The following is a 57,671-nucleotide window of genomic DNA, read 5'->3' as shown; positions in this document are numbered from 1 at the left end:
ATGAGTAACTCTCAAGTACAGCCAGAGACTCTGTCCGAGTATCTGGCGCATCTGCCGATGACCGACGAGCAGCGCGCGGAACTCGCGGGTTGCCAGTCGTTCAGCGAGTTGCATGAACGCCTGTCATCCTCGACGTTCGACGCGCCGACCGAAGCCGCCCAGGCTTCGGTGGGCAAGCGCCTGACCTTGAGCACGGCCGAAGCGCTGGAAGATGCGCAAATGCTGGTGCTCGACGCCAGCGGCCGGATCAGCCTCAAGGCCACGCCGCCGATTCGTCGCACCAAAGTCGTGCCGGAGCCTTGGCGTACCAATGTTCTGGTGCGTGGCTGGCGCCGCCTGACCGGCCGCACCAACCCGCCGCAACCGCCCAAAGACGAAAACGTACTGCCGGCCGCGCGCTGGCGTACCGTCGGTTCGATCCGCCGCTACATTCTGTTGCTGCTGATGCTCGGCCAGACCATCGTTGCCGGTTGGTACATGAAAGGCATCATGCCGTACCAGGGCTGGTCGTTCGTCGACCTCGACGAAGTCCTGCACCAGCCGCTGCTGCAAACGGCCACGCAAGTGCTGCCGTATGCGCTGCAAACCAGCATCCTGATTCTGTTCGGGATTCTGTTCTGCTGGGTGTCTGCCGGTTTCTGGACCGCACTGATGGGCTTTCTCGAATTGCTCACCGGTCACGATAAATACCGCATCTCCGGCAAAAGCGCCGGCAACGAGGCGATTCCAAAAGATGCGCGCACCGCACTGGTGATGCCGATCTGCAACGAAGACGTGCCTCGGGTGTTTGCCGGTCTGCGTGCGACGTTCGAATCGGTGGCCGCTACCGGTGACCTGGATCGTTTCGACTTCTTCGTGCTCAGCGACAGTAACGACACCGACATCTGCGTGGCCGAGCAACAAGCCTGGCTGGACGTCTGCCGCGAAGCCAAAGGCTTCGGCAAGATTTTCTATCGCCGCCGACGCCGCCGTGTGAAACGCAAGAGCGGCAACCTCGACGACTTCTGCCGTCGCTGGGGCGGTGACTACAAGTACATGGTCGTGCTCGACGCCGACTCGGTCATGAGCGGCGAGTGCCTGACCAGTCTGGTGCGCTTGATGGAAGCCACGCCGGACGCCGGGATTATCCAGACCGCGCCGCGTGCGTCGGGCATGGACACCCTGTATGCGCGCATGCAGCAGTTCGCGACCCGCGTGTATGGCCCGTTGTTCACTGCCGGTCTGCACTTCTGGCAGTTGGGTGAATCCCATTACTGGGGTCACAACGCGATCATCCGCATGAAGCCGTTCATCGACCACTGCGCCCTGGCGCCGTTGCCGGGCAAAGGCGCGTTTTCCGGGGCGATCCTGTCTCACGACTTCGTGGAAGCGGCGCTGATGCGGCGTGCCGGCTGGGGCGTGTGGATTGCCTACGACCTGCCGGGCAGCTACGAAGAGTTGCCGCCCAACCTGCTCGACGAACTCAAGCGTGACCGTCGCTGGTGCCACGGCAACCTGATGAACTTCCGACTGTTCCTGGTCAAAGGCATGCACCCGGTGCACCGTGCGGTGTTCCTGACGGGCGTGATGTCGTACCTGTCGGCGCCGTTGTGGTTCTTCTTCCTGGTGCTGTCCACCGCGCTGCTGGCGGTGAACACGCTGATGGAGCCGCAATACTTCCTCGAACCGCGCCAGCTCTATCCGCTGTGGCCACAATGGCACCCGGAAAAGGCAATCGCGCTGTTCTCGACCACGATCGTGCTGCTGTTCCTGCCGAAGTTGTTGAGCATCATCCTGATCTGGGCCAAGGGCGCGAAAGAGTTCGGCGGCAAGTTCAAAGTGACGCTGTCGATGCTGCTGGAGATGCTGTTCTCCATGCTGCTGGCGCCGGTGCGGATGATTTTCCACACCCGTTTCGTACTGGCTGCGTTCCTGGGGTGGGCCGCCACCTGGAACTCGCCGCAGCGTGACGACGACTCCACGCCATGGAGCGAGGCGGTCAAGCGCCACGGTCCGCAAACGCTGCTGGGCTTCTGCTGGGCGCTGTTGGTGATCTGGCTGAACCCAAGCTTCCTGTGGTGGCTGGTGCCTATCGTCGGTTCGCTGATGCTGTCGATCCCGGTGTCGGTGATTTCCAGCCGTGTGGGTCTGGGCTTGAAGTCCCGTGACGAGAGCCTGTTCCTCATCCCTGAGGAATACAATCCGCCACAGGCGCTGTTGGCCACCGATCAGTACACCCACGAAAATCGCTGGCACGCACTGAACGACGGCTTTGTCCGCGCCGTGGTCGACCCGCAGCAGAACGCTTTGGCGTGCTCGCTGGCGACGGCCCGTCACGGCCAGGCGGAGCCGATCGAGTGGCTGCGTCAGGAGCGTGTGCGTCACGCACTGAAGGTTGGCCCGGCAGCGCTGAGCAACCATGATCGCCTGCAACTGTTGAGCGATCCGGTCGCTTTGGCGCGGCTGCACGAGCAGGTCTGGGCCGAAGGTCACGCCGAGTGGCTCAACGCCTGGCGCGCATCGGTGAAAGCCGACCCACACGCGCCGCTGCTACCGCTGCGACCGGTCAGCCCGCAGGCTCAACCGGCCTGATGAAAAAAACCCGCGAAAGCGGGTTTTATGGCGCTGAGAAGTCCCGCGCCTTGGGATGAAGCTGGCTGCCAGCGATAACATCACCTCGGGCCAGAGCGAACCGAGGCAGATCCGTTAGCTCAAACCTTGAATCGACCCACCAGCATTTGCAAATGCGTCCCCAGTCGCGCCAGTTCAACGCTGGACGCTGCTGTCTCTTCACTCGCCGCCGAGGTCTGATCCGACACATCGCGCACGTTCAGCACGCTACGGTTGATCTCTTCGGCCACGGCGCTCTGCTGCTCGGCTGCTGCCGCGATCTGCTGGTTCATCGCCTGAATCGCCGAGACGGTGCGGGTGATGCTTTCCAGCGAACCGCCAGCACGACGAGTCAACTCAACGCTGCTGTCAGTCAGGCTGCGGCTGTTGTCCATGATCGTCGCCACTTGCTGGGTGCCGTTTTGCAGGCCGACGATCAGTTCTTCGATCTCTTCGGTGGACTTCTGCGTGCGCTGGGCAAGGCTGCGCACTTCGTCAGCAACCACCGCGAAGCCACGGCCGGCCTCGCCCGCACGCGCCGCTTCAATTGCCGCGTTGAGCGCCAGCAGGTTGGTTTGCTGGGCCACGGACTTGATCACGTCGAGCACGCTGCCAATCTTGTCGCTTTCGCGTTTGAGGTCGCCCATGGCTTCGGTGGAGTGGCCCACCTCAACGGCCAGACGCTCGATCTGGGTGATCGCCTCACCCACCACTTTGTCGCCTTCGCGGGCCTGCTGGTCGGCGGCAACGGCGGCTTCGGAAGCCTCTTCGGCGTTGCGCGCGACTTCCTGCACGGTGGCGGCCATTTCGTTCATGGCGGTGGCGACCTGGTCGGTCTCGATCTTCTGATTGTTGACCCCGGCGCTGGTCTGCTCGGTCACGGCCGACAGTTCTTCGGCAGCGCTGGCGATCTGGGTGACGCCTTCGCTGATGCCACCGATCAACTCGCGCAGGCCTTGGGTCATGCTCTGCATCGAGCGTTGCAATTGGCCCAGTTCATCGCGCCGCAGCGAGACCAGGTTGTGGGTCAGATCGCCGGCCGCCACGCGTTCGGCAACCTGCAGGGTCTGGTTCAACGGAATGATGATCTGCCGGGTGATCGCCCAGGCCGCCAGCAGGCCGAAAGCTACCGCCAGCAGGGTGGCGATGATCAGCATGTTCTTGGCGTGTGCGGCATCGGTGTCGCGCACGATGGTCTGGGATTCGGTGAGTTTTTTGCTCACATCGAGGAGGATGTCGCCCTGAGCCGACATGATTGCCTTGGCCTTGGCGGTGTTGATCTGGGAGTCGCGGAACTGGGCGACCGCTGCGCGATAGGCCTTGATTGAGTCAGTGGCCTGCTGCAGGTTGGCGATGTGCTGTTCCGGCAGCTTCGATGGCAGGCTCTCGAGATTCTTCAGCGCATTGTCGATGGCGTCCAGCGCCGGCTGCTCAGCATCGGCCTTGCCGCTGTAGGTGTAGCCGCGCACCTGATAGCGCGCCTGCTGCAGCAGTTTGCTCAGTTCGATCACGCTGTTGAATTGGGCGACGCTGTCGCCCTGCAGCATGGATTTTTCAACTTCCGAAATCTTCGCCACGGCGTTGTCGGCATTGGCGCCAAGCTTGCTGCGGGCGTCTTCGCGCTGAACGGTGGCCTGGGTCATGTCGGCAAAGGCGCGTTTGTATTCGGCGACGGCGGCCAGTTGCTGATCGACCATTGCCGCATCGGAGGGTTGCTCGATCAGGGTGTGAGCGGTTTGCAGGCCGCTGTCGAGTTTGCCAAGCAGTTCGTTGACGGTGCCGGGACCTTGTTCGCCACGACGGGCTTCATAGTCCAGGCGCGCCAGGCGCAGATCCTTGGTCAGCTCGTTCAGGCCGGAGATGAAACCAAGCTTGTCGCCACGGCTGATGATGCCGCTCATGCCGGTCCAGCCGGTGAAGGTGATCAACAGCGTCAGCACCAGCACCAGGCCGAAACCGATTCCCAGCTTGCGTTTGACGCTGACGTTTCCAAGACTCTCGGCTAACCAACGGTACATGCGACGACTCCCTCAGACCACTCATTGGACTTATGGGAACTGTATCGGCTGGGTGATGGCAATCTGTAACGCCATTTGTCCGCCACAGGGGATGTGGCGAATTTAGAACAGGCGGGCGAGCAGGGCGGTCACGGCGGTTTCAACCCGCAAAATGCGCTCACCCAGTTGCACCGGTTGCAATCCGGATTTGGCCAGCAGATCGATTTCGTAGGGGATCCAGCCACCTTCGGGGCCGATCGCCAGGGTCACCGGTTCGTTGAGCGCGCGTGGGCACGGCGGGTAGTTGCCGGGATGGCCGACCAGGCCGAGAGTGCCGTCGGTGATGGCTGGCAGACGGTCTTCGACAAATGGTTTGAAGCGTTTCTCGATGATGATGTGCGGCAGGACGGTATCCCGGGCCTGTTCGAGGCCGAGGATCAATTGTTCGCGGATCGCTTGCGGTTCAAGAAACGGCGTCTGCCAGAAGCTCTTTTCGACGCGGTAGCTGTTGACCAGAATCACCTTCGACACGCCCATGGTCGCCACGGTCTGGAACACCCGACGGAGCATCTTCGGGCGGGGCAGGGCCAGCACCAATGTCAGTGGCAGCTTGGCCGGTGGCGGTTGGTCGAGGGTGACGCGCAGTTCAGCTTCACCCGCTTCCAGGCGCAGCAACTCGGCCGAACCCATCAACCCGTCTACACGCCCGACTCGCAGGCTGTCACCGACTTCCGAGCGGTGAACGTCCTGCATATGGGTCAGGCGACGATCACGCAGCACCACACGGTCGGGCGCAATGAAATCGGCCTCTTCGAGCAGCAGCAGGTTCATGCCTGGGTCGCTGGCGGCGGGTCGTTGTGATCGTCGGCTGCTTCTTCCGGGCGTTCGCGCTTGCTGACCAGGCTGCCGAACAGAATGCCGATTTCAAACAGCATCCACATCGGCACGGCCAGCAGGGTCTGGGAGAAAATGTCCGGCGGGGTGAGGATCATGCCGACCACGAAGCAGCCGATGATCACGTACGGGCGGATCTTCTTCAGGTATTTGACGTCGACCACGCCGATCCACACCAGCAGCACCACGGCCACCGGGATTTCGAATGCCACGCCGAAGGCGAAGAACAGCGTCATGACGAAATCGAGATAGCTGGCGATGTCGGTCATCATTTCCACGCCGGCCGGGGTGGCGGCGGCGAAGAATTTGAAAATCAGCGGGAACACGAAGTAATAGGCGAAGGCCATGCCGGTGTAGAACAGCAGGATGCTGGAAACCAGCAGCGGCACGGCAATGCGCTTCTCATGCTTGTACAGGCCCGGCGCGATGAAGCCCCAGATCTGATGCAGAATCACCGGAATCGCGAGGAACAGCGAAACCATCATCGTCAGCTTCAGCGGCGTCAGGAACGGCGACGACACGTCGGTGGCGATCATCGTCGCGCCCACCGGCAGGTACTGGCGCAGCGGCGTCGAGACGAAGGTGTAGATCTGCTGGGTGAACGCGAACAACCCGGCGAAGATGATGAAAATCGCCGCCACGCAACGCAGCAGACGGGTGCGCAACTCGGTGAGGTGCGAAACCAGCGGCATGTGCTGGTCGTTTTCGGGGAGATCGCTCATGGGGCTCGCGGCGGCAGTGTAGGGTCGTGAGGCGCTGGTGTGGTCGGCGCGGCGGTTGGGGCTACGTGTTCAACCGAAGTATTTGCAGCAGCGGGCACTGGTTCTGTCGGCGCTGCAACAGGTGCAGGTGCAGGTGCAGGTGCAGCGGGCGCGGCTGGCGCATGAATCGTCTGCTCGCCGACATGCTCAACCGGGGTCGGCTCCTGCTGAACCGGATTGAAAATCTTCCGCGCCTCCTGCTCCAGCGACAGAATGTGCTCGTTGTGCAGTTGCCGACGAATCTCGTCGGCACCGATTTCACGTTCAACTTCCTGTTTGATCGCGTTGAAGCTGCGCTTCAGTCGCCCGACCCACAGGCCGGCGGTGCGTGCAGCGCCCGGCAGTCGCTCGGGGCCCAGCACCAGCAGGGCGACGAGGCCGACGAGCAGCAGTTCAGTGAAGCTGATACCAAACATTAGTCAGTGCTCACACGTCTTTGCGGATCGGCTCTTCAACTTTCTGCGCCTGCACATCGATGGTGTGCGGCGGATTGGCCTGAGCGGTGGCTTGCGGCTGCACCGGTGGCACCGGCTGCGCAGGCGTCACGGTTGGATCGGCGGCTGGCTTCTCGTCGTCGTTCATGGCTTTGCGAAAGCCCTTGATCGACTCACCCACGTCGGTGCCCAGGTTTTTCAGTTTCTTGGTGCCGAACACCAGCACCACGACTACCAGAATGACGATCCAGTGTTTCCAGTCAAAAATGCCCATGTTGCAGTTCCTCTCTCAAAGTTGTTCAGGCGGACGGACGCGAGGCTTTCTCGACGTGTCCGGACAGACCGAAGCGACGATCCAGTTCATCGAGCACAGCCTGCGGATGCTGCCCCAGTTGGGCGAGCATGACCATGCTGTGGAACCACAGGTCGGCGGTCTCGTAAATCACGTCGCTGCAATCACCGCTGATGGCGGCGTCCTTGGCGGCAATAATGGTTTCGACCGACTCTTCGCCGACTTTCTCCAGAATCTTGTTCAGACCCTTGTGATACAGACTAGCCACATACGAGCTGTCGGCAGCGGCGCCTTTGCGCTCTTCGAGCACTTCGGCCAGACGGGTCAGGGTGTCACTCATGTTTGTGTCCTGCGCAATAGATGGCGTGCGGGTCTTTGAGTACCGGGTCGACTGTTTTCCAGTCGCCGTTTTCGAAGACACGGTAAAAGCAGCTTTGACGGCCGGTATGGCAAGCGATGTCGCCGATCTGTTCAACCATCAGGATGATCACGTCGGCGTCACAGTCCAGACGCATTTCATGCAGGGTCTGTACGTGGCCGGACTCTTCGCCCTTGCGCCACAGCTTGCCACGGGAACGTGACCAGTAGATGGCACGGTTTTCCGCCGCTGTCAGTTCCAGCGCTTCGCGGTTCATCCAGGCCATCATCAGCACGCGTCCGGTCTTGTGATCCTGGGCAATCGCCGGCACCAGGCCATCAGCGTCCCACTTGATCTCGTCCAGCCAGTTTTTCATCTTCGACTCCGACAGCGAACCCGCACTTCTAATAGTCGGGTTCAGGCGTTGAAACAGTGTGCCAGCCGATCATGGAACTGGCTATCGGCGAACGACCAGATACAAGCCGACAGCCACCATGATCCCCGCAGGCCAATGCCCCAGTTCGTTCAGCGGGCCACCGGCGGCGAGGACCGTACCGCCCGCCAGATGGGCACTGCCAAGCAGGCGCAGGAACCAGTCGTCCTTGCGTTTGTGCCACGGTGGCGGTGGGTCGTTGGCATGGGGCTGGGACATGCGCTCGAGCAGGTCGCGGGCCATATTGGCCAGGTGCGGCAACTGTTCGAACTGGCTCTGCACGTTGCCGATCAAGGTTTTCGGGCTGACGCGCTCGCGCATCCAGCGTTCTAGGAACGGCTGCGCGGTGTTCCACAGATCCAGATCCGGGTACAGCTGACGGCCGAGGCCTTCGATGTTCAATAACGTCTTTTGCAGCAGCACCAACTGCGGCTGCACTTCCATGTTGAAGCGCCGCGCGGTCTGGAACAGGCGCATCAGCACCTGACCAAATGAAATATCTTTTAATGGTTTTTCGAAGATCGGTTCGCACACGGTACGGATCGCCGCTTCGAATTCGTTGAGCTTGGTTTCTGCCGGCACCCAACCCGAATCAATGTGCAGTTGCGCCACGCGGCGGTAGTCACGCTTGAAGAAGGCGAACAGGTTGCGCGCCAGGTAATCCTGATCCTCGGGGGTCAGGCTGCCGACGATGCCGCAGTCGATAGCAATGTACTGCGGACTCCACGGGTTGACCGTGCTGACGAAGATGTTGCCCGGGTGCATGTCGGCGTGGAAGAAACTGTCGCGGAATACCTGGGTGAAGAAAATCTCCACGCCGCGTTCGGCGAGCATTTTCATGTCGGTGCGCTGGTCGGCGAGGGTCGCCAGATCCGTCACCTGAATCCCGTAGATACGCTCCATCACCAGCACTTTCGGGCGGCACCAGTCCCAATGGACTTGCGGCACGTAGAGCAGCGGCGAGCCTTCGAAGTTGCGCTTCAACTGGCTGGCGTTGGCTGCCTCGCGCAGCAGATCGAGTTCGTCGTAGATGGTTTTTTCGTAATCCTGAACCACGTCAACCGGGTGCAGCAGACGGGCATCCGCCGATACTTTTTCGGCGGCGCGGGCGAGGATGAACAGCCATGCCAGATCTTGCGCGATCACCCGTTTCAGGCCTGGGCGGATGACTTTGACCACCACTTCTTCGCCGGTTTTCAGTTGCGCGGCATGCACCTGTGCAACCGAGGCCGAGGCCAGTGGTTTGACGTCGAAACGGCTGAAGACTTCGTCGATCTTTCTGCCCAGTTGCTCTTCGATCAGCTTGATTGAAACCTGCGAATCGAACGGCGGCACGCGATCCTGCAGCAGCATCAGTTCATCGGCGATGTCTTCCGGCAGCAGGTCGCGACGGGTCGAGAGAATCTGCCCGAACTTGATGAAAATCGGCCCCAAATCCTGCAATGCCAGGCGTAAACGCGCACCCCGGCTCAGATCCAGCGGCTTGCGCGCAAACCAGCGCCACGGCAGCACAAAGCGCAGCGCCAGGAGGAACCAGGGCAGCGGCAGATCGAACAGCAGGTCATCGAGGCGGTAGCGGATCACGACGCGCTGGATGCGCAACAGACGGCGGACGGCAAGCAGCTTCATGCGTTATCGCTTGGGTCGAGGGATCGGGAAAGGCGCTCGAAACGCGCCTCGAGACGTTCCAGATCAAGTTTGATCCGGTCCAGTTCGCTGAACCGCGCTTCGGCTTCGCGCTGCCCGACGAGGGTGCGTGATTCTTCGGCGAGGTATTCGGCGAGGTTCTGGTTGAGACTGGCAAATCCTTGTTGATACCAGCGTGCGCGGTTGCGCAGATGGCCACCGACCAGATGTGTGGCGACAGGGCCGAGCCAGCGCGAGAGTTCGTACTCCCAGTCCAGCTCGAGGTCCTGCAACACGCCGGCCAGTTCCAGCAGCACGCCGCTGTCGCCATCGAGCTCGACTTGCGGGGCATGCAGCACTGCGGTCTTGTCTTTGCTCAGGGCCAGTTTCACCAGGCTTGAAGCCGGAGCGCGCAGGGTGCAATCGACGCCGGTTTCCCAGTGGGAGGCCAGCATCAGCCCTTCATCACTCGGCAGGATGAACAGTTGCAACGCCGGGCTGCGGCAATCGACGGCAATCACTTTGCCAGTCAAATGCGCCAGCCGCGCCAGCGCCGTGCTGTCGAGACGCAGCACCCGGTTCAGGCCGAGTTCGACGCTGGCCAGCAGCCCGGTGAGCAACATCAGGGCTTGATGCCGCGGTGCAGGGCAACGATGCCCGAGGTCATGTTGTGATAGGTCACGCGGTCGAAACCGGCATCGACCATCATCGACTTCAGGGTTTCCTGATTCGGGTGCATGCGGATCGACTCGGCCAGGTAGCGATAGCTCTCCGAATCGTTGGTGATCAGCTTGCCCATCAGTGGCATGAAAGCGAACGAGTAGGCGTCGTAGGCTTTGGACATCAGCGCGTTGGTCGGCTTGGAGAATTCCAGCACCAGCAGACGGCCGCCGGGCTTGAGTACGCGCAGCATCGAGCGCAGGGCGTCTTCTTTATGCGTCACGTTGCGCAGGCCGAAGGCGATGGTCACGCAGTCGAAATGGTTGTCCGGGAACGGCAATTTTTCAGCGTCCGCCTGAACGAATTCGACGTTGCCGGCCACACCCAGATCCAGCAGACGGTCACGGCCGACCTTGAGCATCGATTCGTTGATGTCGGCCAGTACGACCTGACCGGTCGGGCCGACCAGGTGGGAGAACTTCTTGGTCAGGTCACCGGTGCCGCCGGCGATGTCGAGCACGCGATTACCGCTGCGCACGCCCGACAATTCGATCGCGAAACGCTTCCACAGGCGGTGCATGCCGCCCGACAGAAGGTCGTTCATCAGGTCGTACTTGGCGGCTACGGAGTGGAACACCTCAGCGACTTTTTCCGCTTTCTGGCTTTCCGGAACGTTTTTGAAGCCGAAGTGAGTGGTGGGTTCGGCATCGCTGCCTTTGCGCTGATCAGTCATATCGCTGTCACCAAAAGAGAATGCGCGACATTCTAATCCCCAAGCCATGCTTTGTCTTGGAGTGGCTAAAGGTAAGATGGGCAACCTTCGGGACGATTTGCCGCAGATGCGGTCAAGATTTACCGACAAGCATTCATAAAGCAGGAGTCATTCAATGGCCCGTATTAGTGTTGAGCGTGCCCACAACCTGGGCAAGGAAGCGGCCCGCGAGAAGGCCGACAAGCTGGCGCAGAAACTGTCCGATCAATATGGCCTGGAGCCGCAATGGTCGGGCGACACCTTGAACCTCAAGCGTTCGGGCGTTAAAGGTGCGGTGCATGTCGCCGACGATTCGATCAGGGTCGACGTGGAGCTGGGCCTGATGATGTCGGCCATGAGCGGCATGATCAAAACCGAGATCGAGAAGGCGCTGGATAAAGCGCTGGTCTGATTTACGCCTGCAATCCAATCCCCTGTGGGAGCGGGCTTGCTCGCGACAGCGGTCTGTCAGTCAATGCATAAGGTGACTGACACGACGCCTTCGCGAGCAAGCCCGCTCCCACATTTGTTTCGTGGTGCTCCTGCTGTTTATGTCGGTTGTTAGGGTGCCGTTTCTAATTTTTCTGCCTACTTTGTGCCTGAGCCCGACACTTTCGCGGGCAGTTCCTCAAACCTTCTGCGCGTGAGGTGCACCATGGCCAAAGTAATTTTGAAGAAAAAAATCGACGCTTCGACTTCAGCCCTGAGCGACGTGAAATCCTATGCCCGCAAGATCTGGCTGGCAGGCCTGGGTGCCTACGCCAAGGTCGGCCAAGAGGGCAGCGACTACTTTCAAGAGCTGATCAAGGCCGGTCAAACGGTTGAAAAGAAAGGCAAAAAAGCCGTCACCGAAAAACTCGATGCGGCCAACACCGAGATCGATGAAGTCAAGGGTGAGGTCAGCTCTTTCAAAGGTCGCGTCGAAGTTCAACTCGACAAGGTCGAGAAGGCCTTCGACTCCCGTGTTGCAAGCGCCTTGAATCGTATCGGCATTCCGTCTAAACATGACGTTGAGACACTCTCTGCTAAGCTCGATGAGCTGACGGCATTGCTCGAACGCGTCGCGCGTAAATCTTAAGGAGAACGGGATGGCTGGTAAAAAGAACACCGATAAAGAAGGCAGCTCGTGGATCGGGAAAGTCGAAGACTACTCCCGCAAAATCTGGCTGGCTGGTTTAGGCGTGTACTCGAAGATCGACACTGACGGCAGCAAACTCTTCGATACATTGGTCAAAGACGGTGAGAAAGCCGAGAAGCTCACCAAATCGGCCGTCGGCAAAAAAGTCGATGCCGCCAAGGACTCTGCTTCTTCGGCCAAGTCGCGCATCAGCGGCGTAAAAGATCGCGCACTGGGCAAGTGGGACGAGCTGGAAGGGGCGTTCGACAAGCGCCTGAACAGCGCGATTTCGCGCCTGGGCGTTCCGAGCCGCAATGAAGTGAAAGCGCTGCACAGCAAGGTGGAAACCTTGACCAAGCAGATCGAAAAACTTACCGGGGAGAAAGCTCGCCCGGTAGCGGCGAAAACCGCTGCAGCCAAGCCAGCAGCCAAAACGGCGGCCAAGCCACTGGCTAAAGCGGCTGCAAAACCTGCGACCAAACCGGTTGCTGCCAAAGCCGCTGCCAAGCCTGCTGCAAAAACTGCCGCAAAACCAGCAGCTAAACCTGCCGCCAAGCCAGCAGCGAAAACCGCAGCCGCCAAACCTGCTGCCAAGCCAGCGGCCAAACCGGCTGCGGCGAAGAAACCGGCAGTGAAAAAACCGGCCGCACCGAAAGCCGCTGCGCCGAAACCGGCCGCTCCAGCGGCCAAGCCTGCCACTTCGGCAACCCCGGTGAGCACGTCGAACTCCGCCGCTGCACCGACTCCGGCGGCCACCCCGACTGTTGCATCGACCCCGTCGACGCCAACCAGTCAGTCCTGATTTTTCAGGAAGCAAGAAAACGCCCGGCCTTTGAAGGTCGGGCGTTTTTGTTTGTGTAGATAATCTCAAGCCCACTGCGAACCCCTGTGGGAGCGGGCTTGCTCGCGAAGGCGGCATTCCTGTCACACAAGATGTCGCGGATGTACTGGCCTCTTCGCGAGCAAGCCCACTCCCGCAGGGTTCCTGGTATTTTCGATTAGTCGTGGTCTTCCAGGTATTGCAGCGCCATCCGCTCCGTCGCCACCTTCACCGGCGGCAGCAAGTGCGGCGCCACCAGCATCATGATCTGGTAAACCACCAATCTGACTTCCCCCTCCCGATCAAGAATCCGCTGATAGTCCAGTGAAAACAGCAGCGTCAGGGTGATCTGCTCCACCAATTGCCCCAGCGCCTGCGTATCGCTGACCAACTGTCCTGCCGCCTTCAACCGCGCCAGCAACGATGCCAGTGTGCGTTTCAAGGCATTGAGCAAATGACGAATCCCCTTCGCCAGTTTCGGCAGGCGTCCGGCCAGGTTCGACAGGTCCTGAAACAGGAACCGATACTGCGCCAGTCGCTCGACGATCAGATGCAAGAACAGCCAGTAATCTTCCGGCGCCAACTCCACCTCCGGCGGCGGATCCAGCAGCGGCGCCAACTCATTCTGGAAACGTTCGAACAGTCCGAGTATCAGTGGCTCCTTGCCGTGGAAGTGGTAATAGAGGTTGCCGGGGCTGATCCCCATTTCATTGGCAACTTCCATGGTGGAAACGTTCGGCTCGCCCTTTTCGTTGAACAGTTGCAGAGCACATTCGAGAATCCGGTCGCGGGTTTTCATCCAGTCTTCTTAGAAAAATTCGGTTAAGCGTCAGCGCACATGCACGTAAGTGCCGGGTGCTGCCTCCATCGGTGGATAGTTCGGGTTGCCGAGGGTCATCTGGGTTTCGTGCTGGGCGCCGGAGCGTTGCTGAATCCATTCCAGCCACTGCGGCCACCAACTGCCGTCGACGTGTTTGCCGTCGTAGTACCAGGCGCGCGGATCGCTGCTCATCTTGCCGTTATCGATGTAGGCGGCTTTCGGGTTGGTCGGTGGGTTGAGAATGCTCTGTACATGGCCACTGTTGGACAGCACAAAACGTCGATCACCCCCCAACAGCAAGGTTGAGCGATACACCGCATCCCATGGAGTGATGTGGTCGTTCATGCCGGCGACGCTGAAACTGTCGACAGTGACTTTCTGCAGATCGATCGGCGTACCGCAGACCTCAAGACCACCGGGGTGGGTCAGCGGGTTGTGCTTGAAGAAGTCCAGCAGGTCGCCGTGAAACGCGGCGGGCAGCCGTGTGTTGTCGTTGTTCCAGTAAAGAATGTCGAAGGCTGGCGGCTCTTTGCCCAACAGGTAGTTGTTGACGAAGTAGCTCCAGATCAAATCGTTGGGGCGCATCCAGGCGAAAACCTTGGACATGTCGCGACCGTCCAGCACGCCCTTCTGATAGGAACGGCGTTTGGCGGCTTCAAGGGTTTGCTCGTCGGCAAATAGCGTGGCCGGGGTTTCGATCTGGCTGTCGAGCAGGCTGACCAGATAGGTCGCGCTGGAGACCCGCCGCAGTTGCCGTTTGGCCTGCAAATGCCCTTGCAGAGCGGCGATGGTCAGCCCGCCGGCGCAGGCGCCCATCAGGTTGACCTCGCGGGCGCCGGTGATCGTCCGGCACACGTTCATCGCTTCTTCCACCGCTTCAACGTAAGTCGAAAGGCCCCATTCGCGGTGGCGCACATCGGGGTTGCGCCAACTGATCATGAAGGTCTGCAAGCCGTTTTTCAGGGCGTATTGGACGAAGCTGTTTTGCGGACTGAGGTCAAAAATGTAGTACTTGTTGATTTGCGGCGGTACTACCAGCAGTGGCTTGGCGTACTGTTTTTCGCTCATCGGTCGATACTGGATCAGCTCCAGCATCTCGTTGCGAAACACCACTGAACCGGTAGTGGTAGCGACGCTTTTGCCGACTTCGAATGCTTGCTTGGTGACCTGTCGAGGCAGGCCGTCGTTGTGCAGCAAATCATCAAACAGATGACTGAGGCCGCGCACCAGACTGTGGCCGCCGGAGTTGAACAACTCCTTGATCGCCAGCGGGTTGAGCAACGTATTGGACGGCGCTACGGCGTCGTTGAGCAGGGTGAAGGCAAACTGCGCGCGCGCGCGATCGTCCGGGCTCATGTTGCTCTCGTCGATCCAGCTTTTGACCTGTTTCTGCCAGGCCAGATACGCCTGCAGACTGCGCCGGTAAAACGGATTCAGGCTCCATGCCGGGTCGGCGAAGCGGCTGTCCTGTGGATTGGTCGGGTGCAGGGTTTCGCCCAGCAGCACGCGGCCCAATTGGCCGCCGAGTTTCAACGCGTGCTTCGCGCTGTGGATCGGGTTGCGCAAGCCATGGACGGCCACGCTGCGCAGGGTCGAGATCAGGTCTCGGCCACGCAGCCCGGCGATCGCACTTTGTGCATTGATGAACACGGCGGAGCTGGGTACAACGCCCTTTGCTGGTTTTTCGCGCATGTATCAACACTCCTTCGTCTTCAGGCCAAAAACAAACTCACCGAACCAGAACACCATAGTCGCTGTTGCGGGTTGTTGCCTGCGGGGCGTCCTGCCACGCATTCTGAAAAGGCACTGCATAAAACCTGCCGTAGCGGTTAGCCGCCCAGCGGTGTCGGGTGCGGGTGCATCACCGCGCGCTGACGTTCCTCCTCGAGGAATTTCATGATGATCGGCGCCACGGCTTCGGCGCGGGTAATCAGGAACAGGTGACCATCATCGATGATGTGCAACTGCGCGTTGGGAATGCGCCAGGCGAGCATGCGCATGTTGACCAACGGGATCAGTGGATCGTCATCGCCGGCCAGCACCAGCGTCGGCTGGTGGATCTTGTGCAGCCAGTGAATGCTGGTCCAGCCCAGACCGGCGAACAGTTGCCAGTAGTAACCGAGCTTGCCCGCCGAACGCACTTTTGCTGCGTGGCTGGCGGCCAGGGTCGGGTCACGGCGGAACGAGCCGCCGTAGATCAACGGTGCGATACGGATGACATGGGACGGCTGAATGTAGCGCCGGGGGCTGGCCATCATCCACAGCACTTTCGGTTTGCCCGGCACCATCACCGCACCGGCAGCGGTCGCCGCCAGCACCAGTTTCTTGCAGCGCTCGGGGTAGTCGTAGGCGAACTGCTGCGCGAGCGCGCCGCCCCACGACACACCGATCACGTTGACCTGACCATAGTCGAGGTAATCGAGCATCCGTGACGTCAGCTTGGCCAGGCCGGGAAAGCGATACGGTCGGTTCGGCGTCGAGGAACCACCGACACCGGGCACGTCGAAGGCGATCACTTCCAGATCCGGGTCCAGCGCCGCGACAAACGGAAACACCAGCTCCAGGTTGGCGCCGATGCCGTTGAAAATCAGCAAGGGCGTCAAGTGAGGCTTGCCGGGGCGTACCGCCGTGCGAATGGTCTGGCCATCCAGATCGACGGTACGGAATATGAACGGTTGCGGCATGCTTCAGGCCCTGTGGGTCGATCTCAATATCACCCTTAACCCTTGTGGGAGCGGGCTTGCCTGCGAAGGCGTCATGTCAGTCAATATCGATACTGGCTGAACGATCGCTTTCGCGAGCAGGCTCGCCCCCACATTGGGGATGAGGTGTGTCAATTACCGCTCATGTACATAAGTGCCCGGCGATGCTTCGCCTGCCGGATGCGCCTTGTTGCCCAGTTTCATTGGAGCCTTTTTCAGATTGCCCGAGCGCTCGGCCTGCCACGCCTGCCAGTACAGCCACCAGGAATCCGTGTGCTTGGTCGAGTTCTCTTGCCAGTCATCGGCGTTGGCGGCCATCCCTTCGCTGGTCATGTAGCGCGATTTCGGATTACCCGGCGGGTTCAGAATGCTCTGGATGTGGCCGCTGCTCGACAATACGAATTCAACCTTGCCACCAAACAACTGCGCCGACTTGTAGCAGGACTTCCACGGGGTAATGTGGTCGTTGGTGCCGGCCAGCGAAAAGATATCGGCGGTGACTTGCTTGAGGTCGATCGGCGTGCCGCACACTTCCAGTGCATTGGGGCGGATCAGTGGATTGTTTTTGAACATCTCGATCAGGTCGCCGTGGAACGCGGCCGGCAACCTTGTGGTGTCGTTGTTCCAGAACAGAATGTCGAACACCGGCGGCTCATTGCCAAGCAGGTAGTTGTTGACCCAGTAGTTCCAGATCAGGTCGTTGGGGCGCATCCACGCGAAAACCTTGGCCATGTCTTTGCCTTCGAGCACGCCGGCCTGATACGAGTGGCGCTTGGCGGTCTCCAGGGTCTGCTCGTCGACGAACAGGGCAACGTCGCTGTCCAGGGTGGTATCGAGCACGCTGACCAGCAGGGTCAGGGCGTTGACCTTATTCTGGCCAAGGGCTGCGTAGTGGCCGAGCAGGGCGGTGCAGGTGATGCCACCGGAACAGGCGCCGAGCATGTTGATGTCTTTGCTGCCGGTGATCGCGGTCACCACATCGACCGCTTCTTTCAGCGCATCGATGTAGGTCGACAGGCCCCACTCACGCTGGGCCTTGGTCGGGTTGCGCCAGCTGACGATGAACGTCTGCACGTTATTGCGCAGGCAGAAACGCGCCAGGCTCTTGTCCGGGCTCAGGTCGAATACGTAGAACTTGTTGATTTGCGGCGGCACGACGAGCAACGGACGCTCGTGGACTTGCTCGGTGATCGGCTTGTACTGGATCAGCTCCAGCACGTCGTTGCGAAACACCACCGCGCCTTCGGTCACGCCCAGGCTCTTGCCGACCTCGAATGCGCCCATGTTGACCTGGCTCGGCATGCCGCCGTTGTGCACCAGATCCTTGGCCAGATGCGAGAGGCCGTCGAGCAGGCTTTTGCCGCCGGTCTCGAAGAAGCGTTTGACCGCCGCCGGGTTGGCTGCCGTGTTGGTCGGCGCCATCGCTTCGGTCATCAGATTGATCACGAAATGGCCGCGAGCGACGTCTTTGGGTGACAGGCTGCTGTCGTCGATCCAGGCGTGGAGTTCCTTGCGCCAAGCCAGGTAGGTTTGCAGGTAGCGTTTGTAGAGCGGGTTCTGGCTCCACGCAGGATCGGCGAAACGACGGTCATCGCCTGCCGGTTGCAGTTCGGATTTGCCGAACAACACGTTCTTCAGTTCGAGACCGAAATGGGTGACGTGCTTGACGCTATGGATCGGTTGTCTGATGGCCTGTTTCAGCACCATACGAGCAGAGGCCAGCAGATCCTTTCCGCGCAGCCCAACGACGGGATTAAGCCCCAGAGTGTTTTCCGAGGCTTGATACTTCAGGTCATCGTTATTCTTGTTACTCATCTACGACGCTCCATTGTCCTGAGACGAATACCCGGTTTTCTGCTGTGCAGTTCCACAGCCAATGCCAGATACTACTGCTCGGGTGACCGTTAATTCTGCATAGCTGCTTTACAGTCGTAGAGCACTGCAGGGAACTTGCCAGCTCCATTGGTTACCCGAGTTTAATTTTTTTCGCAAGCGGGCCGATCCTCGACGCCGCAGCAGAGCATTCAAACAGATGAATTTAGAAAATGCCCTCTAAAGAGCAAGACGCTGGGACTAGAGCATCAGCTTGACGATCGACTGATCCGGATCGCGGGTTTTTCCGGCCGCTTTGAGCTCAGCCAGATAATCGGCCCAGAGTGCGTCATGACGTCGCCCCAGCTCATAGAGATATTCCCAAGTGAACAGGCCGCTGTCGTGCCCGTCGTCGAAGGTCAGTTTCAGTGCGTAGTGACCGGCCGGTTCCAGCTTGCTCAAGCCAACGTTGAGCTTGCCGAATTGCAGGATGGGTTTGCCGTGGCCCTGGACCTCGGCGGAGGGGGAATGCACACGCAGGAATTCGGCGGGCAGGGTGAACTCCTCGCCGGACGCGTAGGTGAGCGTCAGGGTTTTCGAGGCTTTGTGCAGTTTGATGTCGGTGGGAATTGAGGTCATGGTCTGGCGTCCGTTGTGTGGGCGACCCTGATTCAAATGTGGGAGCGGGCTTGCTCGCGAAAGCGGTGCGTCAGCCAACATGGATGTCGACTGGCACGGCCTCTTCGCGAGCAAGCCCGCTCCCACAGGGTCCGCTACCGCTGTAAGTATGGCTTACAGGATATAACGGGACAGGTCTTCGTTCTGCGCCAATTCGCCGAGGTGGCTGTTGACGTACGCCGCGTCGATCAGGATCGGCTTTTCATCATGGGTGCTGGCCATATCGCCGGCACTGAACGACACCTCTTCGAGCAGACGCTCAAGCAGCGTGTGCAGGCGACGGGCACCGATGTTTTCGGTTTTCTCGTTGACCTGCCAGGCGATCTCGGCGATGCGCTTGATGCCTTCGGGCTGAAACTCGATGTTCAGGCCTTCGGTTTTCAGCAGCGCGCAGTATTGCTCGGTGAGCGAGGCATGCGGTTCGCTGAGGATGCGCTCGAAATCTTCCGGGCTCAGGGCCTTGAGTTCGACGCGGATCGGCAGACGACCTTGCAGCTCGGGCACCAGATCGCTCGGTTTGCTCAGGTGGAATGCACCGGAGGCGATGAACAGGATGTGATCGGTCTTGACCATGCCCAGCTTGGTGTTGACGGTGCAGCCTTCGATCAGCGGCAGCAGGTCGCGCTGCACACCTTCACGGGAGACATCGGCGCCGCCGACATTGCCGCGCTTGGCCACCTTATCGATCTCGTCGATGAACACGATGCCGTGCTGCTCAACGGCTTCCAGGGCCTTGGCCTTCAACTCTTCTTCGTTGACCAGGCGCCCGGCTTCTTCGTCGCGCACCAGTTTCAGCGCTTCTTTGACCTTGAGCTTGCGGGACTTCTTCTTGCCCTTGCCCATGTTGGCGAACAGGGACTGCAACTGGTTGGTCATTTCTTCCATGCCTGGCGGCGTGGCGATCTCGATGCCGGCCACTTCGGCGACTTCGATTTCGATTTCCTTGTCATCCAGTTGGCCTTCGCGCAGACGCTTGCGGAACAGCTGACGGGTGTTGGAATCGGAGCTTGGCGCTTCTTCGTTGCTGAGGCCCATGCGGGCCGGTGGCAACAACGCATCGAGGATGCGGTCCTCGGCAGCGTCTTCAGCGCGGTGGCGCACGCGGGTCATTTCCTGCTCGCGCAGCATCTTGATCGCCGCGTCGGCCAGATCACGGATGATCGATTCGACGTCACGGCCGACATAGCCAACTTCGGTGAATTTGGTCGCTTCGACCTTGATGAACGGCGCGTTGGCCAGTTTCGCCAGGCGACGGGCGATCTCGGTTTTACCGACGCCGGTCGGGCCGATCATCAGGATGTTCTTCGGGGTCACTTCAACACGCAGCTCTTCAGGCAACTGCATCCGGCGCCAGCGGTTGCGCAGGGCAATCGCGACGGCGCGCTTGGCATCGTCCTGGCCGATGATGTGGCGGTTGAGTTCGTGGACGATTTCGCGGGGAGTCATGGACATAATAATTGGCGGTCCTCAAGCAAAAAAAGCCGTGGCACAGGGGCCGTATCAGGCTTCTTCAGCGAGATCCTGCTCCTCAATGGTCTGAGTGTGGTTGGTGAATACACAGATGTCGGCGGCGATACCCAAAGCGGTTTCGACGATTTCACGGGCCGACAGGTCGGTCTTTTTCAGCAGCGCGCTGGCCGCAGCCTGGGCGTAACCGCCACCGGAACCCATGGCGATGAGACCATTCTCAGGTTCGACCACGTCACCGTTGCCGGTGATGATCAACGAGGCATCTTTGTTGGCGACCGCGAGCATGGCTTCGAGGCGGCTGAGGGAGCGGTCGGTGCGCCATTCTTTGGCGAGTTCGACGGCGGCGCGGATCAGGTGGCCCTGATGTTTCTCAAGCTGGCCTTCGAAGCGTTCGAAGAGGGTAAAGGCGTCAGCGGTGGCACCGGCAAAACCGGCGATGACCTGGCCGTGGTAAAGGCGACGGACTTTCTTCGCGTTGCCTTTCATCACGGTGTTGCCGAGAGAAACCTGGCCGTCGCCGCCCATGACGACTTTGCCGTGGCGGCGGACTGAAACGATGGTGGTCAAGGGAAGAGTCTCCACACTGCGGGGCGAAAATGCCTTATGCCCATTCATATGGGGGTGGTGAAGCGGATTTCAACCGGGGAGGGCGCAGGGGGACGAACGGCGAGGGTGTGTCAGGATGACGGGGTGTCAGCCATGACGCCTTCGCGAGCAAGCCCGCTCCCACAGGGTTAGCGCAGATCCTGTGGAAGCGGGCTTGCTCGCGAAGAGTGATGACGCGGGACCGCTGATGGGATCAGCGATTCTGGCGTTGTTGTAACAACAGGTTGCTAAAACCAGCGCCAGCCAGTTGCTTCTGGGCCGTGGTCAGTTGTTCGCGGTTGCTGAACGGACCGACCAATACGCGGTACCAGGTTTCATCCTTCACCGTGCCGGACTCAACGGCCACCGACTGACCCAGCAGAATGATCTGCGCGCGCACCTTGTCCGCATCGGTCTCTTTACGGAACGAACCGGCCTGCAGGAAGAACTTGGTCACCGGCGCCGCTTTCGCCACCGGTGGCGCGGGCGGCGGGGTAATGCCCGACAGCGCAGCTTGAGCCCGTGCCGTGTCGATTTTCGCCGCTTCCGCCGGGGTGACCGGCGTGGTCGGCACTTGTGGCGTCGGCAGGGTTTTCTCCGGCACGGCGTCCGGCGGTACGATCACTTCCGATTCCGGCAGCAGGGTGTAGAAGTCGTACTTCGGCTTCACGGGCTGCGTCGGGCTCGGCGGGGTCTTGTTGGCCTCGGCGATTTTCGACGCTCTCTGCTGCTGTTGTTCGACCTTCTCACGCTTGACCGTGTCGCTGCCCTTGCCCGGTTCCAGTTTCATCAGGAACACGATGAACGCACCGACCGTCAGGCCGATGGCCATCCACAGCCAACCCGGAATCGGTTGCTTCGCAGGGGCTTGGTAACGGCTGGCGCCACGCTTGGGTGCAGGTTTTTTCTTGGCAGCCAACTTACATACGCTCCAGAGTTTCCAGACCCAACAGCTCCAGGCCTTGCTTGAGGGTGCGACCGGTCAGCGCGGCCAGACGCAGACGGCTCTGCATCTGTGCTGGCGTCTCGGCGGCGAGGATCGGGCAGTTCTCGTAGAAGCTGGAGAACAGACCGGCAACGTCGTACAGATAAGTGCAGAGGATGTGCGGCGTGCCTTTGTCGGACACGTTATTCAGCACTTCGCCGAACTGCGCCAGTTTCGCCGCCAGCTCAAGTTCGTGCTCGGCTTCGAGAACGATCTGACCGTCGACTTCGCTGAAGTCCTTGCCCAGTTTGCGGAACACACCGGCCACGCGGGTGTAGGCGTACAGCAGGTATGGCGCGGTATTGCCTTCGAAGTTGAGCATCAGGTCGAAGTTGAAGCTGTAGTCGCTGGTGCGGTGCTTGGACAGGTCGGCGTATTTCACCGCGCCAATGCCAACGACTTTGGCGATGTTGCGCAACTCGTCTTCGGCCAGTTGCGGGTTCTTCTCTTTCACCAGGCTGTAGGCACGTTCCTGCGCTTCGGTGAGCAGGTCGATCAGCTTCACGGTGCCGCCGTCACGGGTCTTGAACGGACGGCCGTCGGCGCCGTTCATGGTGCCGAAGCCCATGTGCTCCATTTCCATCGGATGGGTCACGAAACCGGCCTTGCGCGCCACGGCGAACACTTGCTGGAAGTGCAGGGCCTGACGCTGGTCGACGAAGTACAGCGCGCGATCAGCCTTCAATTTGCCACTGCGGTAGCGCACGGCTGCCAGGTCAGTGGTGGCGTACAGGTAACCGCCGTCAGCCTTGACGATGATCACCGGCAGCGGGTCGCCGTCGGCGTTCTTGAACTCGTCGAGGAATACGCACTGGGCGCCGTTACTCTCGACCAGCATGCCGGCGGCTTTCAGGTCGTTTACAACGTTGATCAGGTCGTCGTTGTAGGCGCTTTCGCCCATCACGTCGGCCATGGTCAGCTTGACGTTGAGCAGTTCGTAGATCTTCTGGCAGTGCGACAGCGAGATGTCCTTGAACCTGGTCCACAGCGCCAGGCACTCGGCATCGCCGGCCTGCAGCTTGACCACCAGGCCACGGGCACGGTCGGCGAACGCTTCGGACTCGTCGAAACGCTGCTTGGCGGCGCGGTAGAAGTTTTCCAGATCCGACAGCTCATCGCTGGTGATCGGGTTTTCCTGCAGATACGCCATCAGCATGCCGAACTGGGTGCCCCAGTCGCCGACGTGGTTCTGGCGGATCACTTCGTCGCCGAGGAATTCCAGTACACGGGCCACGCCGTCACCGATGATGGTCGAGCGCAAGTGGCCGACGTGCATCTCTTTGGCCAGATTCGGTGCCGACAGGTCGACCACGGTGCGCTGCGCCGGGCCGGCCTTGCGCACGCCAACATGGGCGTCAGCCAGGGCAGCGTCGAGGCGGTTGGCCAGGGCCTGAGTGTTCTGGAAGAAGTTGATGAAGCCGGGGCCGGCGATTTCCGCTTTGGTGACGTTCTCGTCGGCCGGCAGTGCGGCGATGATTTTTTCCGCCAGGTCGCGTGGCTTCATGCCCGCAGGCTTGGCCAGCATCATGGCGATGTTGCTGGCGAAGTCGCCGTGGGTCTTGTCGCGGGCGTTCTCCACCTGGATCGCCGGCGTCAGGCCTTCAGGCAACACACCTTCGTTGACGAGTTGGGTGAGGGCTTGTTGGATCAGCTGGCGGATGGTGTCTTTCATGGTCTTCTCTTTCGACCGCAAGCGCGGCGGCGCATCGATGCGCGGGTGGAAAAACTGGGCATTATCCGTTGCGAAGACGGGCTTGCCAACCTTAGCAGGCAGCTTATGGATATGTGGTGACAATTCGGGCCTTTTCGCGAGCAAGCCCGCTCCCGCAAGGGATCGGTGCCAGACACATAATGTATGAATGCCGCAGATCCAATGTGGGAGCCTGCTCGCGAAGGCGATCTTCAGGTCAATACAGATCCACGGGATCGACATCCAGCGACCAGCGCACCGCCCGCCCACTCGGCATCTGTTCCAGCACCAGCAACCAACTGGCGAGCAACCGATGCAGTGGCCCCCGTGCTGTCGCCTGTAAAAGCAATTGCGCACGGTAGCGCCCCGCCCGCCGTTCCATCGGTGCCGGCACCGGCCCGAGCAATTCGATCCCGCTCAGGTTCTGCTCAGCCAACAAACGTTCGGCCTCGCTGCATGCCTCATCGAGAAAGCCTTCGGCCTGCCCCGGCTTGTGCGCTTCGGCGCGCAACAGCGCCAGATGTGAAAACGGCGGTAGGCCGGCGGCGCGGCGCTCGCTCAACGCCTGTTCGGCGAACGCGAAGTAACCCTGCTCGGTCAGTTGCACTAATAAAGGATGGTCGGCCAAGTGCGTCTGAATGATCACTTTGCCCGGCTCTTCCGCTCGTCCGGCACGCCCGGCAACCTGAACGATCAACTGCGCCATTCGCTCGCTGGCGCGGAAGTCGCCGGAGAACAGCCCGCCGTCGGCATCGAGGATCGACACCAGCGTTACTCGCGGAAAGTGGTGCCCCTTGGCCAGCATCTGCGTGCCGACCAGAATGCACGGCTGGCCCTTCTGAATCGTCGCGAACAACTGATTCATCGCGTCCTTGCGCGAAGTGCTGTCGCGGTCAACGCGCAGCACCGGGTAATCGGGGAACAGAATCGCCAGCCGTTCTTCGGCACGCTCGGTACCGGCGCCGACCGGGCGCAGATCAACCTTGTTGCACTTGGGGCACTGGCGCGGCACGCGTTCGACGTAACCGCAATGGTGGCAGCGCAGTTCGCCGTGACGCTGGTGCACGGTCATCCGCGCGTCGCAGCGCGAACACTCGGACATCCAGCCGCAATCGTGACAGAGCAGCGTCGGCGCAAAACCTCGACGGTTGAGGAACACCAATACCTGTTGGCCGTTGGCGAGCGTCTGGCCGATGGCTTGCTGCATCGGGCCGGAAATGCCGCTGTCCAGCGGACGACTTTTTACATCCAGGCGCAGGAAGCGTGGTTGCTTGGCACCGCCGGCGCGCTCATTCAGTCGCAGGAGGCCGTACCGACCGGTGTAGGCGTTGTGCAGACTTTCCAGCGAAGGCGTAGCCGAACCCAGGACGATCGGAATGTTTTCCTGCCGCGCGCGCACCAGTGCCAGGTCGCGGGCGTGATAGCGCAGGCCTTCCTGCTGTTTATAAGAACCGTCATGCTCCTCGTCGATGATGATCAGGCCCGGGTTTTTCATCGGGGTGAACAGCGCCGAACGGGTGCCGATAATAATGTCGGCCTCGCCATCGCGGGCGGCAAGCCAGGCGTCGAGGCGCTCGCGGTCATTGACCGCCGAGTGCAGCAGGGCGATGCGCGCATTGAAGCGCTGCTCGAACCGCGCCAGGGTTTGCGGGCCGAGGTTGATCTCCGGGATCAGCACCAGCGCCTGCTTGCCGGCTTCGAGGGTCTCGCGGATCAGTTGCAAATAGACTTCGGTCTTGCCGCTGCCGGTGACACCGGCCAGCAGAAACGCGTGATAACTGTCAAAGCCTGCGCGAATCGCTTCATATGCGGCGCGTTGCTCAGTGTTGAGCGGTAATTCCGGCTGCGCGAGCCAGTGCTCGTGGCGTGCACCGGGTGCATGCCGGCGGATGTCGACTTGCACCAGATTCTTGGCCAGCAACAAATCGAGGCTGTCCTTGCTCAGCATCAGCTTGCTCAGCAACTGATGGGCAACGCCGTGCGGGTGTTGGGCCAGGGTGGCCAGTGCCTCACGTTGGCGCGGGGCGCGTGCGACACGCGGATCATCGAGGCTGGCGCCGGGGGTGATCGACCAGAAGCGTTCCTGCCGCGCTTCGGCCAGTTCGCCCTGACGCAACAGCACCGGCAGCGCCCAGCTCAGAGTGTCGCCAAGGCTGTGCTGATAATACTGCGACGTCCACAGGCACAGCTTGAACAGCGCCGGTGGCAGTGGCGGCGTGGTATCGAGCAGGGCCAGTGCCGGTTTGAGCTTTTCCACCGGCACTTCGCTGGTGTCAGTGACCTCGACCAGAATCCCGATCATCTCCCGCCGGCCGAACGGCACCCGCAGACGCATGCCTGGTTGTAACTGGGCGCGCAGCACGCCGGCCGGGGCTCGATAGTCGAACAGGCGGCGCAAGGGTGAAGGCAGGGCGAGGCGCAGAATGGCGTCGGGCACGCGGGGGTCTCTATCAACACAAAAGAAGGGCGAGCGCAGATCAATTGTGGCAGCGGGCGTGCTCGCGAATGCGGTGTGTCAGGCACCGTAATGTTGGGTGAGACGCCGCATTCGCGAGCAAGCCCGCTCCCACAGGAGAATGTGTTCGAGGCCGGGAGCCTAGCAGACGGTCGGTCTAAGGGACAGCTTGCACGATTGACATTGTCTGGTAGAATCCGCGGCCTAATTACGTGCGGTATTCAACAATAGTGTTGGATGGCGGCACGCTAGCTGAGGAAGACACCATGAAAGCTGATATCCACCCGAACTACCCAGAAATCGCTGTTACCTGCAGCTGCGGCAACAAATTCGAAACTCGTTCGACCTTCGGCAAAGCCTTGGCGATCGACGTTTGCAACGAATGCCACCCGTTCTACACCGGTAAGCAAAAGACTCTGGACACTGGCGGCCGCGTTCAGCGCTTCGCCGACCGTTTCGGTGCTTTCGGCAAGAAACCTGCTGCTGCAGAGTAAGGTTGAAGAGCCCGGTGGGCTGTTCCTCACTGCTGAAAAAGGCGTCCCTCGCGGGCGCCTTTTTTGTGTCCGCGATTTGGCTGTCCGCAGCGCAAGCCTTCTGTCCTGTGCCCTCGGGGCTGACTACCGTGGCAGTGCAGCGCGTGGTCGATGGCGACACCTTGCGCCTGAGCGACGGGCGCAGCGTACGCATGATTGGTCTCAACACGCCTGAACTGGGCAGGCAGGGTCGCAGCGACGAACCGTTAGCCGTGGCGGCACGCAAACGCCTCGAAGCGTTGGTGGCTGCCAGTGGCGGACGTGTCGGTTTGCTCCCCGGTAAGCAAGCGAAAGACCATTACGGTCGTACGCTCGCCCACCTCTATAGCGTCAGCGGCGCCAATCTTGAAGCGCAAATGCTCGCCGACGGCCTCGGTTTTCAGGTCGCCGTAGCACCGAATGTCGATTTGGTGGCCTGTCAGCAAGCCGCCGAGCGCAGCGCGCGACAGGCTGGGCGAGGCCTCTGGCGGCAATCACCTGTACTGAAAGCGGAGCAGATCCAGCGCTCGGGTTTCGCGGTGGTCAGTGGTCGTGTGAGCAAGGTGCAACGCAATCGAGGTGGAATCTGGATCGAGTTGCAGGGCGCACTTGTATTGCGCGTTGCACCCAATCTGGTCGGACAATTTGACAGCGCTCGCCTGCAAGCGCTGAAGGGCAAGCAAATCGAGGCTCGTGGCTGGGTGGTTGATCGTTCGCGTCGCGGTGGGTTGCAACCGGGTCAGCCGCGTTGGCTACTGCCACTGACCGATCCGTCGATGTTTCAACGCGCTCGCTGAGTAAACTTGTAGACATTTTTCCTGTTGATTGTGAACAGTCAAGCCCTTGCCCGCCGTGGCTCTTGGCCCAAAGTCGTAGGGCTGGGCGCTTGACAGGGGTGACTGCTCAGTCTTGTGGGGACTTTGCGAGGCGCGTATCCTCGCTGACCAGTCTGTCCAACAGTAAAAAAGCGGAATGCCAAAATGTCTGATCTGAAAACTGCCGCTCTCGAATATCATGCCAATCCTCGTCCGGGGAAGCTGAGTGTCGAGCTCACCAAGGCCACTGCTACCGCCCGCGACCTGTCGCTGGCCTACAGCCCCGGCGTAGCTGAACCAGTGCGTGAGATCGCTCGCGATCCTGAACTGGCCTACAAGTACACCGGCAAGGGCAACCTGGTTGCAGTCATTTCCGATGGCACCGCGATTCTCGGCCTGGGCAACCTCGGCCCATTGGCTTCCAAGCCTGTAATGGAAGGTAAAGGCGTACTGTTCAAGCGCTTCGCTGGCATCGACGTTTTCGACATCGAAGTCGACTCCGAAAGCCCGCAAGCCTTCATCGACACCGTCAAGCGCATTTCCATCACCTTCGGTGGCATCAACCTGGAAGACATCAAGGCACCCGAGTGCTTTGAGATCGAACGCGCTCTGATCGAGCAGTGCGACATTCCAGTGTTCCACGATGACCAGCACGGCACTGCAATCGTGACCGCTGCAGGCATGATCAACGCCCTGGAAATCGCTGGCAAAACCCTGGCTGACGCCAAGATCGTCTGCCTGGGCGCTGGTGCTGCTGCCATCTCCTGCATGAAGTTGCTGGTGAGCATGGGCGCAAGCATCGAAAACATCTTCATGGTTGACCGTACTGGCGTGATTCACTCCGGCCGTGACGACCTGAACCAGTACAAAGCCGTGTTCGCCCACGCCACCGAGAAGCGCACCCTGGCTGACGCTCTGAAAGGCGCTGATGTGTTCGTTGGTCTGTCCGGCCCGAACCTGCTGAGCGCGGAAGGCCTGCTGTCGATGGCGGCCAACCCGATCGTGTTCGCGTGCTCGAACCCGGATCCGGAAATCTCCCCGGAACTGGCGCACGCCACCCGTAACGACGTGATCATGGCCACCGGCCGTTCGGACTACCCGAACCAGGTCAACAACGTACTGGGTTTCCCGTTCATCTTCCGTGGTGCCCTGGACGTTCGCGCCAAGCGCATCAACGAAGAAATGAAAGTGGCTGCTGCCAACGCCCTGCGTGAACTGGCCAAACTGCCAGTCCCTCAGGACGTGTGCGATGCCTACGGTGGCGCCCCGCTTGAATTCGGTCGTGAGTACATCATTCCGAAGCCAATGGACCAGCGCCTGATCACCCTGATCTCCGATGCCGTGGCCAAAGCCGCCATCGAGACCGGTGTGGCAACCCTGCCGTATCCGAAGAACTACCCGCTGAAAAGCGTCGATGATGTGTTCAACGGCTAAGTCGTTGTAGCGCTTCAGCGAAAGCCCCGACTCGCAAGAGTCGGGGCTTTTTTGTTTCGGATGTCTCCTCGCGCGCAAGCCCGCTGCCGCAGGGGGGGCTCGCATAGTGGGTGCGCGAGCGGTTTTACCTGTGAAGAAGGCGGTTCATCCACTGCAAATCCTGAAGGCACAAAAAAGCCCCGCACTTCTCTCGAAGGCGGGGCTTGTCGGCGGTTCAGGATCAGAACAAATCGATTGGCGCCTGTTCATCCGCTGGCAACGGACTGCCCGGTGCGGTGCCGTTACCCAGTTCATTCACCGATGGCGGCGTGTCTTCGGCCTTGAACAGCTCGAAGTAGGCGCCCGGCGTGCTCGGTGTTGCCGCACGGCCGCTGACCGGATCAACCCGCAGGCTTAGGATGCCTTCCGGCTCAGGCTGCACGTGTGGCGGCTTGTCCTTCAGCGCAGCCGACATGTAGTTCATCCAGATCGGTAGCGCCACCGTGCCGCCGAATTCACGGCGGCCTAGGCTTTCCGGCTGATCGAAGCCTGTCCAGACCGTGGTCACGTAATCGGCGTTGTAGCCAGAGAACCAGGCATCTTTCGATTCGTTGGTCGTACCGGTTTTACCGGCGATGTCGCTGCGACCCATGGCCAGTGCGCGACGGCCGGTGCCGAGCTTGATCACGTCCTGCAACATGCTGTTGAGGATGTAAGTAGTGCGACCATCGACGATCCGCTCGGCCACTGCCGGCACTTGTGGTGCTGCTGTGTTGTCTGCGGATTCGCCCGGAACCGGCGCCGTGTCGACGGTGAGCGGTTGAGTGGCTGGCGCCGCGATGCCGTCCGTGGCCGAGCCGCCCTGCGGCACGGTTGGCGGGTTGGCGACGAACAGCGTGTCGCCATTGCGGCTTTCAATCTTGTCGATGAGATACGGAGTGATCTTGTAGCCGCCGTTGGCGAACGTGCTCCAACCGGTAGCGATCTCCATTGGCGTCAGGGTCGCGGTGCCCAGCGCCAGAGACAGGTTGGGCGGCAGATCCTGCTTGTTGAAGCCGAAGCGGGTGATGTAGTCGATGGTCTTGCCGACGCCCATCGCCTGCAGCAAACGGATCGACACGAGGTTGCGTGACTTGTACAGCCCCTCGCGCAGACGGATCGGACCCAGGAACGTGTTGTTGTCGTTCTTTGGTCGCCAGACCTTGTCCATGTATTCGTCGACGAAAACGATCGGTGCGTCGTTCACCAGGCTGGCGGCGGTGTAGCCGTTATCCAGCGCAGCACTGTAGACGAACGGCTTGAAGCTCGACCCCGGCTGACGCTTGGCCTGCATGGCGCGGTTGTAGTTGCTCTGCTCAAAGGCAAAACCGCCGACCAGGGAGCGAATCGCACCGTTCTGAGGATCCAGCGACACCAGCGCACCTTGCGCTTGCGGAATCTGGCTGAATTTCAGCGAATTGTCCTTCTGGCGCTGTACTCGCACCAGGTCGCCGACCTGCGCGACATCCGACGGCTGACGCGGGGTGGCGCCCATGCTGTTGGTGTTGAGGAACGGCCGCGCCCATTTCATGGTGTCCCAGGCGACATGTTCTTCACCGGTACGGGTCAGCACTTGCAGGCCGTTCTTGTCGACCTGGGTGACGATCGCCGGTTCCAGGCTGCTGATGGTGCGCTGTTTGGTCAATTCGTTGGCCCAGGCTTCGCGGGTTTTGCCCGGCAAGCGCGATTCAGGGCCGCGATAGCCGTGACGCTGGTCGTAGGTCATCAAACCTTCGTGCAGCGCAGTGTTGGCCATTTCCTGCAGGTTGCTTGGCACCGTGGTGGTGACGCGGAAGCCTTCGGTGTAGGCGTCGCTCCCATAGCGACCGACCATTTCGGCGCGGGCCATTTCGGCGATGTACGGCGCGTTCACTTCTGGCGTCGGTACGTGATAGCTGGCGTTCAGCGGTTCGTTGACCGCGGCGGTGTAGTCCGCCTCGCTGATCTTGCCGAGTTTGTACATGCGCCCCAGGATCCAGTCGCGGCGTTCTTTGCTGCGCACCGGGTTCGCCAGCGGGTTGAAGCGCGACGGGGCTTTTGGCAGGCCGGCGATCATTGCCATTTGCGCCAGGCTGATGTCGCGGATCGACTTGCCGTAATACACCTGCGCCGCCGCCTCGATGCCGTAGGCGCGGTTGCCCAGATAGATCTTGTTCACATACAGCTCAAGAATCTCGTCCTTGGTCAGCTGTCGTTCGATTTGCAGGGCCAGCAAGATCTCGGTGGTTTTGCGCGAGAAGCTGCGTTCGCTGCTCAGGAAGAAGTTCTTCGCCACCTGCATGGTGATGGTGCTGCCGCCGGACTGAATGTGGCCGCTTTTGACCAATTGCGTCGCGGCGCGCATCAGGCTGCTCGGATCGACACCGTAGTGATTGGCGAAATTGTCGTCTTCAGCACTTAGTAACGCATTAATGAAATTGGGGGGAATGTCGGCGAAACGGATCGGAGTCCGGCGCATTTCGCCAAATTCTGCGATCAACTTGTTGTCGCTGCTGTAGACCCGCAGTGGAATCTGCAACTGAATGCTTCTCAGCGCCTCCACAGATGGCAAACCCGGACTAAGGTAAAGATACGCGCCGCTGAGACCTAATAGCAGTCCGCAGAAAACGGCGACGATGGACCAACCGAAAAATTTCAGCAGACGAATCAAGGCTTTTGGACATCCAGGGCAAAGAATGAATTTGGCGACGGGGTTCCGGCTATACACAGAACGGCCCGCGCTGGCAGTAAAAAGCGGAAAAAATCGCTGGGCATTATAAGCACTTTTCTGCCGGAGGCGTCATTGGCGCTTCTGTCAAGACGGGGTGAAGGAACGCAATGCGTATTACAGAGTCCGTAACTCACGGAAAGTCATAGGGAATTGGTAGTGCTGGGACTCTTCAATAAAAAGGCCAATACGTTACTGGGGATCGACATCAGTTCCACGTCGGTGAAGCTGCTGGAGTTGAGCCGTCAGGGTGACCGCTACCGGGTCGAGGCATACGCGGTGGAGCCGTTGCCAGCTAACGCTGTGGTCGAGAAAAACATCGCCGAGCTCGAAGGTGTCGGCCAGGCGCTGAGCCGGGTGCTGGTCAAGGCGCGCACCAGCAACAGGAGCGTGGCGGTGGCGGTGGCCGGTTCCGCGGTCATCACCAAAATCATCGAAATGGACGCCGGACTGTCAGACGACGAGCTGGAAAACCAGCTCAAGATCGAAGCTGACCAATACATACCCTATCCGCTGGACGAGGTTGCTATCGACTTTGAAGTCCAGGGCGTGTCGCCGCGCAACCCCGAGCGAGTCAACGTGTTGCTCGCTGCCTGCCGAAAGGAGAACGTCGAAGTCCGTGAAGCAGCCCTCGCGCTCGCCGGGCTGACGGCTCGCGTGGTGGACGTCGAGGCGTATGCGCTGGAACGCTCGTTCGGCCTGCTCGCGACGCAACTGGCGGCCTCCCAGGAGCGCCTGACCGTGGCGGTGGTCGACATCGGCGCAACCATGACCACCCTCAGCGTTCTGTACAACGGCAAGATCATCTACACCCGAGAGCAACTGTTCGGCGGTCGTCAACTGACCGAAGAAATCCAGCGTCGCTATGGCCTGACCGTCGAGCAGGCGGGGCTGGCGAAGAAACAGGGTGGCCTTCCCGACGACTATGTCAGCGAGGTGTTGCAGCCATTTCGTGAAGCGCTGGTGCAGCAGGTTTCGCGTTCGTTGCAGTTCTTCTTCGCCTCAGGGCAGTACAACGCGGTCGATCACATTCTGCTGGCCGGCGGCACCGCATCGGTGTCGGGTCTGGATAGATTGATCGAGCAGCGCCTCGATACGCCGACTCAGGTGGCCAATCCTTTTTCCGACATGGCCTTGAGCAGCAAGGTCAACGCCGGGGCCCTGGCCAGTGACGCGCCGGCCCTGATGATTGCCTGCGGGCTCGCGCTCAGGAGTTTCGACTGATGGCGCGGATCAACCTTTTACCCTGGCGTGAGGAGCGCCGCGAAGCACAGCGCAAACGCTTCCTGCTGGTGCTGACGGGCGTGTTGGTCGGCTCTGTGGGCGCAGTGTTTATCGCCGATCAGATCATCAATACGGCCATCGCCCGGCAAGCGGCCCGTAACGACTACATTGGCAAACAGATTGCTGTAGTCGACGAGCGGATCAAACAAATCAGCGAGCTTAAGGCTCATCGCCAACAATTGCTCGAGCGCATGAACATCATCCAGGACCTGCAGGGCAACCGGCAGGTCATCGGGCGGATTTTCGATCAACTGGCGCGCACTTTGCCCGATGGCGTGTATTTCACTGACGTGAAAATGGCTGGTAAAACCCTGTCGATCAGTGGGGCGGCGGAGTCGAACAATCGTGTTTCCGAGTTGATGCGCAATCTGGAGGCGTCCGACTGGTTCGAAGCGCCGAGTCTGAACGAAGTGAAGGCCGCTTCAGCCGACCAGGTGGAGCAGGCCAACGTCTTTCAATTGACTGTTCGTCAGACCCAGCCCATGACGCTGGAGGGCGAGCAATGAAGCCGTCCGAATGGCTGGAGAGTCTGCGCAACGTCGATTTCAACGATCTGGACACCAGCAACATCGGTTCCTGGCCGGCCGCGGTGAAGGCCATCGCCGGCGCGCTGGTGATGGTTCTGGTATTGGCGTTTGGCTATAACTTTTTCATCAGCGACATGGAAAACCAACTTGAGGCCAGGCGCCTGGAGGAGGCCGCGCTCAAGGAGCAGTTCGCCAGCAAGGCGCACCTGTCGGCCAATCTCGAGTTGTACACCCAGCAGATGAAGGAAATGGAAAACTCCTTCGGCGTGTTGTTGCGGCAATTGCCGAGCGACACTGAGGTGCCGGGTTTACTGGAAGACATCACCCGCACGGGATTGGGTAGCGGCCTGGAGTTCGAGGAGATCAAACTGCTGCCGGAAGTGACTCAGCCGTTCTACATCGAACTGCCGATCCAGATTACCGTCACCGGCTCCTATCACGATCTTGCCACTTTCGTCAGCGGAGTGGCCGGGTTGCCGCGTATTGTCACGCTGCATGATTTCGAACTGGCACCGGCCAATAAGGAAGGCGGGCCGAAGCTGCGCATGAGCATTCTTGCCAAGACTTACCGCTATAACGACAAGGGGCTGCAGAAATGACCCTGACTCGTTATCTCGCGCTGTCGGCGGCGCTGCTGGCATTGAGCGGGTGTGGCGGCAGCGAAGGTTTCAGTGACCTCGACGCCTATATGAATGAAGTGCGTCTGCGCCCGGCGGGCAAGATTGAACCCACGCCGACATTCCACACTTACCCGAAATTCACGTATAGCGCCGCCAATCTGCGCAGTCCGTTCTCACGTCAGGTGCGTGTCGATCTGGCCGGGCAGAAGCACGGTTCGCGCAACGTCAAACCTGACCCGAACCGGGTCAGGCAATACCTCGAAGGCTTCAACATCGAGCAGTTTGAAATGGTCGGCACGATTTCCAATGCCAACCGCTCCTTTGCGCTATTGCGCGGGGCGGGCGGGGTGCATCGGTTGAAGGTCGGCGACTACCTGGGGCGCAACGACGGGCGCATCGTTGCCATCAGCGCCACTCAGGTCGATGTCATTGAAATCGTGCCCGACGGCGAAGGCGCCTGGCTGGAGCGTCCACGCACCATTCCTTTGAAAGAGCACTCTTAGTGGAAGTCGAATAATGAACAGGATTTTCTCCACCCTCGGTTTTTCGCTATGGATAGCGCTGATGTCGCCGATGGTAATCGCGGCCAATCTGAAGACGCTGGACGTGGCGGCATTGCCGGGTGATCGCGTCGAACTGAAGCTGTCGTTCGACGGCCCTCCACCGCAACCCAAGGGCTACACCACCGAATCCCCGGCGCGGATTGCCCTGGATTTGCCCGGTGTAGCCAGTCATTTGGCCAAAAAGAATCTCGATCTGGGCCGCGGCAATGCGCGCACGGCCACGGTGGTTGAAGCCAAGGATCGCACCCGCCTGATCGTCAGCCTGACGCAGCTTGCGCCTTACAGCACGCGGGTCGAGGGTAAGAATCTGTTCGTGGTGGTAGGTCAGGGGGCTCCAGCGGCCACGCCGCGTTCCGCCGCTGTTGCAGCGCCGCGCGTGACCACGGCGGCGCCTCCCGCCACGGCGTTCGTCGCCAAGGCCCGAGCCATTCGCGGCGTTGATTTTCAGCGCGGTACCGCAGGCGAGGGCAACGTGGTCATCGACCTGTCTGACCCGACCATCGCCCCGGATATCCAGGAGCATGATGGCAAAGTCATCCTCAGCTTCGCGCGCACCCAGTTGCCCGACAAGTTGCGGGTGCGCCTCGACGTCAAGGATTTCGCCACGCCTGTGCAGTTCGTCAATGCTGCCGCGACCGGCAATCGTGCAATCATCACCATCGAGCCCAGCGGCACTTTCGATTACTCCACATTCCAGACCGACAACAAGCTGACCGTCAGCATTCGTCCGATGACGATGGACGACCTGCAAAAACGCAACGCTGACCGTCAGGCCTACACCGGCGAAAAACTCTCGCTGAATTTTCAGGACATCGACGTACGTTCGGTGCTGCAACTGATCGCTGATTTCACCAACCTCAACCTCGTGGCCAGCGATACGGTGCAGGGCGGCATCACCTTGCGCCTGCAAAATGTGCCGTGGGACCAGGCACTGGATCTGGTGTTGAAAACCAAAGGGCTGGATAAACGCAAGATCGGCAATGTGCTGCTGGTGGCGCCGGCCGATGAGATCGCCGCCCGTGAGCGCCAGGAGCTGGAATCGCAGAGGCAGATCGCTGAATTGGCACCGTTGCGCCGTGAACTGCTGCAGGTGAACTACGCCAAGGCCGCGGACATCGCCAAGCTGTTCCAGTCGGTGACCAGCGCCGAGGCGAAAATCGACGAGCGCGGTTCGATCACCGTCGATGAACGCACCAATAACATCATTGCCTACCAGACTCAGGATCGTCTTGATGAGCTGCGGCGGATCGTGGCGCAATTGGATATTCCGGTGCGCCAAGTGATGATCGAGGCACGAATCGTTGAGGCCAACGTCGATTACGACAAAAGCCTGGGCGTGCGCTGGGGCGGCTCCATCCAGAACAAGGGCAACTGGAACACGTCTGGTGTGAGCAACGGTTCTTCCACCACCATCGGAACGCCGGGCAGCACCAGCACCAACTCGCCGTTCGTCGACATGGGCACCGTCAACAACACGTCCGGGATTGGTATCGCTTTTATCACTGACAACGTGTTGCTCGATCTCGAGCTGACGGCCATGGAAAAAACCGGCAACGGCGAAATCGTCTCGCAACCGAAAGTCGTTACCTCCGACAAGGAAACCGCCAAGATCCTCAAAGGCACCGAGATTCCCTACCAGGAGGCCAGCTCCAGCGGCGCCACCTCGGTGTCGTTCAAGGAGGCTTCGCTGTCGCTGGAGGTGACGCCACAGATCACGCCAGACAACCGCATCATCATGGAGGTCAAGGTCACCAAGGACGAACCGGACTACCTGAACAAAGTGCAGGATGTCCCGCCGATCAAAAAGAACGAGGTCAACGCCAAGGTGCTGGTCAATGACGGCGAAACCATCGTGATTGGGGGCGTTTTCTCAAATACTCAAAGCAAGGTCGTAGATAAGGTGCCATTTCTTGGCGATGTGCCGTATCTTGGCCGCCTTTTCCGGCGTGATGTGGTTTCGGAGAAAAAATCCGAGCTGCTGGTATTTCTCACTCCGCGTATCATGAATAACCAGGCGATTGCTGTGAGTCGTTGATTCTGTGCGAAATTTGATTCTTGTAGGACCGATGGGCGCTGGAAAAAGCACCATCGGCCGGTTGCTGGCCAAAGAGCTGCGCCTGCCGTTCAAAGATTCCGACAAGGAAATTGAACTGCGCACGGGCGCCAATATCCCGTGGATCTTCGACAAGGAAGGCGAGCCGGGCTTTCGCGACCGTGAGCAGGCGATGATCGCCGAACTGTGCGGATTCGATGGCGTGGTGTTGGCGACCGGCGGTGGCGCAGTCATGCGCGATGCCAACCGCAAGGCCCTCCATGACGGCGGGCGTGTGGTGTATTTGCACGCCTCTATCGAACAGCAGGTTGGCCGCACCTCCCGCGATCGCAATCGGCCGTTGCTGCGCACCGCTGATCCGGCGAAAACCCTGCGAGACCTGCTCGCGATCCGTGATCCTCTTTATCGGGAAATCGCCGATCTGGTGGTGGAAACCGACGAACGGCCGCCACGCATGGTGGTGCTCGACATTCTCGATCGCCTGGCGCAGCTTCCACCCCGTTAAAGCATCGCCCGAAATGCGCTATCCTCGGCGTCCTGTCACAGCCCGTCGAGGTTGTGGCGGATGGCGTGCGAGCGGCGTCATACCCGCTATAGGCCGCAGACAACCAATAATTCAGGGCAGGACGCCTGCTTCCATCTTCACTGTGGGGACACATGCAGACACTCAAGGTCGATCTAGGCGAGCGCAGCTACCCGATTCATATTGGCGAAGGTTTGTTGGATCAGCCGCAACTGCTGGCTCCGCATATTCACGGGCGGCAGGTGGCAATCATCTCCAATGAGACCGTTGCGCCGCTCTATCTCGAACGTCTGACCCGCAGCCTGGCGCAGTTCTCGGTGATTTCCGTGGTGTTGCCCGACGGCGAAGCCTTCAAGAACTGGGAAACCCTGCAACTGATCTTCGACGGTCTGCTGACCGCCCGTCATGACCGCCGCACGACCGTTATTGCCTTGGGTGGCGGTGTGATCGGCGATATGGCCGGTTTCGCCGCGGCCTGTTACCAGCGTGGCGTCGATTTCATCCAGATTCCCACCACTTTGCTGTCCCAGGTCGATTCGTCGGTGGGCGGCAAGACCGGTATCAATCATCCGCTGGGCAAGAACATGGTTGGCGCGTTCTATCAGCCGAACGTGGTGCTGATCGATACCGCTTCCCTGAAGACGCTGCCCGAGCGCGAGTTGTCGGCGGGGCTGGCGGAAGTCATCAAGTACGGCCTGATATGCGACGAGCCGTTCCTGACCTGGCTCGAAGACAATGTAGACGCCTTGCGCGCACTGGATCAAAAGGCCCTGACGTACGCCATCGAGCGCTCCTGCGCAGCCAAAGCTGCGGTGGTCGGCGCTGATGAGAAGGAAACCGGCGTACGCGCCACGCTCAACCTCGGTCACACCTTCGGCCACGCCATCGAGACCCACATGGGCTATGGTGTCTGGCTGCATGGTGAGGCGGTGGCGGCTGGCACCGTGATGGCGCTGGAGATGTCCGCGCGTCTGGGCTGGATCAGCGAGCAGGAGCGTGATCGCGGTATTCGCCTGTTCCAGCGTGCAGGTCTGCCGGTGATCCCGCCTGCCGAAATGACCGAAGCCGATTTTCTTCAACACATGGCAATCGACAAAAAAGTGATCGACGGTCGCCTGCGCCTGGTGCTGCTGCGCCGGATGGGCGAAGCGGTAGTGACCGACGATTATCCGAAAGAGGTTCTACAGGCCACGCTGGGAGCGGATTACCGCGCCTTGGCACAGCTTAAAGGTTAATAAGATTCCGATGACTAGTTTGCATGCCGACGAGGCGTTCCTCGGCCATTTTCAGTTAAGTCACGATCCCTTCGCGCCGCGGGTGCCGGGCTTCAAGTTCTTTCCGGCCCAGCGCAAACCGGTGCTGGGACAATTGCATCATCTGGCGCGTTACAGCCAGTTGCTGCTGGTGGTCACCGGCCCGGAAGGCAGCGGCAAGACCCTGCTGCGTCAGGCGCTGGTCGCCAGCACCAACAAACAATCTGTGCAGAGCGTGGTGGTTTCCGCCCGCGGTGCTGGTGATGCGGCTGGCGTGCTGCGCCAGGTGGCGCAGGCGCTGAACGTCGCTCAGGCCGATGTCGCTGCGATTCTGGATCAGGTGGTGCAACTGGCGCTGACCGGCCAGGAAGTCTATCTGCTGGTGGACGATGCCGAGCAACTCGACGAATCGGCCCTCGATGCGCTGATGGCACTGGGTGCCGGCGCGCCGGAAGGTCGCCCGCATGTATTCCTGTTCGGTGAATCGTCGCTGATCGCTCAACTCGAGGCTTTGCAGCTCGAGGAAGAACGCTTCCACGTCATCGAGTTGCAGCCTTACACCGAAGAAGAGACCCGCGAGTATCTCGACCAACGGCTCGAAGGTGCAGGCCGGGGTGTCGAACTTTTCACCGCGGATCAGATCTCTGATATTCACGAAAGCGCCGAGGGTTGGCCGGGTAACATCAACCAGGTCGCTCGCGATGCTCTGATCGAAGTCATGATTGCCAGCCGCTCTGCGGTCAAGCGTCCAAGTATGGGGTTTAACATGCCGAAGAAACACGTATTGGCGATTTCTGCCGTCGTTGTGGTCGCGGTTGCCGCCGCCTGGTTGATGCCGGGTCGCAGCAAGGCACCCACCACCGGCGCGCCGGCCAATGAGCAGGCTCAACTGCCATTGGGTCAGGGCGCAGCGAATGGCGGTGCTCCAGCGGTCGAATTCGCCGGTAATACACAGCCGATGCCGTTACCGCTGGTCGGCAACTCGCAACCCGTCATGCGCGGCCCATTGGCCGAAGCGGCTGGCGGTATCACTGAAGGCGACGACGGCGTGCCATTGGAAGGCTCCAGCGATACGCCGCCAACCGTGACCACTTCGGCGCCACCGGCGGGTGTTCCGGCCGGTCCTGCACCGACGCCGGCACCGACGCAAATCGCCACTGCCAAGCCTGCTCCGGCAGCGCCAGCAGCCAAACCGGCTCCAGCGCCTGCCAAGCCAGTGGCAGCCGCTAAACCGGTCGAGAAGCCGGTTACTGTCGCCAAAGCCGCCGGTGGCAGCTGGTACGCCGGGCAACCGACGGGCAACTACGTGGTGCAGATCCTCGGCACCAGCTCCGAAACGAGCGCACAAAACTTCGTCAAAGAGCAGGGCGGCGAGTACCGTTATTTCAAGAAAATGCTCAACGGCAAGCCTCTCTACGTGATCACCTACGGCAACTTCGCCAATCGTGACGCGGCTGTTTCTGCCATCAAGGCCTTGCCAGCGAAGGTTCAGGCTGGTAAACCTTGGCCTCGCACTGTCGCCAGCGTCCAACAGGAACTGGCAACAACTCGCTGAAGATTCGGCGGCCTTACCCAGGCCGCCTCTCCAAGCACCTCAAAATTTCTACGAGTGCGCGCGTCCTTCCAGGTCGCGTGCCTTGTGGTGTCTGCGTCACAGTAGTCTTTGAGTCGTTGCGGTCAAAATTAAAAAAGTTTTGACTAGCACAGCAGATCGCTTTAAACCTTTCACAAATGCGACATGAATTTGCGACATTTCGTCGTCAAATTTGTGAGCCTCTGTGTGGCTGTGTACAATGACCACCCTTTTGCCCCCGCTAAGCCGGCGTACGTTCGGCGCGGAACGCAAGTGGTTGAATTGAAAAGAAATTTGCCTCGAAAAGAGGCAGCCTGGTGAGAAAGTGTCTATGAAAGCAGGTCTGTACCAACCAGATGAATTCAAGGATAACTGCGGTTTCGGCCTGATAGCCCATATGCAGGGCGAGCCCAGTCATACCCTTTTGCAAACGGCCATTGAGGCCCTGACCTGCATGACCCACCGCGGTGGGATTAATGCCGACGGCAAGACCGGTGACGGTTGCGGTCTGCTGATTCAAAAGCCCGATGCGTTCCTGCGTGCGATTGCCCAGGAAGCCTTCAGCGTCGAACTGCCCAAGCAATATGCCGTGGGCATGGTCTTCTTCAATCAGGATCCGGCCAAGGCCGAAGCCGCTCGCGAGAACATGAACCGCGAGATCCTCGCTGAAGGCCTGCAACTGATCGGCTGGCGCAAAGTGCCAATCGACACCAGCGTCCTTGGTCGCCTGGCCCTTGAGCGCCTGCCGCAGATCGAGCAGGTCTACATCGGCGGCGAAGGCCTGAGCGATCAGGACATGGCGGTCAAGTTGTTCAGCGCCCGCCGTCGTTCGTCGGTGGCCAATGCCGTCGACTCCGACCACTACATCTGCAGCTTTTCGCACAAGACCATCATTTATAAAGGCCTGATGATGCCGGCCGACCTGGCCGCGTTCTATCCAGACCTGAGCGACGAGCGCCTGCAAACCGCGATCTGCGTGTTCCACCAGCGTTTCTCCACCAACACCCTGCCGAAATGGCCGCTGGCTCAGCCATTCCGCTTCCTCGCCCACAACGGCGAGATCAACACGATCACCGGTAACCGTAACTGGGCGCAGGCCCGTCGGACCAAGTTCACCAACGATCTGATGGATCTGGAAGAACTCGGTCCGCTGGTCAACCGTGTCGGTTCCGACTCCTCGAGCATGGACAACATGCTCGAACTGATGGTCACCGGCGGCATCGACCTGTTCCGTGGCGTGCGGATGATCATTCCGCCTGCGTGGCAGAACGTTGAAACCATGGACCCGGATCTGCGTGCGTTCTACGAGTACAACTCGATGCACATGGAGCCGTGGGACGGCCCGGCCGGCGTGGTCATGACCGATGGTCGCTACGCGGTGTGCCTGCTTGACCGTAACGGTTTGCGCCCGGCGCGCTGGGTCACCACCACCAACGGTTTCATCACCGTTGCTTCGGAAATCGGCGTCTGGAACTACCAGCCAGAAGACGTGATCGCCAAGGGCCGTGTCGGTCCGGGGCAGATCCTCGCCGTGGACACTGAAACCGGGCAGATCCTCGACACCGATGCGATCGACAACCGCTTGAAATCCCGTCATCCGTACAAGCAATGGCTGCGCAAGAATGCCCTGCGCATTCAGGCGACCATGGAAGACAACGATCACGGTTCGGCTTTCTACGACGTCGATCAGCTCAAGCAATACATGAAGATGTATCAGGTCACGTTCGAGGAGCGCGATCAGGTCCTGCGTCCGCTTGGCGAACAAGGCTACGAAGCCGTGGGCTCGATGGGCGACGATACGCCGATGGCCGTGCTGTCCCAGCGCGTGCGCACGCCGTACGACTATTTCCGCCAGCAGTTCGCGCAGGTCACCAACCCGCCGATCGACCCGCTGCGTGAAGCCATCGTGATGTCGCTGGAAATCTGCCTCGGTGCCGAGCGCAACATCTTCCAGGAGTCGCCGGAACACGCCTCGCGCGTGATCCTCAGCTCGCCGGTGATTTCCCCGGCCAAGTGGCGCTCGTTGATGAATCTCGACCGCCCGGGCTTTGAGCGGCAGATCATCGACCTCAACTACGACGAAAGCGTCGGCCTCGAAGCGGCCATCCGCAATGTGGCCGATCAGGCTGAAGAAGCCGCGCGCGCCGGTCGTACCCAGATCGTCCTGAGCGACCGCCATATCGCGCCGGGCAAACTGCCGATTCACGCCTCGCTGGCCACCGGTGCGGTACACCACCGCCTGACCGAAAAAGGCCTGCGCTGCGATTCCAACATCCTCGTTGAAACCGCGACCGCACGCGATCCGCACCACTTTGCCGTGCTGATCGGTTTCGGCGCCTCGGCGGTCTATCCGTTCCTGGCTTACGAAGTGCTGGGCGACCTGATCCGTACCGGTGAAGTGCTGGGCGACCTCTACGAGGTGTTCAAGAACTACCGCAAAGGCATCACCAAAGGTCTGCTCAAGATCCTGTCGAAAATGGGCATCTCGACTATCGCTTCGTACCGCGGTGCGCAGTTGTTCGAAGCCATCGGCCTGGCCGAAGAAGTGTGCGAGCTGAGCTTCCGTGGCGTGCCGAGCCGCATCAAGGGTGCACGTTTCGTCGACATCGAAGCCGAGCAAAAGGCACTGGCCACCGAAGCCTGGAGCCCGCGCAAGCCGATCCAGCAGGGCGGCCTGCTGAAGTTCGTCCATGGTGGCGAATACCACGCCTACAACCCGGACGTGGTCAACACCCTGCAAGCCGCCGTGCAGCAGGGCGACTACGCCAAGTTCAAGGAATACACCTCGCTGGTGGACAACCGTCCGGTGTCGATGATTCGCGACCTGTTCAAGGTCAAGACCCTCGACACGCCGCTGGACATCAGTGAAATCGAACCGCTGGAATCGGTGCTCAAGCGCTTCGACTCCGCCGGTATCTCGCTGGGCGCCCTGTCGCCGGAAGCTCACGAAGCCCTGGCCGAAGCCATGAACCGCCTCGGCGCGCGTTCCAACTCCGGCGAAGGCGGCGAAGACCCGGCGCGTTACGGCACCATCAAGAGTTCGAAAATCAAGCAGGTCGCCACTGGACGTTTCGGCGTGACGCCGGAATACCTGGTCAACGCCGAAGTGCTGCAGATCAAGGTCGCCCAAGGCGCCAAGCCGGGCGAGGGCGGGCAACTGCCGGGCGGTAAAGTGAACGGGCTGATCGCCAAGCTGCGCTATGCAGTGCCGGGCGTAACGCTGATTTCGCCACCGCCGCACCACGACATCTATTCGATCGAAGACTTGTCGCAGCTGATTTTTGACCTCAAGCAGGTCAACCCGAAGGCGCTGGTTTCGGTGAAACTCGTCGCCGAAGCGGGCGTCGGCACCATCGCTGCCGGTGTGGCCAAGGCCTACGCGGACTTGATCACCATCTCCGGCTACGACGGTGGCACCGGTGCTTCGCCGCTGACCTCAATTAAATACGCCGGTGCTCCGTGGGAACTCGGCCTGGCTGAAACCCACCAGACCCTGCGCGGCAACGACCTGCGCGGCAAAGTCCGGGTGCAGACCGACGGTGGCCTGAAAACCGGCCTCGACGTCATCAAGGCTGCCATCCTCGGCGCCGAAAGCTTCGGCTTCGGTACTGCGCCGATGATCGCGCTGGGCTGCAAATACCTGCGCATCTGCCACCTGAACAACTGCGCCACCGGCGTCGCGACGCAGAACGAGAAGCTGCGCAAGGATCACTACATCGGCACCGTCGACATGGTGGTGAATTTCTTCACCTACGTCGCCGAAGAAACCCGTGAGTGGCTGGCCAAGCTCGGCGTGCGTTCCCTCGAAGAGCTGATCGGCCGCACCGATCTGCTGGAAATCCTCGAAGGCCAGACCGCCAAGCAACACCACCTGGATCTGACCCCGCTGCTGGGCAGCGATCACATCCCGGCGGACAAACCTCAGTTCTGCGGCGTTGAGCGCAACCCGCCATTCGACCAAGGCCTGCTGGCCGAGAAAATGGTCGAGATGGCGTCGTCGGCGATCAATGACATGAGCGGCGCCGAATTCGACCTGGACATCTGCAACTGCGACCGTTCGATCGGCGCGCGGATCTCCGGTGAAATCGCGCGCAAGCACGGCAACCAGGGCATGGCCAAGGCGCCGATCACCTTCCGTTTCAAAGGGACGGCGGGTCAGAGCTTCGGCGTGTGGAACGCCGGCGGTCTGAACATGTACCTGCAAGGCGATGCCAACGACTACGTCGGCAAAGGCATGACCGGCGGCAAACTGGTCATCGTGCCGCCGAAGGGCAGCGTCTATCAGACTCAGAACAGCGCCATCATCGGCAACACCTGCCTGTACGGCGCCACGGGCGGCAAGCTGTTCGCCGCTGGCACCGCAGGTGAGCGTTTCGCCGTGCGTAACTCAGGTGCCCACACGGTTGTGGAAGGCACTGGCGATCACTGCTGCGAGTACATGACCGGTGGTTTCGTCTGCGTCTTGGGCAAAACCGGTTACAACTTCGGTTCTGGCATGACCGGTGGTTTCGCCTACGTGCTTGATCAGGACAACTCTTTCGTTGACCGGGTCAACCACGAACTGGTGGAAATCCAGCGGATCAGCGGCGAGGCGATGGAGGCCTATCGCAGCCATCTGCAAAACGTGCTGAACGAGTACGTCGCCGAAACCGACAGCGAGTGGGGGCGTGAACTCGCCGAGAACCTCGATGACTACTTGCGCCGTTTCTGGCTGGTCAAGCCGAAGGCTGCCAACCTGAAATCGTTGCTTTCCAGCACTCGTGCCAACCCGCAGTGATATGCGCCTGAAGAGTTTGATGAGGTTTTAACAATGGCTGAACGTCTGAATAACGACTTCCAGTTCATCGATGTCGGGCGCAAAGATCCGAAGAAGAAACTGTTGCGTCAACGCAAGAAAGAGTTCGTCGAGATCTACGAACCGTTCAAACCCCAGCAGTCGGCCGATCAGGCCCACCGCTGCCTGGGTTGCGGCAACCCGTATTGCGAATGGAAGTGCCCGGTGCACAACTTCATTCCCAACTGGCTCAAATTGGTGGCCGAAGGCAACATCCTTCAGGCCGCCGAGCTGTCGCACCAGACCAACACCCTGCCGGAAGTGTGCGGCCGGGTGTGCCCGCAGGATCGTCTGTGCGAGGGTGCCTGCACCCTCAACGACGGTTTTGGCGCGGTGACCATCGGTTCGGTCGAGAAGTACATCACCGACACCGCGTTCGCCATGGGCTGGCGCCCGGACATGTCCAAGGTCAAGCCGACCGGCAAGCGTGTCGCGATCATCGGCGCAGGCCCGGCAGGTCTGGGCTGTGCCGACGTGCTGGTACGCGGCGGTGTGACCCCGGTGGTGTTCGACAAGAACCCGGAAATCGGTGGTCTGCTGACCTTCGGTATCCCCGAGTTCAAGCTGGAAAAGACCGTGCTGAGCAATCGTCGCGAAGTCTTCACCGGCATGGGCATCGAGTTCCGCCTCAACACCGAGGTCGGCAAAGACGTGACCATGGAACAACTGCTCGCCGAATACGATGCCGTGTTCATGGGCATGGGCACCTACACCTACATGAAGGGCGGTTTTGCCGGTGAGGATCTGCCGGGCGTCTACGACGCGCTGGACTTCCTGATCGCCAACGTCAACCGCAACCTGGGCTTTGAAAAGTCGCCGGAAGATTTCGTCGACATGAAAGGCAAGAAGGTCGTGGTACTCGGCGGCGGCGACACGGCGATGGACTGCAACCGCACGTCGATTCGTCAGGGCGCCAAGTCGGTGACCTGCGCCTATCGTCGTGACGAAGCGAACATGCCCGGCTCGCGCAAAGAGGTGAAGAACGCCAAGGAAGAGGGCGTGAAATTCCTCTATAACCGCCAGCCGATCGCCATCGTCGGTGAAGACAAGGTCGAAGGCGTGAAGGTGGTCGAGACCCGTCTCGGCGAACCGGACGCCCGTGGCCGCCGCAGCCCGGAGCCGATCCCGGGCTCCGAAGAGATCATCCCGGCCGACGCCGTGGTCATCGCCTTCGGTTTCCGTCCGAGCCCGGCGCCGTGGTTCGAACAGTTCGAAATCCAGACGGACAGCCAGGGCCGCGTAGTTGCGCCCGAGCAAGGTCAGTACAAGCACCAGACCAGCAACCCGAAAATTTTCGCCGGTGGCGACATGGTGCGCGGTTCGGATCTGGTGGTGACGGCGATCTTCGAAGGCCGTAATGCCGCCGAAGGTATCCTCGATTACCTTGGTGTTTAACCAGACTTGAAATGCGATTAAATGTGGGCGCGGGCTTGCTCGCGAAAGCGGTCTGTCAGTCAACATCTCTGTTGAGTGTGCCGGCCTCTTCGCGAGCAAGCCCGCTCCCACAGTTGTTTCGTGGTGTTGCAAAAAGCCGGTTTCAACCGCGACAAATTGACCCGATAGACAAAAGGCTGACCTGCATCCGTGCCTTTTGCGTCGCGCTCTGAGAAAATGCCCGCACTTTTTTTCCGGATGCCGACATGACTGCCCTGAAGAACGACCGTTTCCTGCGCGCCCTGCTCAAGCAACCCGTTGACGTCACCCCGGTGTGGATGATGCGTCAGGCCGGTCGCTACCTGCCGGAATACCGCGCCAGCCGTGCCCACGCCGGTGACTTCATGAGCCTGTGCATGAATCCGGAATTCGCTTGCGAAGTCACGATGCAACCGCTCGACCGCTACCCGCAACTGGACGCGGCGATCCTGTTTTCCGACATCCTCACCATCCCCGATGCCATGGGCCAAGGCCTGTATTTCGAGACCGGTGAAGGCCCGCGCTTCAAGAAAGTCGTCAGCACCCTGGCCGACATTGAAGCTTTGCCTATCCCTGATCCGCACAAAGACCTTGGTTACGTGATGGATGCGGTCAGCACCATCCGTCGCGAGCTCAACGGTCGCGTTCCGCTGATCGGCTTCTCCGGCAGCCCTTGGACGCTGGCCACATACATGGTCGAAGGCGGCTCGTCGAAAGACTTCCGCAAGACCAAAGCGATGCTCTACGACAATCCGCAAGCCATGCACCTGCTGCTGGATAAACTCGCGCAGTCGGTGACCTCCTACCTCAACGGCCAGATCATGGCCGGTGCGCAAGCGGTGCAGATCTTCGATACCTGGGGCGGCAACCTGTCGGCGGCGGCGTATCAGGAGTTCTCGCTGGCCTACATGAAGAAAATCGTCAGCGGCCTGATCCGCGAGCACGACGGTCGCAAAGTGCCGGTGATCCTGTTCACCAAGAACGGCGGCCTGTGGCTGGAAAGCATTGCCGAGGCTGGCGCCGACGCGCTGGGCCTGGACTGGACCTGCGACATCGGCAACGCCCGCGCCCGTGTCGGCGACAAAGTCGCGCTGCAAGGCAACATGGACCCGACCGTGCTTTATGCAAAACCGCAAGCGATCCGCACCGAAGTCGGGCGCATTCTGGCCAGCTACGGCAAGGGCAGCGGCCACGTGTTCAACCTCGGCCACGGCATCACGCCTGAGGTCGATCCGGAGCACGCGGGCGCCTTCCTGCGCGCCGTGCATGAGCTGTCGGCGCAGTATCACGAGTGATCGACGCCCAGCTCTAAGTTCAGCAAAGCAAAACGCCCGGCAAATGCCGGGCGTTTTTGTTTCCACGATCTGGAGCCGAAAACAGACCAACTGTGGGAGGGGATTTTTGTCAGGCGTTGACGCCGCCCAACGGCGGCAACTTCGCCAGCTTCAACGCCACCAACAGCGCCACCAGCAACAGCGCGCCGATAAACAAACCAATCCCGTTCCACCCGCCCAAGTGCCAGAACACCCCGCCTGCCGTGCCGGCAATGCTTGATCCGGCGTAATAGCTAAACAGGTAAAGCGAAGACGCCTGTCCTTTGGCTCTGGTCGCCCGCCGCCCGATCCAGCTACTCGCCACCGAGTGCGCCCCAAAGAAGCCAAAGGTGAAGATCAGCATGCCGATGATGATCAGCGGCACAGGGGGGAACATCGTCAGCGCCAAACCTGCAAACATCAGCGCAATCGTCGCCCACAACACTTTGCGTCGGCCCAGTCTGTCCGCCAGTGAACCGATCTTCGCCGAGCTGTAGATACCCGACAGGTACACCACCGACAGCAAGCCGACAAACACCTGATCAAGATTGTACGGCGCAGCCAGCAAGCGATAGCCGATGTAGTTGAACAGCGTGACGAACGCGCCCATCAGCAAAAAGGCTTCAAGGAACAGCAGCGGCAAACCGGCGTCGCGAAAATGCATGGTGAAGCCGTCGAGCAGGCTGCGCGGGTGTAGCGAGCGCGAACGAAAGTTGCGCGACTCGGGGAGGATTTTCCAGAACACCGCTGCCGCGACCAGCGCCAGGCCGCCAATCACCAGCATCGCCGTGTGCCAACTGACGAAGTCGATCAGCACCCCGGTGATCAACCGTCCGCTCATCCCGCCAATTGCGTTGCCGCCGATGTACAAACCCATGGCAAGGCCGATGTGCTGCGGATGAATTTCTTCACTCAGATAGGTCATCGCCACCGCCGCCAGACCGCTCAATGACAACCCGATCAGCGCGCGCATGATCAGCACACCCTGCCAGCTCGGCATCATTGAACTGGCGATGGTGCACAACGCCGCCGCGAACAGCGCGGTGACCATCACCGGTTTACGCCCGACCCGATCGGAAATCGGCCCGGTAATCAGCAGGCCGATGGCGAGCATACCCGTGGACACTGACAGAATCAGGCTGCTCTGCGCCGCGTTGATCCCGTATTCGTGGGACAGCAGCGGCATCATCGGCTGTACGCAATACAGCAGGGCGAAGGTCGCGAAGCCGCCGCTGAACAGCGCGAGCACCGTGCGCATGAACATCGGCGTGCCTTTTTCGATGTAGATCTCTTGCAGCTCGGCGACGACATCGTCCGCAGCGGCGGGCGGGACTTCATGGGCAAGAGGGGCAGCGGCGGTTTTCACATCAGACCTCGAAGGGCACGGCCAGGCAGGCAATGAAAAAATCATATAGCTGGCTAATGTTTCTATCCAATATATTGTTCGACCTGTTTGATAGCTTTAACGACCTAATGGGGTTTCCATGGAACTGCGCCACTTGCGCTACTTCATTGCCGTCGCCGAAGAACTGCACTTCGGCCGTGCCGCACAGGCGTTGGGCATCTCCCAGCCGCCGCTGAGCCAGCAGATTCAGGCGCTGGAGCAAGAGGTCGGCGCGCGACTTTTCGAGCGTACCAATCGTCGGGTCGAGCTGAGCGAGGCCGGCAGATTGTTTTTGGAGGAAGCGCGGCTGGTGTTGGCCCAGGTCGACAAAGCGGCGGACGTCGCCCGACGTGCGCAACTCGGTGAATTGGGCGAGTTGAAGATTGGTTTCACCTCGTCGGCGCCGTTCAACTCGACTATTCCGCAGGCGATCTTTTCCTTTCGCCAGCGTTTTCCGGCGGTGCACCTCAATCTGCGGGAGATGAGCAGCACGCAAGTCGCCGAGGGTTTGGTGGATGAGTCGATAGAGGTCGGCATTATGCGCCCGCTGGGTTTGCCGGATTCGCTGAGCGTAGTCGAGTTGATGCGCGAACCGCTGGTGGCGGTGCTCAGTGCCAAGCATCCGTTGGTCCAAGGCAGCGAGGAAGGCCTGTTCCTCTCGGCACTGGCGCTGGAACCCTTCGTGTTCTTCCCGCGCAGCTATGGCAGCGGTCTCTACGCACAACTGCTCAGCCTGGCCCGCGATGCCGGGTTCAGCCCACACTTCGCCCAAGAGGCCGGCGAGGCGATGACCATTATCGGACTGGTCGCGGCGGGGTTGGGCGTCTCGGTATTGCCTGCGTCCTACCAGCGGATGCGCATCGACGGCGTGGTCTACCGGCCGCTGCTGGATCCTGAAGCGGTTTCAGCGGTGTGGCTGGTGCAGCGCAAGGATCAGAAATCGCCGATGGCCAAGGCGTTTGTCGACCTGCTCACGCGCAAGGTCCAGCCTTCAATTGGGTGATGGCTGCGGGCCTTTTCGCGAAGGCCTACGCACCAGCGCCACCTGTTTTATGGCAACCGCACCAGATCCCCCTTCAACGCTACCCGCGTGACAAAAATCCCCGCCCGGCACTCGTAGGTATTCAAATCCTTGCGCACATGCTGGTCGTAATAGCTGACGATATTGACCACCGCATTCGCCCCGACCCGTTTGGCATCGGCCTGCAGCTTGATCAGATTCGACTGCAACACCCACTCGCAGGAATCGTGATCACTCTTGTTGAATCCGTTGGTCTTCAAATCACTGACTACTCCGCTGCGCAACAACTGCTGAGTCCCCTGCGGCCCATTGCCGAGCAGATAGAACTTCACGCTGCCATCCAGCCGTCCGGCGCGAACCGCGTCCGACAGCACGGTTTCGAAGGGCATGTACATCAGATTGGTGGCGTGGCTGGCGCTGGGCAGTAGCGCGAAAAGCGCAGCGGCGATCAGGGCTTTCATTTGCATGGTCATCTCCTTGACGGTGAAAGAGAACCGCGAGTGCTCGACAAATTGGACTCGCCATTCCGGCAGGCTGTTTGGGGCTACCTGCTTGAGCAAGTGTAGTTGGCTGGCAGGCAATGTTGTTTAGGCGTTCAAGGAAATACGAGCAGCCTTATGGAAAGGAGGCGCGCAGGTGAGCGCTACCAAAAAGCTAAAACAGTGTGGTGTAAAGCCGAAGCAGGAAGCGGGAGCGTCGCGATCTAATAAAGGAGAGCGATATGTTGTCAGTATGGGGTTAATGTTGTCACAGGTCAGGTATTCGCTCGGGTTTTACTTTGGTTAAGTTTGAGGCTGAATAATAACTTCTGCGAGGAATTCACGTCTGAAGTCACCGGTATTCCATTACAGAGATAAACCGGTGACTTTTTGCATGCGAGATCAGTAACCGGGCTCTTTATAGGCAGGAGGAGCTGCCTCAATAATTATCTTGCAATACATTGTTTTTCCTTTTAAAGTTTCTTTAACTTTGTTTTCGTATTTGCCACCCTCGTAGAAATTTATTTCATTGTGAAGGTTATCAACGAAATCATTGAGGGACATTGTGGTTGATGATCCCTCGGCAATTACGTTTATCGTCAGAAACGCACTAACTTCTTCAGTGTACTCAACTTTTTCGGTCCAGGTTTTTTCAGCGCTTTTAGCATCTTCGGTTGCAGCGGACATCATGTCTAAAAGTTTTTCTTCAAGTTCGTCTCTTGAGTTTATCCATTGATAGTCAGACATTGTTTGTTTCCTTTTGATAGTTGTTGGTTTTTAAATGCCACAAGTAAAAAAACGCCTTTTTTAAGGTTTTTTTTGCTTAATCAATTTATAAGGATTTACTTTTCGTGCCACCTGTCATAAGTGACAGGTTAATAGAGAGTTTTGGAATGGATGGCCCTAGGTTCAGAACTTTTTGTTCTACGTCAATTGGTTGTGAAATGGCTCCCGGTAAAACAAAAGGGCGCCAATTCAGACTGTGTGAAAACACACTGATGGTGGTTTCAAGCAAACGCCCCGACTTGTTCGGGGCGTTTGCTTTTGTGCGGACGGCAGACGAAAAAGGGCGTTTCAGCCCATCAACGCCATCAACTGACGTGCGCCGAGCACGTTAATCGCTCTTTTCAGGTTATAGGCGTTCACCGCCAAGGCCATTTCGGCTCTCGCCCCCTCGAGCTGTCGCAGCAAAAAGCGAGCGTTGCCAAACAACCACTGTTTTAGGTTGCCGAAGGGATGCTCCACAATGGATCTTCGGCTGACCATCATTTCGGGGTGTGCCTGCATTCGCCGCTCCATGCGTTCGAACGCCTCTTCGTGAGCATGGCGTGAGACATATCGGCGCCGGGCCTCAGTACATTGCGCTTTCAGCGGACAAGCGGTGCAGTCGCTGATCGCCGCCTGGTAGATACGATCGCCCTTACTGGTTTGCTTGAGTGTCAGCCATTTTCCGGCGGGACATTGATATCGATCCTGCGACGCATCGTAGGTAAACACTGTTCGGTCAAAGAACTCCTTTTCCTTGCCGCTGGAGTTGCCTGACCGATTGGGTGGTACATAAACCGTGATGCTCTCATCCTCGCAGGCCTGGAACTGCTTGCCATTCGAGTAGCCTGCATCGGCAGCCACCGTCAACTCATCTTGCTGCAAGTGTTCCTTGGCGGCCTTGGCCATAGGCTCAAGTTGCTTGCGATCATCACTGTCCTGCGTGACTTCATGATGCAGGATCAGGCAATGCTCAGCGTCCACGGCGGTTTGCACGTTGTACGCGACCCGCGGCCCTTTATGCGTTCGCATCATTCGGGCATCGCTTTCGTGGGTATTGAATTGCTCAAGCTCCATTGATTCCATCAGGGCCTGGCACGTCAGGTTATTGGAGTGCCTGACTTCCAGTTGCGCCAAAGCCGTCTTGACCGCACTGCGATCAACCAGCTCATTGGCTTCTGTTTTAGCCGCCTCATCCAGCTCAGCCAGATATTGGGCAATGCGTTTATCCAGCGCCTGCTCCTGGTGCTTGAGCCGCTTCAAACTCATATGACGCCGCGAGGAAGCAAGCGCCTGAAACTTGCTGCCATCAATGGCCACCAGCTCACCGGCTATCAGGCCGGCGGTTCGGCAGAACTGGACGAAGGCCCGGCACGTCGCCACAAAGGCCGGTTTGTTGTTTTTGCGAAAGTCGGCGATGGTCTTGAAGTCGGGTTTAAGCCGGTTGATCAACCACATCACTTCGATGTTGCGCTGACACTCGACCTCAAGTCGGCGTGAGGAGCGAATCCGTTGGAAATAGCCGTAGAGATAGAGTTTTAGCTGATCGGCAGGATCATAAGAGGGGCGCCCGGTGCCTTTGGGCAACGCTTTGTCAAAGCCCAGTTGCACCAGATCCAGCTTGGCGACGTAGAGGTCGATCACACGAACGAGGTGATCCTCGGGGATCAGTTCCTCCAGCGAGGCCGGGAACACGCTGGTCTGGCTGCGGGACTCTCCTTGGATGTAGGCCATAACGAAAAATGCTCCGTATCTTTCGATACGGAGCATTTTCTTTGAGTGCCGCACAGATTGCTAGGTTTTCACACAGTCTGAATTGGCGCCCTTTGTCGTTTCTGCAATCCCATCAATCCACGTGCGCCAAATCTCCGCGCAACGCCACGCTCGACACCACCAGCCCGGCACGGCACTGGAATTTTTCGGTGTCTTTGTACAGGTCGCGCTGGTCGACGCTGGCGATGTTGATCACGGCGTTGGCGTCAGCTTTTTTCGCGGCGTTCTGCAGGGTCGCCAGCGCCGATTGCAGGGCCCAGAAGCAGGCGTCTTCGTCGGACTTGTTCGAGCCGTTGGTCTTGCGACTGCTGCTCACGGTGTCGAGTTTGCGCACTTGCTTGGGCAGCGTTTCGCCAGCCAGGTAGAACTTCACGCTGCCGTCGAGCAGGCCGGCGTCGGTGGCGCGTTTGACGCCTTCACGGAAGCTCAGGTAAGTCGGCTCGTCAGCGCCTTGTTTGATGATGCCGAGGTTGTTGACGGCTTCGATGTCCGGGTTGATCGACAGCTCTTTGAGCACGTTGTCGCGCAGGCGGTTGACCCAGCGGTTGTAGTTGCCGTGGATCTTGCCGTCCTTGGCATCGAGGCCGTAGCTGCTGCGGTAGTCGATTTCGAACGAAGTCGGGGTGAACGGAATGTCGACTTCGGCGTGATGACGACCGCGTACGGTGATCGCCGCTTTGATCATGCCCGGACGCACCGATTGCACGACCCACTGGCGGTCGTTCAGCGCAGTGACGATGGCGCGGCTCATCTGTTGCTGGGTGAAACCGAGGTTGGGCGAGAACTCTTCCTTGGCGTTGTAAACCGGTTTGCTGGTGCAACCGCCGAGCACAAAGGCCAGGGCCAGCAGGGCGGCGATGCGGTGAAACTGAGTCATTCCCTTCACTCCAAACGTGTTGCGGTCAGTGCCAGCGGCGGAAAATCAACGAGGTGTTGACACCACCAAAAGCGAAATTGTTGTTCATCACGTAGTCGTGATGCATCGGGCGGAATTCGCCGCGCAGGTAATCGAGTTTGCCGCAGTGCGGATCGACCTCGTCGAGGTTGAACGTGTGCACGTACAGATCGCGATTCATCATCTCGATGCTGAACCACGACTCCAGCGCGCCGCAGGCGCCGAGCGTGTGGCCGAGGAAACTCTTCTGCGAGCTGATCGGCATGCGTTCGCCGAACAAGCTGCTGGTCGCCAGTGTTTCGGCAATGTCGCCCTGTTCTGTAGCGGTGCCGTGGCCATTTACATAACCGATGGCCTGCGGCGTCAGGCCGGCGTCTTCCAGCGCCAATTCCATGGCACGGCGCATGGTCACTTGTTCCGGGCGTGTGGTGTGCTGGCCGTCGGCGTTGCTGCCGAAACCGACGATTTCGGCATGGATATGCGCGCCGCGCGCCAGAGCATGTTCCAGCTCTTCAAGGACCAGCATGCCGCCGCCTTCACCTATCACCAGACCATCGCGGCCCTTGTCGTAGGGGCGAGGGCTGGTTTGTGGCGCATCGTTTTTCAGGCTGGTGGCGTAGAGCGCGTCGAAGACCATGGCTTCGGTCGGGCAGAGTTCTTCGGCACCGCCAGCGAGCATCAGCGGCAAGCGGCCGAACTTGATCGCCTCGTAGGCATAACCGATGCCCTGACTGCCGCTGGTGCAGGCGCTGGATGTCGGGATCAGGCGCCCGGTGAGGCCGAAGAAGATGCTGATATTGGCGGCGGTGGTGTGCGGCATCATGCGCACGTAGGAGTTGGCGTTGAGGCCCTCGGCCACCGAGTTGAGGAGCATGTTGCCGAACGCCTTGATCTCGTCGGTGCTGCCGGTGGACGAGCCGCAAGCCACGCCCATGCGCCCGTCCCTGATCGATGCGTCGCCGAGCAAACCGGCATCGGCGAGGGCTTGTTCCGCTGCACCGACAGCCAGACGCGACACCCGGCCCATGCTGCGCAGTTGCTTGCGGGTCCAGTGCGCCGGGACGACAAAATCATCGATAGGCCCGGCCAGACGCGTGTTGAGTTCGCTGAAGCGATCCCACTCGTCCATCCGCCGAATACCGCTGCGGTTGGCCGCGAAGTTGCCGGCGATGGTGTCCCAGTCGCTGCCCAGCGAGGTGATGCCGGCCATGCCGGTGACGACGACGCGCTTCATCAGCACAAGCCTCCGTTGACCGCCAGGACCTGGCGGGTGATGTACGAGGCTTCCGCCGACATCAGGAAATTCACCGCACCGGCCACCTCTTCAGGGGTGCCCATGCGTTGCGCGGGGATCATTTTCATCAGTTCTTCCACCGGCACGTTTTCGTCGAGCATCGCCGTGTCGATCAGGCCCGGCGCGACGCAGTTAACGGTGATTTTGCGCTTGCCCAGTTCAATCGCCAACGCTTTCGCCGCACCGATCACGCCAGCCTTGGAGGCGCTGTAGTTGACCTGGCCACGGTTGCCGATCAAGCCCGACACTGACGTGATGCAAACAATGCGACCAGCGGCTCGGCGGCGGATCATCGGCATCATCACCGGGTGCAGGACGTTATAGAAACCGTCGAGGTTGGTGCGCAGTACCACGTCCCAATCGTCGTCGCTCAGCGCGGGGAAAGCGCCGTCGCGAGTCAGGCCGGCGTTGAGCACGACGCCGTAATACGCGCCATGGGTTTCGACATCGGCTTCAAGAATGCTTTTGCAGGCTTCGCGATCGGCTACATCGAATTGCAGGATGCGCGCGTGGCGGCCCAGCGCTTCGATTTCAGCCTGTACCGCTTGCGCCTCGGCAACGCCGCTGCGGCAATGCAGGACGATGTCGTGCCCGGCTTGCGCCAGGCGCAACGCAATGGCGCGGCCGATGCCACGGCTGGAGCCGGTGACCAGTACGGATTCAGTCATCGTTCGACGCCTTTTTCTGTTCAAGATAATCAGCCGCCGCAGGTGGGCGGAATACATTCAGCCGGGCGCTGGCGTGGATGCCGTCAGCGTTGATATGGCATTCGAACACGCCCATGCCGTTGTCGTCTTCCAGCGAGCGGATGCCGTGAACGGTCAACTCGCTGCCAGCGGCGAACGCGGCGACGTTGCACTCGAACTTGCGCGTGCCGAGCAGGAAGCCCAGTTCCACCGGATTGCCTTTCAATCGTGCATGGCAACCGGCGAAGGCAGCGACGCTTTGCGCCATCAGTTCGATGCCCACCCACGCGGGCAGGCTACCGTCGGGCAGGCTGAACAGGCTGTCAGGTTTGACCGTGAGCCGGGTGTAAATCTGCTCTTCATCGAAGCTGATGATTTGGTCGATCAGGATCATGTCGCCGGCGTGCGGCAGTAATTCGGCGAGCGGCCAGTCGGTCATGGGGCGTCTCCGATAATCAGGCTGACGTTGTTGCCCCCGAAGGCAAACGAGTTGCTCATCAGGTAGCGCGGTGCAATGGACGTCAGGCGTGCGTTCGCAGTCACCCATTTGAGCGGCGGCAGCGCGGGATCGGCCTGGCCATCCCAGACGTGCGGTGGTAGTGCGTGCTGGTGATTGTCGGCACTCAGGCTCAGCCAGCAGAAAGCGGCTTCCAGCGCACCGGCCGCACCAAGGGTGTGACCGGTCATCGGTTTGGTCGATGAGCACGCCACGCCGTCGGGAAACAGCGTGGCGACGGCCAGGCTTTCCATGGCGTCGTTGTGTTGGGTCGCGGTGCCGTGCAGGTTCAGATAGTTGATCTGCGCGGCTTGCAGGTGGGCGCGACTCAAGGCTTTGTGCATCGCTTGCAGTGCACCGCGGCCGCTCGGTTCCGGGGCGGAAATGTGATGCGCGTCAGAGCTGGCACCCGCCCCGAGCAAGGCGATGGCCGGGCCGTCGCCCCGTTGCTTGCTCATGACGAACAGCACCGCTGCTTCACCGATGTTGATGCCGTTGCGGTTGGCCGAGAACGGATTGCAGCGCTCGTCGGACATGGCTTCCAGCGACGAGAAACCGTTGAGGGTCAGTTTGCACAGGCTGTCGACACCGCCGCACAGCACCGCGTCGCACAGGCCCAGATCAAGCAGGCGCTGTGCGCTCATCAAGGCGCGGGCGCTGGAGGTGCAGGCGGTCGAAATCACATAAGCCGGGCCGCTCAATTGCAGCCAGTCGGCGAGGAAGTTGGCCGGGGCGCCGAGTTCCTGTTGCCGATAGTCATACTCGACCGGGAACTGCTGCTCGCGAATGAAGTGCGCCAGGCCACGACTGGCCTCGTCGATGCCCGAGGTGCTGGTGCCGAGCACCACGCCGATGCGCTCGCGGCCAAAGGTCTGGATCGCCTGATCGATGTCTTCGCGGATCTGCAGCGCGGCTTCCAGCAACAGTTGATTGTTGCGGCTGCTCTGGTCATGAAGCGCTGCGGGAATCGGCGCCAGTTCACCGTGTACCGCCGCTACCGGCAACACACGCTCGGGCACCCAGCCGGATTCACTGCACATGCCCGAGCAATCGCCGGCAAACAGCTTGCGGGCCACTTCTTGCTTGTCGCGACCCAGGGCGCAGATCACGCCTAGGGCATTCAGGTAGGCAGTCATGGCGTCGGTTCACCGAGTGGAGACACGCGATAGTGCGGGCCTTGAGGCAGGTTCACATCGAAGCTCAACGGTTGTGAATAACGAATGTTCCAGCGCGGCGCCAGGGAACGTTGCCCGTCGTGCTGCAGCGCGGCGGGGTAATTGCGTAGCAGTTCGCCGGACGGGGTCAGGGCAAACAACAGCGCGGCGAACAGCTCCCGGGCCTGCGGGTTGGGCGGCAGCAGACCATCGGGCTGCCAATGACCGTCGATCAATTGCTGGCGCGCCTGAGGAATGCCCAGCGGGTCCATCATCGACCAGCGAATGCCGGGGCCCTCGCGCTGGATCACCAAGAGCCAGTCCTGACGCTGATCGCCCTGGAGTTGCTCGAT

General features: G+C 60.2%; 51 protein-coding genes and 1 pseudogene (2 of these 52 cut by a window edge). 20 read left to right on the top strand and 32 right to left on the bottom strand.

From position 1 onward, the window contains the following. On the top strand, positions 1-8 hold the final stretch of the coding sequence (locus AACY50_RS06640; RefSeq protein WP_339432973.1) for a glucan biosynthesis protein G. The gene continues 1,807 nt to the left of window position 1, outside the view; only the last 8 of its 1,815 coding nucleotides appear in the window; the start codon falls outside the window, past its left edge; the stop codon is at positions 6-8. Beyond that, on the top strand, positions 1-2,571 hold the full coding sequence (mdoH, locus tag AACY50_RS06635) for a glucans biosynthesis glucosyltransferase MdoH (RefSeq protein ID WP_339432972.1): 2,571 nt from the start codon (positions 1-3) through the stop codon (positions 2,569-2,571). The genes AACY50_RS06640 and mdoH overlap by 8 nt, the downstream gene beginning before the upstream one ends. 119 nt (positions 2,572-2,690) lie before the next feature. On the opposite strand, the gene AACY50_RS28695 is transcribed toward mdoH, so the two are convergent. The 11 genes and pseudogenes from AACY50_RS28695 to ubiE form a co-directional block, all read right to left on the bottom strand. Next, a complete protein-coding gene (locus AACY50_RS28695) occupies positions 2,691-3,404 on the bottom strand; it encodes a methyl-accepting chemotaxis protein (protein ID WP_401159731.1) in 714 nt (237 codons plus the stop codon). A 141-nt stretch (positions 3,405-3,545) separates the two neighbouring features. After that, positions 3,546-4,490: pseudogene (locus AACY50_RS28690) on the bottom strand (methyl-accepting chemotaxis protein); the annotation flags it as partial. Positions 4,491-4,709: 219 nt separating this feature from the next. Beyond that, on the bottom strand, positions 4,710-5,417 hold the full coding sequence (locus AACY50_RS06625) for a 16S rRNA (uracil(1498)-N(3))-methyltransferase (RefSeq protein ID WP_339432970.1): 708 nt from the start codon (positions 5,415-5,417) through the stop codon (positions 4,710-4,712). Continuing rightward, entirely contained in the window at positions 5,414-6,202 is a 789-nt protein-coding gene (tatC, locus tag AACY50_RS06620; protein ID WP_260455779.1) for a twin-arginine translocase subunit TatC, read from the bottom strand. The genes AACY50_RS06625 and tatC overlap by 4 nt, the downstream gene beginning before the upstream one ends. After that, positions 6,199-6,657, bottom strand: coding sequence for a Sec-independent protein translocase protein TatB (gene tatB, locus AACY50_RS06615; protein WP_339538325.1), 459 nt, complete (start codon positions 6,655-6,657; stop codon positions 6,199-6,201). The genes tatC and tatB overlap by 4 nt, the downstream gene beginning before the upstream one ends. A 10-nt stretch (positions 6,658-6,667) precedes the next feature. Then, a complete protein-coding gene (locus AACY50_RS06610; protein ID WP_003220847.1) occupies positions 6,668-6,949 on the bottom strand; it encodes a twin-arginine translocase TatA/TatE family subunit in 282 nt (93 codons plus the stop codon). Between the two features lie 25 nt (positions 6,950-6,974). After that, positions 6,975-7,307: a phosphoribosyl-ATP diphosphatase gene (locus tag AACY50_RS06605; RefSeq protein WP_007909355.1), complete on the bottom strand. Its 333-nt coding sequence runs from the start codon at positions 7,305-7,307 to the stop codon at positions 6,975-6,977. Continuing rightward, positions 7,300-7,701: a phosphoribosyl-AMP cyclohydrolase gene (gene hisI, locus AACY50_RS06600; protein ID WP_123470722.1), complete on the bottom strand. Its 402-nt coding sequence runs from the start codon at positions 7,699-7,701 to the stop codon at positions 7,300-7,302. The genes AACY50_RS06605 and hisI overlap by 8 nt, the downstream gene beginning before the upstream one ends. A gap of 81 nt (positions 7,702-7,782) precedes the next feature. Further along, positions 7,783-9,387 carry a ubiquinone biosynthesis regulatory protein kinase UbiB gene (gene ubiB / locus AACY50_RS06595; protein ID WP_339432968.1) on the bottom strand — a complete coding sequence of 535 codons (1,605 nt, stop codon included), beginning with the start codon at positions 9,385-9,387 and terminating at the stop codon, positions 7,783-7,785. Beyond that, positions 9,384-10,007, bottom strand: coding sequence for a ubiquinone biosynthesis accessory factor UbiJ (locus AACY50_RS06590; RefSeq protein ID WP_339538324.1), 624 nt, complete (start codon positions 10,005-10,007; stop codon positions 9,384-9,386). Before AACY50_RS06590 ends, ubiB begins: the two co-directional genes overlap by 4 nt. Continuing rightward, on the bottom strand, positions 10,007-10,777 hold the full coding sequence (gene ubiE / locus AACY50_RS06585; RefSeq protein WP_221731323.1) for a bifunctional demethylmenaquinone methyltransferase/2-methoxy-6-polyprenyl-1,4-benzoquinol methylase UbiE: 771 nt from the start codon (positions 10,775-10,777) through the stop codon (positions 10,007-10,009). Before ubiE ends, AACY50_RS06590 begins: the two co-directional genes overlap by 1 nt. A gap of 154 nt (positions 10,778-10,931) precedes the next feature. Here ubiE and AACY50_RS06580 point away from each other — a divergent pair, with 154 nt between their 5' ends. The 3 genes from AACY50_RS06580 (at position 10,932) to AACY50_RS06570 (ending at position 12,714) form a co-directional block, all read left to right on the top strand. After that, entirely contained in the window at positions 10,932-11,207 is a 276-nt protein-coding gene (locus tag AACY50_RS06580) for a polyhydroxyalkanoic acid system family protein (protein ID WP_339432966.1), read from the top strand. A 243-nt stretch (positions 11,208-11,450) separates the two neighbouring features. Next, entirely contained in the window at positions 11,451-11,873 is a 423-nt protein-coding gene (locus AACY50_RS06575; protein ID WP_339538323.1) for a phasin family protein, read from the top strand. A 10-nt stretch (positions 11,874-11,883) separates the two neighbouring features. Then, positions 11,884-12,714, top strand: coding sequence for a phasin family protein (locus AACY50_RS06570; protein WP_339432965.1), 831 nt, complete (start codon positions 11,884-11,886; stop codon positions 12,712-12,714). A 196-nt stretch (positions 12,715-12,910) separates the two neighbouring features. Here the strand turns inward: AACY50_RS06570 and AACY50_RS06565 are convergent, their stop codons facing one another. The 10 genes from AACY50_RS06565 to AACY50_RS06520 all read right to left on the bottom strand — a co-directional run bounded on the left by AACY50_RS06565 (position 12,911) and on the right by AACY50_RS06520 (position 25,911). Beyond that, on the bottom strand, positions 12,911-13,531 hold the full coding sequence (locus AACY50_RS06565; RefSeq protein WP_339432964.1) for a TetR/AcrR family transcriptional regulator: 621 nt from the start codon (positions 13,529-13,531) through the stop codon (positions 12,911-12,913). Positions 13,532-13,561: 30 nt separating this feature from the next. Next, complete coding sequence (phaC, locus tag AACY50_RS06560) at positions 13,562-15,244, bottom strand: class II poly(R)-hydroxyalkanoic acid synthase (RefSeq protein ID WP_339538322.1); 1,683 nt, start codon at positions 15,242-15,244, stop codon at positions 13,562-13,564. Between the two features lie 137 nt (positions 15,245-15,381). Next, positions 15,382-16,236 (bottom strand): poly(3-hydroxyalkanoate) depolymerase, encoded by an 855-nt coding sequence (gene phaZ / locus AACY50_RS06555; RefSeq protein WP_221731317.1) that lies wholly within the window; start codon positions 16,234-16,236, stop codon positions 15,382-15,384. Between the two features lie 153 nt (positions 16,237-16,389). Further along, positions 16,390-18,069, bottom strand: coding sequence for a class II poly(R)-hydroxyalkanoic acid synthase (gene phaC / locus AACY50_RS06550; RefSeq protein ID WP_339432962.1), 1,680 nt, complete (start codon positions 18,067-18,069; stop codon positions 16,390-16,392). Positions 18,070-18,327: 258 nt separating this feature from the next. Beyond that, entirely contained in the window at positions 18,328-18,705 is a 378-nt protein-coding gene (locus tag AACY50_RS06545) for a gamma-butyrobetaine hydroxylase-like domain-containing protein (RefSeq protein WP_221731315.1), read from the bottom strand. A gap of 153 nt (positions 18,706-18,858) precedes the next feature. Further along, entirely contained in the window at positions 18,859-20,196 is a 1,338-nt protein-coding gene (gene hslU, locus AACY50_RS06540) for an ATP-dependent protease ATPase subunit HslU (RefSeq protein WP_339538321.1), read from the bottom strand. Between the two features lie 48 nt (positions 20,197-20,244). Then, a complete protein-coding gene (gene hslV / locus AACY50_RS06535) occupies positions 20,245-20,781 on the bottom strand; it encodes an ATP-dependent protease subunit HslV (protein WP_003220875.1) in 537 nt (178 codons plus the stop codon). 232 nt (positions 20,782-21,013) lie between these two features. Next, positions 21,014-21,718, bottom strand: a complete 705-nt coding sequence (locus AACY50_RS06530; RefSeq protein WP_339432960.1) for an SPOR domain-containing protein — start codon at positions 21,716-21,718, stop codon at positions 21,014-21,016. A 1-nt stretch (position 21,719) separates the two neighbouring features. Next, complete coding sequence (argS, locus tag AACY50_RS06525; RefSeq protein WP_339538320.1) at positions 21,720-23,456, bottom strand: arginine--tRNA ligase; 1,737 nt, start codon at positions 23,454-23,456, stop codon at positions 21,720-21,722. 235 nt (positions 23,457-23,691) lie between these two features. Continuing rightward, positions 23,692-25,911, bottom strand: a complete 2,220-nt coding sequence (locus tag AACY50_RS06520) for a primosomal protein N' (RefSeq protein WP_339494825.1) — start codon at positions 25,909-25,911, stop codon at positions 23,692-23,694. Positions 25,912-26,195: 284 nt separating this feature from the next. Here AACY50_RS06520 and rpmE point away from each other — a divergent pair, with 284 nt between their 5' ends. From rpmE to AACY50_RS06505, 3 genes are all read left to right on the top strand, one after another. Further along, the gene (rpmE, locus tag AACY50_RS06515; RefSeq protein ID WP_339432957.1) at positions 26,196-26,423 is read left to right on the top strand and encodes a 50S ribosomal protein L31; all 228 of its coding nucleotides are present in this window, start codon (positions 26,196-26,198) and stop codon (positions 26,421-26,423) included. A gap of 14 nt (positions 26,424-26,437) precedes the next feature. Beyond that, positions 26,438-27,238 (top strand): thermonuclease family protein, encoded by an 801-nt coding sequence (locus AACY50_RS06510; RefSeq protein WP_339538319.1) that lies wholly within the window; start codon positions 26,438-26,440, stop codon positions 27,236-27,238. Positions 27,239-27,421: 183 nt separating this feature from the next. Continuing rightward, positions 27,422-28,690 (top strand): malic enzyme-like NAD(P)-binding protein, encoded by a 1,269-nt coding sequence (locus AACY50_RS06505; protein WP_339432955.1) that lies wholly within the window; start codon positions 27,422-27,424, stop codon positions 28,688-28,690. Between the two features lie 220 nt (positions 28,691-28,910). On the opposite strand, the gene AACY50_RS06500 is transcribed toward AACY50_RS06505, so the two are convergent. Further along, entirely contained in the window at positions 28,911-31,355 is a 2,445-nt protein-coding gene (locus AACY50_RS06500; RefSeq protein WP_401159729.1) for a penicillin-binding protein 1A, read from the bottom strand. Between the two features lie 219 nt (positions 31,356-31,574). Here AACY50_RS06500 and AACY50_RS06495 point away from each other — a divergent pair, with 219 nt between their 5' ends. The 11 genes from AACY50_RS06495 (at position 31,575) to hemE (ending at position 47,353) form a co-directional block, all read left to right on the top strand. Continuing rightward, entirely contained in the window at positions 31,575-32,639 is a 1,065-nt protein-coding gene (locus AACY50_RS06495; protein ID WP_339464012.1) for a pilus assembly protein PilM, read from the top strand. After that, positions 32,639-33,205 (top strand): PilN domain-containing protein, encoded by a 567-nt coding sequence (locus tag AACY50_RS06490; RefSeq protein ID WP_339464015.1) that lies wholly within the window; start codon positions 32,639-32,641, stop codon positions 33,203-33,205. The genes AACY50_RS06495 and AACY50_RS06490 overlap by 1 nt, the downstream gene beginning before the upstream one ends. Continuing rightward, positions 33,202-33,825, top strand: a complete 624-nt coding sequence (gene pilO / locus AACY50_RS06485) for a type 4a pilus biogenesis protein PilO (protein ID WP_339432951.1) — start codon at positions 33,202-33,204, stop codon at positions 33,823-33,825. Before AACY50_RS06490 ends, pilO begins: the two co-directional genes overlap by 4 nt. Further along, on the top strand, positions 33,822-34,349 hold the full coding sequence (locus AACY50_RS06480; protein ID WP_339432950.1) for a pilus assembly protein PilP: 528 nt from the start codon (positions 33,822-33,824) through the stop codon (positions 34,347-34,349). The genes pilO and AACY50_RS06480 overlap by 4 nt, the downstream gene beginning before the upstream one ends. Positions 34,350-34,362: 13 nt before the next feature. After that, the gene (pilQ, locus tag AACY50_RS06475) at positions 34,363-36,444 is read left to right on the top strand and encodes a type IV pilus secretin PilQ (protein ID WP_339432949.1); all 2,082 of its coding nucleotides are present in this window, start codon (positions 34,363-34,365) and stop codon (positions 36,442-36,444) included. A gap of 4 nt (positions 36,445-36,448) precedes the next feature. After that, on the top strand, positions 36,449-36,967 hold the full coding sequence (gene aroK, locus AACY50_RS06470) for a shikimate kinase AroK (protein ID WP_339538317.1): 519 nt from the start codon (positions 36,449-36,451) through the stop codon (positions 36,965-36,967). Positions 36,968-37,119: 152 nt separating this feature from the next. Continuing rightward, on the top strand, positions 37,120-38,220 hold the full coding sequence (gene aroB, locus AACY50_RS06465) for a 3-dehydroquinate synthase (protein WP_339432948.1): 1,101 nt from the start codon (positions 37,120-37,122) through the stop codon (positions 38,218-38,220). Positions 38,221-38,230: 10 nt separating this feature from the next. Then, a complete protein-coding gene (locus tag AACY50_RS06460; protein ID WP_339432947.1) occupies positions 38,231-39,793 on the top strand; it encodes an AAA family ATPase in 1,563 nt (520 codons plus the stop codon). Between the two features lie 349 nt (positions 39,794-40,142). Continuing rightward, positions 40,143-44,588 carry a glutamate synthase large subunit gene (gltB, locus tag AACY50_RS06455; RefSeq protein WP_339464017.1) on the top strand — a complete coding sequence of 1,482 codons (4,446 nt, stop codon included), beginning with the start codon at positions 40,143-40,145 and terminating at the stop codon, positions 44,586-44,588. A 33-nt stretch (positions 44,589-44,621) separates the two neighbouring features. Next, complete coding sequence (locus tag AACY50_RS06450; RefSeq protein ID WP_007909438.1) at positions 44,622-46,040, top strand: FAD-dependent oxidoreductase; 1,419 nt, start codon at positions 44,622-44,624, stop codon at positions 46,038-46,040. Positions 46,041-46,285: 245 nt separating this feature from the next. Next, complete coding sequence (gene hemE, locus AACY50_RS06445; RefSeq protein ID WP_339538316.1) at positions 46,286-47,353, top strand: uroporphyrinogen decarboxylase; 1,068 nt, start codon at positions 46,286-46,288, stop codon at positions 47,351-47,353. A 109-nt stretch (positions 47,354-47,462) separates the two neighbouring features. Here hemE and AACY50_RS06440 read toward each other — a convergent pair whose 3' ends face one another. Next, complete coding sequence (locus AACY50_RS06440; protein ID WP_339538315.1) at positions 47,463-48,737, bottom strand: MFS transporter; 1,275 nt, start codon at positions 48,735-48,737, stop codon at positions 47,463-47,465. Positions 48,738-48,855: 118 nt separating this feature from the next. On the opposite strand from AACY50_RS06440, the gene AACY50_RS06435 reads away from it, so the two are divergent. Then, on the top strand, positions 48,856-49,758 hold the full coding sequence (locus AACY50_RS06435) for a LysR family transcriptional regulator (protein WP_339538314.1): 903 nt from the start codon (positions 48,856-48,858) through the stop codon (positions 49,756-49,758). 47 nt (positions 49,759-49,805) lie between these two features. Here the strand turns inward: AACY50_RS06435 and AACY50_RS06430 are convergent, their stop codons facing one another. The 9 genes from AACY50_RS06430 to AACY50_RS06390 form a co-directional block, all read right to left on the bottom strand. Then, positions 49,806-50,243 carry an excinuclease gene (locus tag AACY50_RS06430; RefSeq protein WP_339538313.1) on the bottom strand — a complete coding sequence of 146 codons (438 nt, stop codon included), beginning with the start codon at positions 50,241-50,243 and terminating at the stop codon, positions 49,806-49,808. Positions 50,244-50,657: 414 nt separating this feature from the next. Continuing rightward, a complete protein-coding gene (locus AACY50_RS06425) occupies positions 50,658-51,002 on the bottom strand; it encodes a hypothetical protein (protein WP_339538312.1) in 345 nt (114 codons plus the stop codon). Between the two features lie 327 nt (positions 51,003-51,329). Beyond that, complete coding sequence (locus AACY50_RS06420) at positions 51,330-52,754, bottom strand: IS1182 family transposase (RefSeq protein ID WP_339538310.1); 1,425 nt, start codon at positions 52,752-52,754, stop codon at positions 51,330-51,332. A gap of 112 nt (positions 52,755-52,866) precedes the next feature. Continuing rightward, on the bottom strand, positions 52,867-53,670 hold the full coding sequence (locus AACY50_RS06415) for a hypothetical protein (RefSeq protein WP_038360091.1): 804 nt from the start codon (positions 53,668-53,670) through the stop codon (positions 52,867-52,869). A 25-nt stretch (positions 53,671-53,695) separates the two neighbouring features. Next, a complete protein-coding gene (locus tag AACY50_RS06410) occupies positions 53,696-54,922 on the bottom strand; it encodes a beta-ketoacyl-ACP synthase (protein ID WP_339538308.1) in 1,227 nt (408 codons plus the stop codon). After that, positions 54,922-55,650 carry a 3-oxoacyl-ACP reductase FabG gene (gene fabG, locus AACY50_RS06405; RefSeq protein ID WP_221731292.1) on the bottom strand — a complete coding sequence of 243 codons (729 nt, stop codon included), beginning with the start codon at positions 55,648-55,650 and terminating at the stop codon, positions 54,922-54,924. The genes AACY50_RS06410 and fabG overlap by 1 nt, the downstream gene beginning before the upstream one ends. Next, entirely contained in the window at positions 55,643-56,107 is a 465-nt protein-coding gene (locus tag AACY50_RS06400) for a hotdog family protein (RefSeq protein ID WP_339432227.1), read from the bottom strand. The genes fabG and AACY50_RS06400 overlap by 8 nt, the downstream gene beginning before the upstream one ends. Continuing rightward, positions 56,104-57,300: a beta-ketoacyl-[acyl-carrier-protein] synthase family protein gene (locus AACY50_RS06395; protein ID WP_339538307.1), complete on the bottom strand. Its 1,197-nt coding sequence runs from the start codon at positions 57,298-57,300 to the stop codon at positions 56,104-56,106. The genes AACY50_RS06400 and AACY50_RS06395 overlap by 4 nt, the downstream gene beginning before the upstream one ends. Next, positions 57,297-57,671, bottom strand: partial view of a hypothetical protein gene (locus tag AACY50_RS06390; RefSeq protein WP_339538306.1) — the 3' portion only. It continues 216 nt past the right edge of the window; 375 of the gene's 591 nt are visible here — the last part of the coding sequence; its start codon lies off the right edge, out of view; the stop codon is at positions 57,297-57,299. The genes AACY50_RS06395 and AACY50_RS06390 overlap by 4 nt, the downstream gene beginning before the upstream one ends.

The sequence above is a fragment of the Pseudomonas sp. RA_15y_Pfl2_54 genome, from assembly GCF_963971015.1.
GTDB lineage: Bacteria > Pseudomonadota > Gammaproteobacteria > Pseudomonadales > Pseudomonadaceae > Aquipseudomonas > Aquipseudomonas baetica_A.
This window is presented reverse-complemented; position numbering and strand designations above follow the sequence as displayed.

Bases quoted from the DNA above. Each gene is read 5' to 3' on its own strand.
- AACY50_RS06590 (WP_339538324.1), bottom strand. From the start codon at position 10,007: ATGTTGCTCACCGGGCTGCTGGCCAGCGTCGAACTCGGCCTGAACCGG.
- argS (WP_339538320.1), bottom strand. From the start codon at position 23,456: ATGAAAGACACCATCCGCCAGCTGATCCAACAAGCCCTCACCCAACTC.
- AACY50_RS06410 (WP_339538308.1), bottom strand. From the start codon at position 54,922: ATGAAGCGCGTCGTCGTCACCGGCATGGCCGGCATCACCTCGCTGGGC.
- AACY50_RS06545 (WP_221731315.1), bottom strand. From the start codon at position 18,705: ATGACCTCAATTCCCACCGACATCAAACTGCACAAAGCCTCGAAAACC.
- ubiE (WP_221731323.1), bottom strand. From the start codon at position 10,777: ATGACTGATCAGCGCAAAGGCAGCGATGCCGAACCCACCACTCACTTC.
- AACY50_RS06490 (WP_339464015.1), top strand. From the start codon at position 32,639: ATGGCGCGGATCAACCTTTTACCCTGGCGTGAGGAGCGCCGCGAAGCA.
- pilO (WP_339432951.1), top strand. From the start codon at position 33,202: ATGAAGCCGTCCGAATGGCTGGAGAGTCTGCGCAACGTCGATTTCAAC.
- AACY50_RS28695 (WP_401159731.1), bottom strand. From the start codon at position 3,404: ATGAACGAAATGGCCGCCACCGTGCAGGAAGTCGCGCGCAACGCCGAA.
- aroB (WP_339432948.1), top strand. From the start codon at position 37,120: ATGCAGACACTCAAGGTCGATCTAGGCGAGCGCAGCTACCCGATTCAT.
- AACY50_RS06480 (WP_339432950.1), top strand. From the start codon at position 33,822: ATGACCCTGACTCGTTATCTCGCGCTGTCGGCGGCGCTGCTGGCATTG.
- ubiB (WP_339432968.1), bottom strand. From the start codon at position 9,387: ATGAAGCTGCTTGCCGTCCGCCGTCTGTTGCGCATCCAGCGCGTCGTG.
- rpmE (WP_339432957.1), top strand. From the start codon at position 26,196: ATGAAAGCTGATATCCACCCGAACTACCCAGAAATCGCTGTTACCTGC.
- AACY50_RS06400 (WP_339432227.1), bottom strand. From the start codon at position 56,107: ATGACCGACTGGCCGCTCGCCGAATTACTGCCGCACGCCGGCGACATG.
- pilQ (WP_339432949.1), top strand. From the start codon at position 34,363: ATGAACAGGATTTTCTCCACCCTCGGTTTTTCGCTATGGATAGCGCTG.
- AACY50_RS06420 (WP_339538310.1), bottom strand. From the start codon at position 52,754: ATGGCCTACATCCAAGGAGAGTCCCGCAGCCAGACCAGCGTGTTCCCG.
- AACY50_RS06565 (WP_339432964.1), bottom strand. From the start codon at position 13,531: ATGAAAACCCGCGACCGGATTCTCGAATGTGCTCTGCAACTGTTCAAC.
- AACY50_RS06605 (WP_007909355.1), bottom strand. From the start codon at position 7,307: ATGAGTGACACCCTGACCCGTCTGGCCGAAGTGCTCGAAGAGCGCAAA.
- phaC (WP_339538322.1), bottom strand. From the start codon at position 15,244: ATGCGCGAAAAACCAGCAAAGGGCGTTGTACCCAGCTCCGCCGTGTTC.
- AACY50_RS06580 (WP_339432966.1), top strand. From the start codon at position 10,932: ATGGCCCGTATTAGTGTTGAGCGTGCCCACAACCTGGGCAAGGAAGCG.
- AACY50_RS06415 (WP_038360091.1), bottom strand. From the start codon at position 53,670: ATGACTCAGTTTCACCGCATCGCCGCCCTGCTGGCCCTGGCCTTTGTG.
- tatB (WP_339538325.1), bottom strand. From the start codon at position 6,657: ATGTTTGGTATCAGCTTCACTGAACTGCTGCTCGTCGGCCTCGTCGCC.
- AACY50_RS06505 (WP_339432955.1), top strand. From the start codon at position 27,422: ATGTCTGATCTGAAAACTGCCGCTCTCGAATATCATGCCAATCCTCGT.
- AACY50_RS06575 (WP_339538323.1), top strand. From the start codon at position 11,451: ATGGCCAAAGTAATTTTGAAGAAAAAAATCGACGCTTCGACTTCAGCC.
- gltB (WP_339464017.1), top strand. From the start codon at position 40,143: ATGAAAGCAGGTCTGTACCAACCAGATGAATTCAAGGATAACTGCGGT.
- phaZ (WP_221731317.1), bottom strand. From the start codon at position 16,236: ATGCCGCAACCGTTCATATTCCGTACCGTCGATCTGGATGGCCAGACC.
- AACY50_RS06430 (WP_339538313.1), bottom strand. From the start codon at position 50,243: ATGCAAATGAAAGCCCTGATCGCCGCTGCGCTTTTCGCGCTACTGCCC.
- hslU (WP_339538321.1), bottom strand. From the start codon at position 20,196: ATGTCCATGACTCCCCGCGAAATCGTCCACGAACTCAACCGCCACATC.
- AACY50_RS06460 (WP_339432947.1), top strand. From the start codon at position 38,231: ATGACTAGTTTGCATGCCGACGAGGCGTTCCTCGGCCATTTTCAGTTA.
- AACY50_RS06450 (WP_007909438.1), top strand. From the start codon at position 44,622: ATGGCTGAACGTCTGAATAACGACTTCCAGTTCATCGATGTCGGGCGC.
- AACY50_RS06425 (WP_339538312.1), bottom strand. From the start codon at position 51,002: ATGTCTGACTATCAATGGATAAACTCAAGAGACGAACTTGAAGAAAAA.
- phaC (WP_339432962.1), bottom strand. From the start codon at position 18,069: ATGAGTAACAAGAATAACGATGACCTGAAGTATCAAGCCTCGGAAAAC.
- fabG (WP_221731292.1), bottom strand. From the start codon at position 55,650: ATGACTGAATCCGTACTGGTCACCGGCTCCAGCCGTGGCATCGGCCGC.
- AACY50_RS06610 (WP_003220847.1), bottom strand. From the start codon at position 6,949: ATGGGCATTTTTGACTGGAAACACTGGATCGTCATTCTGGTAGTCGTG.
- hisI (WP_123470722.1), bottom strand. From the start codon at position 7,701: ATGAAAAACTGGCTGGACGAGATCAAGTGGGACGCTGATGGCCTGGTG.
- mdoH (WP_339432972.1), top strand. From the start codon at position 1: ATGAGTAACTCTCAAGTACAGCCAGAGACTCTGTCCGAGTATCTGGCG.
- tatC (WP_260455779.1), bottom strand. From the start codon at position 6,202: ATGAGCGATCTCCCCGAAAACGACCAGCACATGCCGCTGGTTTCGCAC.
- hemE (WP_339538316.1), top strand. From the start codon at position 46,286: ATGACTGCCCTGAAGAACGACCGTTTCCTGCGCGCCCTGCTCAAGCAA.
- AACY50_RS06435 (WP_339538314.1), top strand. From the start codon at position 48,856: ATGGAACTGCGCCACTTGCGCTACTTCATTGCCGTCGCCGAAGAACTG.
- AACY50_RS06570 (WP_339432965.1), top strand. From the start codon at position 11,884: ATGGCTGGTAAAAAGAACACCGATAAAGAAGGCAGCTCGTGGATCGGG.
- AACY50_RS06395 (WP_339538307.1), bottom strand. From the start codon at position 57,300: ATGACTGCCTACCTGAATGCCCTAGGCGTGATCTGCGCCCTGGGTCGC.
- AACY50_RS06625 (WP_339432970.1), bottom strand. From the start codon at position 5,417: ATGAACCTGCTGCTGCTCGAAGAGGCCGATTTCATTGCGCCCGACCGT.